The following is a 57,073-nucleotide window of genomic DNA, read 5'->3' as shown; positions in this document are numbered from 1 at the left end:
ATCATGCGGCCAGATGGCGCGAGCACACGCCACACTTCGCGCAACAGGCCCTCGGGATCGTCGGACATTTCGAGCGCGTGGACCAGGATGATGCGATCCACCGCAGCGTCCGGCAGCGGCAGCGAGAATTCATCCACCAGGGTCGCCAGCGCCGGCTTAGCCGTCGGCCATTTCAGCACGCCTTGCGCGGCCGGCATGAAGGCGATGCATCGTTCCGAATTCTCCCGGAAAAGGCCGAGATACGGCGTGGGATAACCGATCCCGAGCACACGCTGGCCGTCCGCATCCGGCCAATGCGCCGCGATGCCACGATTGATCAGCCGCCGCGCCACGATGCCGAGGCGGCGGGAATAGAAGTCCCTGAGATCAATCACGTCGATGGTCATTGTCTCTTTCTATCACGTCACGACGGCCGGTTGATCCCCAGAATCGCGCATTGCCCGCGAAGCGTTAACGCCATATGTCACATAGGTGCCTCGTTCTGAATCACGGAGACATCATGGCCGCTGAAATTCGCGTATTTCCCTGCCTGTCCGACAATTTCGGCTACCTGATCCACGACCCGCAAAGCCTCAAGACCGCCGCCATCGACGCGCCGGAGGCCGGCCCGATCATGAAGGTGCTGCAGCGCGAAGGCTGGAAGCTCACCGACATTCTGATTACGCACCATCATGCGGACCATGTGGGTGGCATTGCCGAACTGAAGAAGACCTATGGCTGCAAGGTCACCGCGCCGCACGACCAGGGCACCGCAATCCCGCATGTGGATGTCCGCGTCGCGGAAGGCGACACGGTGCAGGTCGGCGCATTGACTGCGCGGGTGTTCGAAACGCCCGGCCATACGCTCGACCATATCTGCTACATTTTCGACAGCGAGCTCGCGCTGTTCTCCGCCGACACGCTGTTCTCCGGCGGTTGTGGCCGGGTGTTCGAGGGCACCTATCCGATGATGTGGCAGTCGCTGAAAAAACTGCGCTCCCTGCCCGACGACTATCGCGTCTATTGCGGCCACGAATACACCGCCGCGAACATGAAGTTCTGTCTGGGCATCGACCCGAACAACGAAGCGCTGAAGAAGCGGGCCGACGAAGTGACGCAGCTGCGTGCTGTCGGCAAGCCGACCATCCCGACGCTGCTCGGCCTGGAAAAGCAGATCAATGTGTTCCTGCGCGCGGATGATCCGGCGATCGCCGCCGCCGTGCGCCTCAAGGGCTTCAGCGAGGATGACGTGTTCGGCGAGCTGCGCGAGCGCAAGAACAAGTCGTGACGAGCGCCATGTCGACTGCAGCCGAGATCATCGCGACGCTCGGCCTGCAGCCCCACCCTGAAGGCGGCCATTATCGCGAGACCTTTCGCGATAGCCGCACGGATGCCAGTGGCCGCGCCGCCTCCACCGCCATCTATTTCCTGCTGGCATCAGGCGAACGCTCGCACTGGCACCGCATCGATGCCGTCGAGATCTGGCACTATCATGCGGGCGCACCGCTGACATTGGAGATCGCCGATGACAGCGGACAGCGCATCATTACGCTGGGCGCGGATCTGGCAGCGGGACAACAGCCCCAAGGCATCGTGCCTCCGCATGCATGGCAGGCGGCTGCGACCACCGGCGACTGGACGCTGGTCGGCTGCACCGTGGCGCCGGGCTTCGACTTCGCGACATTCGAATTGGCACCAAAGGATTGGAAGCCGTGATCTTCTCCCTCTCCCGCGCCTTCGCGTGGGGAGGGTGGATCGAACGCGCAGCGTTCGAGACGGGTGGGGTGCCTCACCAAACTCCGACGTTACGTGGGGAAGCACCCCACCCGTCTCTAAGCTCGCTGAACGCTCGCTTTGATCCACCCTCCCCATTCGCTTCGCTCCGGGGAGGGAAAAGAACTCAACGCTTCCTCAAAATCATATCCTTCGCCGCGATCAGCCCGCCGCCGGCGATCAACGCTGCTGCCAGCGCGATATGCGCACTCGCCTGTGCAAAGCCGGCAACAATGAGAAACCCTGTCGACAACAGCGGCGTTGCATAGGAGGCGGCGCCGAGCACGCGAATATCGCCGCGCTTCATGCCGATATCCCATGTATAGAATGCAGCGCCCACGGGCCCCACGCCGAGCGCGATCACCGAGAGCCATTGCAGAGCCGTTTCAGGCCACACCGTGGTCTCGATGGCGAGATGCACCATCGCCGCCAGGATCGCCGTCGCAAAGCAGAAGCCCGCGACAGCATCGGTCGGCACGGCCTTCAACTGACGCGACATCACCGAATAAGCGGCCCAGACGAAAGCGGCACAGAACGCTGCGAACAGTCCGCCCGCGTGACCGGATGCGGCGTTCAGCGAGATATTGCCCCACAGCAGCAGCACCGTGCCGACCAGACCAAGCAGCGCGCCGATGATGTGATGCGGGTACAGCCGCTCGCCCGGCAGCAGCGACGAGAACAGCACGATCAGCAGCGGCCACAGATAATTCAGCAGCCCTGCTTCCGCCGGCGGCGCAAGCCGCAGCGCGACGAAGTACAGCGCGTGATAGCCGAACAACCCACCGACACCCACCGCCCAGGTCAGCGGCGATTGCCGGAGCGCTCGGACCGCATCGGGACGCCAGATCCAGCTCACTGCAGCAGCCAGGGCGCCGATGGCAAAGGTCATCGCCGTCAATTGAAACGGCGGCATGCGCCCGCTCGCCACCGTCATCACGGACAGCAGCGACCACATCAGGATGGCAGTGAGACCGATGAGCGTGGCGGTGCGGGAGGTCATTTGATCGTCATTGCGAGCGCAGCGAAGCAATCCAGAAAGCCAGAAGCAAGAACTGGATTGCTTCGTCGCTTTGCTCCTCGCAATGACGGGAGTGAGATGTCAAGCGTGATACTGCCCGCCATTGACCGTCAGCGTCGAGCCGGTGACGAAGCCGGCGTCATCGGCTGCGAGGAACAGCACGGCGCGTGCGATTTCCTCGGGCTCGCCGAGGCGGCCGACGGGGATCAGCGGCAGGATGCTTTTCTCCAGCACGTCCTTCGGCACCGCCTGCACCATCTCGGTGTTGATATAGCCGGGGCAGATGACGTTGACGGTGATGCCGAGCTTGGCATTTTCCAGCGCCAGCGCCTTGGTGAAGCCGATGTCGCCGGCCTTGGCGGCGGAGTAATTGACCTGGCCGAACTGGCCCTTCTGGCCGTTGATCGACGAAATGTTGATGACGCGGCCGAATTTGCGCGAGCGCATGCCGTCGATGACGGGCTTGGTCATGTTGAACAGCGAGCCGAGATTGGTGTTCACCACCGCATGCCAGGACTCCTGCGTCATCTTGTGGAACGCACCGTCCTTGGTGATCCCCGCATTGTTGACCAGCACATCCACGGGACCAAGTTCAGCCTCGACCTTCTTGATACCGTCGGCGCAGGCTTCGAATGACGATACGTCCCATTTGTAAACAGGGATGCCGGTCTCACTCTTGAATTTCTCGGCAGCAGCGTCGTTGCCGGCATAGGTCGCGGCAACCTTGTAGCCCGCATCCTTCAACGCCTTGCTGATGGCCGCGCCAATACCTCGTGTTCCACCGGTCACTACTGCTACGCGCGCCATGCTGTCCTCCCGAAAATCACTTCTGAAATTATAGTAGCGAGTTAAGCTGGCGATACGATGAACATCAAGAAAAAACGCCCGACGCAATGCGCCGGGCGTTTTGATTTGATCGACGATGCAACGTCAATCGCTGTGTGCAGTGCAATCGCGCGCTGAAGTTTTCAGCGCGCGTGCTGCTCTTTTAGTCGCGTGCAACGCACATCGCGATGCCCATGCCGCCGCCGATGCACAGCGTGGCGAGGCCCTTCTTGGAATCGCGCTTCTGCATTTCGTGCAGCAGCGTCACGAGGACGCGCGCGCCCGATGCGCCGACCGGATGACCGATGGCAATCGCGCCGCCATTGACGTTGACCTTCGACGTATCCCAGCCGAGATCCTTGTTCACCGCACAAGCCTGCGCTGCGAAAGCCTCGTTGGCTTCGATCAGGTCGAGATCGTTGATCGACCAGCCAGCCTTCTTCAGCGCGGCGCGCGAGGCCGGGATCGGGCCGGTGCCCATGATCTTCGGATCGACGCCAGCCTGGCCCCACGACACGATGCGGGCGAGCGGGGTGAGGCCTTCCTTGGCGGCCTGCTTGGCGGTCATCAGGACCACGGCGGCGGCACCGTCATTGATGCCCGAGGCCGAACCGGCGGTGACGGTGCCTTCCTTTTCGAAGGCCGGACGCAGCTTGGCCATGGCTTCGAGGGATGCGCCGTGGCGTGGATATTCGTCGGTGTCGACGACGGTGTCGCCCTTGCGACCCTTGATGGTCACCGGAACGATTTCGTCCTTGAACTTGCCAGCCTTCTGCGCGGCTTCCGCCTTCTGCTGCGAAGCAACGGCGAATTCGTCCTGCTGCTGGCGGGTGATCTGGAACTGCTTCGCCACGTTTTCGGCGGTGTTGCCCATGTGATAGCCGTTGAAGGCATCCCACAGACCGTCCTTGATCATGGTGTCGACCAGCTCGGTCGAGCCCATCTTCACGCCGCCGCGCAGATACTGCGCATGCGGCGCCATGCTCATGGATTCCTGGCCGCCGGCAATGACGATCTCGGAGTCACCATTCATCAGCGCCTGATAGCCGAGCGCGACGGTGCGCAGGCCGGAGCCGCACAACATGTTGACGCCCCAGGCCGAGGTTTCCACCGGAAGGCCGGCGGCGATCGCCGCCTGACGGGCCGGGTTCTGGCCCTGCGCCGCGGTGAGGATCTGGCCCATGATGACTTCGGAGACGCGGGCGGGATCGAGCTTCGCACGCTCGAGCGCGGCCTTGATGGCGATGGCGCCGAGATCATGCGCCGGCGTGGTTGCGAAAGCGCCGTTGAAGCTGCCGACCGGTGTGCGGGCAGCGCTAACGATGACGACATCGTCTGACATGGACATCTCCTGTTTGTTGTTTTGAAAGTGGGCTTGTTCGACTTTGATCACGCCAAGACGGCCGACGCCGCGTGGCGCGCATCCTCTAAACCTCGTGGTGATGTGTCAATTGGACGAGCGGCCATTTCCGACCGCAGCGCACCAAAAATGGCACCAATGTCGCATTGCATAGCACAATCATGCCGCGATTTTAACCGTGACGCACAAAACGGTAGCCGAGCCACTTTGAAAGTGCTTACTTTATTGCATTGCGTTGTTCGACCACCCAATCCGATGGCCTTTTTGGCGCAATGCCGAAAGGTTTCCCGTTCCCGGTAGGTAAGTGAGCCATGGCGAAATCAGATCAACCCACCACCATCAAGAAATACGCGAACCGCCGGCTCTATAATACCGGAACGAGTACATATGTGACCCTGGAAGACCTCGCTTCCATGGTGAAGGACGGCGAGGATTTCCTCGTTTACGACGCCAAGAGCGGCGACGACATCACCCGCCAGGTGCTGGCTCAGATCATTTTTGAACAGGAAAACAAGGCCGGCCAGAACCTGCTGCCGACGACCTTCCTGCGCCAGCTGATCCGCTTCTATGGCGACAGCATGCAGATGGTGGTGCCGAAATATCTCGAACAGTCGATTGATTCGCTGACGCGCGATCAGGAGAAGTTTCGCAAGCAGATGACCAACACGTTCGGCATGACGCCGTTCGCGCCGCTGGAAGAGACCGTTCGCCGCAACATGGAGCTGTTTCAGCAGACCTTCTCCATGTTCAAGCCGTTCGTGCCCCCGCGTCCCGGCGCCGCACCGGAGCCGGAAAAGGCGCCGGAGCCCGCAGCCGGCGGCGACAATATCGACGACCTGCGCCGCCAGATGAAGGACATGCAGGACCGCCTCGAGCGCATGTCGCAGGAGCCGAAGAGCGAGTAGTTACGCCGTTATCGTAGCCCGGATGGAGCGCAGCGAAATCCGGGGACCGGCGAATTGCTGAAGCTCTGATTCCTGGATTGCGCTTCGCTCCATCCAGGCTACCGATCATCATCGGAAATCGGAATGCAACGCCGGCCGTGGCACACTACGGTCGGCGTTTTCATGTGATGAGCCGATCCGCCATGGCAAAGCCCGCAGCAGCACTCCATCTCGACCGGCTGGACACGCCGATCGGCACGGCACTGCTCGTGACGAACGCTGACGGCGCGCTCTGTGCGCTGGACTGGACCGATTACGAAGACCGCCTGAACACCTCGCTGCGCCGCTACCTCTATTCGGCGCCGCTGATCGATGCCCCAGCGCCGAATTCGATTCGCCAGGCGCTGACACGTTACTTCAACGGCGATCTCGATCAGCTCGACACGATCCCCTGCCACATCCCCGGCACGCCGTTTCAGAGCAATGTGTGGACGGCGCTGCGCAAGATTCCCGTCGGCACGACGCTGAGCTACGGCACCCTCGCCGCGCAGCTCGGCGCGCCCACAGCGATGCGCGCCGTCGGCCATGCCAATGGATCGAATCCTCTCAGCGTGGTCGTCCCCTGCCATCGCCTGATCGGCGCCAATGGTTCGCTCACCGGCTATGGCGGCGGCATCGAACGCAAACGCTGGCTGCTAAGGCATGAGGGGTGGAGGTGGCGTGACGGTCTCACAGCCGTCATTGCGAGGAGCGGAGCGACGAAGCAATCCAGTCTTCGCTTGTTGCTTCTGGATTGCTTCGCTGCGCTCGCAATGACGAGCTGGATTAAGCCGCCGGCTTCTCCGCCGCCTCGCTATTCGCCAGCAGATGGATCAGCGCCCGCTTGATCGCGGCCTGACGCGTCGGCGCGGTGATCTGCGCGCCGAGCAGGTCGGTGACATAGAACACGTCACGCGCCCGCTCGCCGAAGGTCGCCACATGGGCCGAGGCGATATTGAGATTCAGTTTCGAGATCGCCGTGGTGAGCTGATACAGCAGACCCGGACGATCGAGACCGGACACCTCGATCACCGTATAACGATCCGACCACTGATTGTTGACGATGACTTCCGGCTCGACGGTGAAGGCCTTCAGGGCCGCCTTCTTCGACGAACTCGACGAGGCGCGCTTCGCCACCGTTTCCGGCAGCCGCACCTTGCCTTCCAGCACGTCCTCGATCATGTCGCCGATCCGCGTAGCGCGGCGGCCTTCGTCGTCGTCACGGTCATATTCGCGCGAGATCGCGATCGTATCGAGCGCGCGTCCGTCGGTCGTGGTGTAGATCTGCGCGTCGACAATGTTTGCGCCCGCCGCCGCGCAGGCGCCGGCAATGATCGACAGCAGCCAGGGATGATCGACCGCGAGGATCGTCAGTTCGGTCACCGCGCGTGCTTCATCGAAGCCGACATTGATCGCCAGCTTGTGGCCGGCCTGCTCGCTCGCCTGCAGGAAGCGGGCATGGCGGATCTTGTGTTCGATATCGACCTTGAGCCAATAGGCCGGATAATGCCGCGCGATATAGGCGTTGAGCTGCGCCTCCGGCCATTCGGTAAAGGAGCGGCGGAATTCAGCCTGCGCGCCGGCGATACGCTGGGCACGGTTCACTTCCGAGAAACCGCCGGTCAACACCGGCTCGGTCTCGTAATACAGCGTGCGCAAGAGCTGCGCCTTCCAGCCGTTCCACACGCCCGGCCCGACGCCGCGGATATCTGCGGTGGTCAGGATCGTCAGCAGCTTCATCTGCTCGACCGATTGCACGACGGCGGCAAAATTCTCGATGGTCTTGGTGTCCGACAGGTCGCGCGACTGCGCCACCGTGGACATGGTCAGATGTTCCTCGATCAGCCATGCGACCAGTTCGGTGTCGCTGGCATTGAAGCCGAGCCGCGGGCACAGTCGCCGCGCGACCTTGGCGCCCGCCGTGGAGTGATCCTCCGGCCGCCCCTTGGCGATGTCGTGCAGCAGCACGGTGACATAGATCACGCGCCGATGCTCCGGGCGGATCTTGCGCATCAGGTCGGTGGCAAGCGTGAACTCGTCATTACCGCCGCGCTCGATCTCCTGGAGGATGCCGATGCAGCGGATCAGATGCTCATCCACCGTATAGTGGTGATACATGTTGAACTGCATCATCGAGACGATGCGGCCGAAGGCGCGGATGAAGTGGCCGAGCACGCCGGTCTCGTTCATGCGTCGCAGCACGGTCTCGGCATTGTCCGAGGTGAGGATCTCCATGAACAGCTTGTTCGCTTCGGGATCCTCGCGCACCGCCGGCGTGATCAGCCGCAGCGAGCGCGTCGCCGAGCGCATCGCATCCGGATGGAAAGCGAGACTGTGCTTCTGCGCCAGACGGAAGATCCGGATCAGATTGACCGGGTCTTCCTTGAAGACATCTGGCGCCGCCAGATTGATGCGGTTGTTGTCGATGATGAAACTATCGCTGCCGGGCACGCGGCGACGCTTGGTCTCCGGCCGCAGCTTGGCCATCATGCGCGTCAGCGCCGGGGCAGGCTTGGCCTGCTGTTCTTCCAGCTTGGCGCAGAGGATCGCCGTGAGGTCGCCCACTTCCTTCGCGATCAGGAAGTAGTGCTTCATGAAGCGTTCGACGTCCTGCATGCCGGGATGCGAGGTATAGCCGAGCCGCACCGCGATCTCGCGCTGCAGGTCGAAGGACAGCCGCTCTTCCGGCCGCTTGGTCAGGAAGTGAATGTTGCAGCGGACCGACCACAAAAAGTCTTCGCAGCGCTTGAAGATGCGATATTCCTGCGCATCGAACACGCCACGCGCCACCAGCTCCTTGCTGTCACGCACGCGATAGACGTATTTCGCGATCCAGAACACCGTGTGCAGGTCGCGCAGCCCGCCTTTGCCGTCCTTGACGTTGGGCTCGACGAGATAGCGCGACTGGCCGCCGCGGCGATGCCGCTCCTCGCGCTCGGCAAGCTTCGCGGCAACGAATTCGGCCGCCGTGCCCTGTACGACTTCCGCGTCGAAGCGCGTGACCAGCTCTTCATAGAGCGCCTTGTCGCCGGCAAGGAAGCGCGTCTCAAGAATCGCCGTGCGGATGGTCATGTCGCCCCGCGCCTGGCGGATCGATTCATCCACCGAACGGGTGGCATGGCCGACCTTCAGCCCCATGTCCCACAGGCAATAGAGAATGACTTCGGCGACCTGCTCGCCCCAGGCGGTCTGCTTGTAGGGCAGCACGAACAACAGATCGATATCCGACTCCGGCGCCATCAGCCCGCGGCCATAGCCGCCGGTAGAGACCACCGACATGCGCTCGCCGCTCGACGGCAGCGGCGCGTGATAGAGATGCTTGATCGCGGCATTGAACAGCAGGCGGATGATGTCGTCCTGCACATCGCAGAGCCGCTCGGCGCAGCGCCGGCCGTGACGATCCCGCAGCAGCACCGCTTCCGCGGCTTCGCGCGCCGTCATCAGTTCGGCTTTGAGCAATTTGGCCAGTGCGGCGCGAAACAGGTCGCTCTTGCCGCGATGCTCCGCAGCGAGCGCATCGATCTCGGCGGCAATCCGCACGGTATCGAATTCAACTTCGGGGCCGTCTCGGTCTTCAGCACAGCACTGTCCATAGGCATCCCGGATATCGGACAGCACCCGCGCTGTCACGGTGATTGTGATCCAACAGTTAGTTCATGCTGCCATTTGCGCAATCGAAGAAACGACATCCTCAAAGCGAGCGCCTGAACGTACAATATCTTCTCGTTGACGAAAGCGCATAAGCAATTGAAATTACACAACGTTTTTGCATCGCAGCGCGGTGCTGTCCAGTCGCTCCCGGCGCGCTGGATGGATGTGGCTGGCGCGCGAGAACGAATATCAATTCAGGGGAGATTCGAATGTTCAGCCTATCACGGCGCACTGTCGCCGGTTTGATCGTTGGCGCGGCACTGTTGCCTGCCACTGCCTTTGCCGCCGATCCGCTCAAGGAAATCCGGCTCGACTGGGCGACTTACAATCCGGTCTCGATCATCCTCAAGCAGAACGGCCTGCTGGAGAAAGAATTCGCCAAGGACGGCATCAAGATCACCTGGGTGCAGTCGGCCGGTTCCAACAAGGCGCTCGAATTCCTTAATGCCGGCTCCATCGATTTCGGCTCCACCGCCGGCTCCGCCGCATTGGTCGCCAAGATCAACGGCAATCCGATCAAGTCGGTCTATGTCTATTCGCGGCCGGAATGGACCGCGCTGGTGACGACCAAGGACTCGAAGATCACCTCCGTCGCCGATCTCAAGGGCAAGCGCGTCGCCGTGACCCGCGGCACCGATCCGCACATCTTCCTGGTCCGCGCGCTGCTCGACGCCAAGCTGACCGACAAGGACATCACACCGGTGCTGCTGCAGCATGCCGACGGCAAGGCCGCACTGATCCGCGGCGATGTCGATGCCTGGGCCGGGCTCGATCCGATGATGGCGCAGGCCGAAGTCGAGGACGGCGCAAAGCTGTTCTTCCGCAAGCCCGAAGCCAACACCTGGGGCATCCTGAATGTCCGCGAACAGTTTTTGAAGGACTATCCCGACGCCGCCCGCCGCGTGCTCGCCGTCTACGAAGATGCGCGAAAATATTCGCTCGAAAACTATCCGGAACTGACGAAAGCCTTCATCGGCGTCACCAAGCTGCCCGAGGCCGTGGTCGATAAGCAGCTCAAGGAGCGCACCGAACTCACCCACAGCCGCATCGGCGCGCCGCAGCGCGAGTCGATCCTCGCAGCGGGTCTCGCTTTGCAGCAGGCCGGCGTGATCGACGCCAAGGTGGATGTGAAGGCGACGGTGGATGCCCTGATCGACGATCAGATTCCGCTGCCGAAGAGCTAATGATCTTCACCCTCCGCCACCCCACCCCGCTGCGAGCTTCGCTCGCATCGACCCTCCCCCTGCAGGGGAGGGTAAGAAAAGTGGGCCACCGGAGCACGAACGATCCTTACCCTCCCCTGCAGGGGAGGGTCGCTCGCGCAGCGAGCGGGGTGGGGTGAACCACAAGCGCCGGCGCTTGCTATTCGAGGCGAAACGAATCTTCCTATGACAATGACACTCGATAGCCCTGTCCTGGCAACCGACACCCCGCCCGCTGTGAACAAAGGCTGGCAGCGCCTTGCGCGTCCCCTGCTCGGCATCGTCGTCCCGCTCACCATGGCCCTCGCATGGGAAGCCGCCGTGTGGGCCGGCTGGTCGAATGGCCGCCTGGTGCCGCCGCCGTCGCGCGTCATCGCGACCATCGCCGAACTCGCGCAGAGCGGTGAGCTCGCCAAACATGTCACCACCACGCTCTTCCGCGTCGCAGCCGGTTTCGGCTTCGGCGTCATTGCCGGCACGCTGCTCGGCGCCGTCTCGGGCTATTGGGGCATCGCACGCCGCCTGCTCGATCCCACCGTGCAGGCGCTGCGTGCGATCCCCTCCATCGCCTGGGTGCCGCTGTTCATCCTGTGGCTCGGCATCTTCGAGACCTCGAAAGTCGCACTCATCGCCGTCGGGGTGTTCTTCCCGGTCTATCTCGGCGTGATGGGCGCCATCCTCTCGGTGGATCGCAAGATCGTCGAGGTCGGCCGCACCTTCCGGCTGTCAGGCCCGGCCATGATCCGCCGGATCCTGCTGCCCGCGGTGCTGCCGGCCTATGTGGTGGCGCTGCGCGTGGGCCTCGGCCTCGGCTGGATGTTTGTCGTCGCCGCTGAATTCATGGGCGCCTCTGAGGGGCTCGGCTATCTCCTGATCGATGGCCAGCAACTCGGCAAGCCCGCACAGATCCTCGCCGCCATCACCATCTTCGCGCTGCTCGGCAAGACCACCGACTGGCTGATCGAACGCCTCACCGCGCCGCTGCTGCGCTGGCAGGATGCCTTCCGTCCGGGTGGAGACGCCTGATGCTCACCCTCGACAAGGTCGGAAAAACCTATCCTAACGGCGTCCATGCGCTGGAGCGCTTCAACGCCCGCATCCAGCAAGGCGAGATCATCGCCATCATCGGCGGCTCCGGCTGCGGCAAGTCCACTTTGCTGCGCGCAGTCGCCGGTCTCGATCGCGCCTCGACCGGCACGATCCGCATCGACGATATCGACATCACGGCGCCGCATGAGAAGATCGGCATCATCTTCCAGGAGCCGCGATTGCTGCCTTGGCTCAATGTCGCCGACAATATCGGCTTCGGCCTCGCCCACCTGCCGGCGTCCGAGCGTCGCGAAAAGGTCGCGCAGGCGCTGGCGCGCGTCGGGCTGTCCGACAAGGCAAAGGCCTGGCCGCGCGAACTCTCCGGCGGACAGGCGCAGCGCGTCGCCATCGCGCGCTCGCTGGTGCCGCAGCCGGAAGTGCTGCTGCTCGACGAACCTTTCTCAGCGCTCGATGCCTTCACGCGTCGCGACCTGCAGGATCATCTGCTCGACCTCTGGGCCGATACGCGGCCGACGCTCATCCTTGTCACCCACGATGTGGATGAAGCCGTGGTACTGGCCGATCGCGTGCTGGTGATGCGGCCGCGGCCGGGACGTTTGTTCGCCGAGATCGATGTCGGCCTCGCCCGCCCGCGCGATCGCGCATCGCCTTTGTTCGATGCGGTGAAGAAACGCGTGCTCACGGCACTCGATCGTTCGCTCGATCGCGACATCCCCGATCACGCACCGGCCGAGGCCGTCGGCGCCTGGTGGTGACATCGCGACGTCACACGACTACAAACCGCAACTAACAAATCTCAGGGAGAGCCATCATGGACGCCGCCACGCTCCGCGCCACCCAAGCGCCGATCAAGGAACGCTACAAGACCGATCCGCAAGCCGCCTTCATCACGCTGAAGGCCAAGGGCTCCATCGATAGTGACGGCATCGCCTGCAAGGTCGAGACCGGACGACAGATCGCCGCCGCCGGCCTGCATCCGGCCACCGGCGGCTCCGGCCTCGAACTCTGCTCCGGCGACATGCTGCTGGAGGCACTCGTCGCCTGCGCCGGTGTCACACTGAAATCCGTCGCCACCGCCGTCGAGATTCCCCTGAAGTCCGGCAATGTCGTCGCCGAAGGCGATCTCGATTTCCGCGGTACGCTTGGCGTCGACAAGGAAGCCCCGGTCGGCTTTGCCGAAATCCGCCTGCGCTTCGATGTCGAGACTGATGCCCCGCAAGACAAGCTCGATCTCCTGCTCAAGCTCACCGAGCGCTATTGCGTCGTCTATCAGACCATCAAACACGGACCGAAGGTGTCGGTGGTGCTCAATCGGGTCTGACAACCCTGTCCTGTCATGGCCGGGCTTGTCCCGGCCATCCACGTCTGCTTACTCGGCACAACGTGGAGAAGAACAAGAAATGTCACCCGACGTCGCCTTCATCGCCGTTCTGATCCTGCGCATGGCGATCACCGCCGCCTTCGTGATCTCCGCCTCGGTCATCACCGAACGCTCCGGCCCCGTGATCGGCGCATTGGTGGCGACGCTGCCGATCTCCGCCGGCCCCTCTTATGTCTTCCTCGCCATGGATCACGACGCCGCCTTCATCGCGCAGGGCGCGCTGGCGAGTCTGCCGATCAATGCGGCAACCATGTTTCTCGGCCTCACCTATATTTTCCTGGCGCAGCGCAACAATGTCGTCGTCAGCCTTGGTTGCGCGGTCATCGTCTGGTTCGCGCTCGCCTATATCGTGCAACTGATCGACTGGACGCTGCTCGGCGGCCTCGCCGTCAATGCGGTCACTTTCGCGATCTGCCTGCCGCTGATGGCGCGTTTCCGCCACGCGAAGATGCCGCTGATCACCCGCCGCTGGTACGACATCCCGCTGCGCGCTGCGCTTGTCGCCACGCTGGTCGGTGCGGTCGTCACGCTCTCCGCCACCATCGGCCCCACCGGATCAGGGATGCTGGCGCTTTATCCCATCGTGTTCACCAGCCTGATGCTGATCCTGCATCCGCGCATCGGCGGGCCGCCCACCGCAGCTGTCATCGCCAATGCCGGCTGGGGCCTGATGGGCTTCGGCATCGCGGTTGCCGTGATGCACGTGCTGGCGCTGCGCCATGGCTCCGTGATCGCGTTGAGCAGCGCGCTGCTGATCTGCATGACGTGGAATCTGGGGCTGTGGGGTTGGGGCCGGAGAAAAGCGCGGTACGTTTGAGTAGCCTGGATGGAGCGAAGCGAAATCCAGGGACAGCAGAGCCAATCGAAACGCCGGTCCCCGGATTGCGCTGCGCTCCATCCGGGCTACGAACGTCACGCCTTCGGCAATTTCGCCTTCAGCGCATAGAGCGCGTCTAGCGCTTCGCGCGGCGACATCTCGTCGGGATGCAGTGCCTTCACGGCCTCCATCAGCAAATCCGCCTCGCTTGGCGGACGTTCTTCTTCCGGCGCACGCGAGGTGATCGCGAACAGTGGCAGGTCATCGATCAGCCCCTTGGCGCCCTGCCCGCGATCCTGCGCTTCGAGCTTGGCCAGCACTGCCTTGGCGCGCGTGATCACCGCCGGCGGCAGGCCGGCGAGCTTCGCCACCTGGATGCCGTAGGAGCGATCCGCCGAGCCCGGCAGCACTTCGTGCAGGAACACGACATCGCCGTGCCATTCCTTCACCCGCACCGTGGCATTGAACAGCCGCGGCAGTTTGGCCGAGAGCTGCGTCAGCTCATGATAATGCGTCGCGAACAGCGCGCGGCAACGGTTGCTCTCATGCAGATGCTCGATCGCCGCCCATGCGATCGACAAGCCATCGAACGTCGCCGTGCCGCGGCCGATCTCGTCGAGGATCACCAGCGCACGTTCGGTCGCCTGATTGAGGATGACGGCGGTCTCCACCATCTCGACCATGAAGGTCGAACGTCCACGCGCGAGATCGTCGGCCGCGCCGACGCGCGAGAACAGCCGATCGACGATACCGATCCGCGCCCGCGACGCCGGCACGAAACTGCCGATCTGCGCCAAGAGCGCGATCAGCGCGTTCTGGCGCAGGAAGGTCGATTTACCGGCCATGTTCGGACCGGTGATCAGCCAGATCTGGCCCGACTTCTGCCCAGGCCCCGGCGAGAGATCGCTGGCATTGGCGATGAAGGGCTGGCCGTCACGGCGCAGCGCCTGCTCGACCACGGGATGGCGGCCGCCCTCGATGGCGAACAGCAGGGACTCATCGACTTCCGGACGGACATAATTGTCATCCACCGCAAGCTTCGCCAGCGCGGTCGCGACATCGAGCTGCGCAAACGCATGCGAGGCTGCATAGAGATCATCGGAATCGTCCGCGACCATAGCCGCCAGCCGCTCGAAGATTTCCAGCTCCAGCCCGAGCGCGCGGTCGCCGGCATTGGCGATCTTGGCTTCGATCTCGCCGAGTTCGGAGGTGGTGAAACGCACCTGCCCGGCCAGCGTCTGGCGGTGGATGAAGGTTGCATTCAGCGGCGCCTGCATCAGTCTGTCGCCATGCTGCGCCGTCACCTCGACGAAATAGCCGAGCACATTGTTGTGCCGGATCTTCAGCGCCTTGACGCCGGTGTCCTCGGCATAGCGCGCCTGCATCGAAGCGACCACCAGCCGCGACGCATCGCGCAGATTGCGGGTCTCGTCGAGCACGGGCTCGAATCCTTCGCGCACGAAACCGCCGTCGCGCTTCATCAACGGCAATTCGTCATCGAGCGCGCGGGCGAACGTCGCAGCCAGTTCGCGCGATGGGCGGCGCAGACCGGCCATCGCCGCGGCGATTTCGGCGGGTAGGTTCTCGACGGCGCTCAGCCGATCCAGCACCTGATCCGCCGCCATCACGCCATCCCGGATGCAGACGAGATCGCGCGGACCGCCGCGGCCGACCAGCAACCGCGCCAGCGCGCGCGACATGTCCGGCGCGACTTTCAGTGCTGAACGCAGATCGTCACGCAGGCCGCTATCGGCCACAAAAGCCGCCACCGCATCATGCCGCCGCGCAATGCCCGCAGCATCCGTCAGCGGCGCCGCCAGCCGCTGCGCCAGCAGACGCGAGCCGGCCGCCGTCACCGTGCAGTCGATCGCATCCAGCAGCGAGCCACGGCGCTCGCCGCCGAGCGTGCGCGTCAGTTCGAGATTGGCGCGGGTCGCCGGATCGATCGCCATCGTCGTGCCGACCGCTTCACGGGTCGGCGGCGACAGCGGGATGCGCTTGCCGATCTGGGTGCGTTCCACATAAGTGACGCAGGCGGCAGCCGCGGTGGCTTCCAGCCGCGACATCGCGCTGAGGCCATCCATGGTGGCGACGGCGAAATAATCGCACAGGCGCCGTTCGGCGGTGGCGGTGTCGAACACGTCGCGGGTCAGCGGCGTGACCGCAGAGAGTTCGCGCAACAGCTGGCTGAGATCGGGATCGCTATAGAGCGCATCGGTCACGATCACTTCATTGGGATTGATCCGCGCCAGCGTCGCCCCCAATTCGCCTGTCGCACATTCGGTGACGATGAATTCCGCCGTCGAGATATCGATCCAGGCGAGACCGATGCGGTCGCCGCCTTTCGCCCGCGCGATCGCCATCAGGTAATTGTTGGCGCGCGCGTCCAGCAGGTTGTCTTCGGTCAGCGTGCCCGGCGTCACCACGCGAACGACGTCGCGCCGCACCACGCTCTTGCTACCGCGCTTCTTGGCTTCCGCCGGATCTTCCATCTGCTCGCAGACGGCGACGCGGATGCCGAGCGCGATCAGGCGGTGCAGATACTCGTCGGCACGCACCACGGGCACGCCGCACATGGGGATGTCCATGCCCTGATGCTTGCCGCGCTTGGTCAGCACGATGCCAAGGGAACGCGAGGCCAGTTCCGCATCCTCGAAGAAGATCTCGTAGAAATCACCCATGCGGTAGAACAGCAGCAGGCCCGGATTGGCGGCCTTGATTTCAAGGTATTGCTGCATCATCGGCGACACTTTGGTGTCGTCGGTGGCGGGCGCGGGTGGTTCCGGGGCGGTGATGGTCTGCTGGATCGTCATGGCGGCGGACGCTAGCAAATTTTACCCGGCCGATCCCATCCGCGGCCGCGCGAAACCCCACGTTTTCCCCACCGCAACAACCGGTTGACAAGTCAACCACTCACGATTATCCGACAGTCAGGGTGTGACAATCCACGCAACAGCCATGATTTGACCGGGTCGGTGGGCCTTCCTACAAACCACCGCGAAAATCCGGCACATGCGCGGATGCAGCCCAGGAGGAAAATGATGAGCGATGTGTTTATTTGCGACGCCGTGCGCACCCCGATCGGCCGTTTTGGCGGTTCGCTCGCAAAAGTCCGCGCCGACGACCTCGCCGCCGCTCCGATCAAGGCGCTGAAAGAGCGCAATCCGAACGTCAAATGGGAAGAAATCGACGAGGTTTTCTTCGGCTGTGCCAACCAGGCCGGTGAAGACAACCGCAACGTCGCCCGCATGGCCGCCCTCCTCGCCGGCCTGCCGGAAAGCGTTCCCGGCCAGACCCTCAACCGCCTTTGCGCCTCCGGCCTCGATGCCGTCGGCGCCGGTGCCCGTGCCATCCGCGCCGGTGAAATCGATTTCGCCATTGCCGGCGGCGTCGAATCCATGACCCGCGCCCCCTTCGTGCAGGGCAAGGCGCAGGAAGCGTTCTCCCGCCAGTCCGAAATCTTCGACACCACCATCGGCTGGCGCTTCATCAATCCGCTGATGAAGGCGCAGTATGGCGTCGATGCGATGCCGGAGACCGGCGAGAACGTCGCCCAGGATTTCCAGATCTCGCGCGCCGACCAGGACGCCTTCGCCATCAACTCGCAGCAGCGCGCCGGCAAGGCGATTGCCTCGGGTTATTTTGCCGAGGAAATCATCGCGGTGCAGGCGCCGGGCGGCAAGGCCGGCCCGATTTCCGTGGACAAGGACGAGCATCCGCGCCCGGAAACCACGCTGGAAGGTCTCGGCAAACTGAAGCCGATCGTGCGCAAGGACGGCACCGTCACCGCCGGTAACGCCTCGGGCGTCAATGACGGCGCCGCCGCCATGATCCTCGCTTCGGCCGCCGCCGTGAAGAAGTACGGCCTCACGCCGCGCGCGCGCATCCTCGGCCTCGCTTCCGCCGGTGTCGCCCCGCGCATCATGGGCATCGGCCCGGTACCGGCGACGCAGAAGCTGATGGAGCGCCTCGGCCTGAAGATCAGCGACTTCGATCTCATCGAGCTGAACGAAGCCTTCGCTTCCCAGGGCATCGCGGTGCTGCGCCAGCTCGGCGTCAAGGAAGACGCTGACTTCGTGAACCCGCATGGCGGCGCCATCGCGCTCGGCCATCCGCTCGGCATGAGCGGCGCCCGCCTCGCGCTGACCGCCGTGCATGGCATGGAGAAGCGCGGCGGCAAGCTCGCGCTGGCCACCATGTGCGTCGGCGTCGGCCAGGGTGTCGCCATGGCGATCGAGAAGCTGAACTAACGACTAATACGTCCAAGAATGCCGCCGCGGTCCCCGCGGCGGATCCAAGGGGAAACGAGCATGACGCTAATCTATCCCGTCGAGAGCAATGCGGCGCACGCGCCGCGCCTCTCACCCGGCTACAAGTCGACCATCAAGCGCGCGCCGCAGAAGCAGCGCATCCTGATGCCGCATACGATGTCGGAACTGACCGGTCCCGTTTACGGCCACGAAACCGTGCGCCCCGGGGATCATGACCTCACCACCATGCATGCCGGCGAACCGCTCGGTGAACGCATCATCGTGCATGGCACCGTGATGGACGAGGACGGCCGCGGCGTGCCGAACACGCTGGTCGAACTCTGGCAGGCCAATGCCTGCGGCCGTTACGTCCATGTCTGGGACCAGCACCCCGCCCCGCTCGATCCGAATTTCACCGGCGCCGGCCGCGCCGTGACCGACGACAAGGGCAACTACAAATTCGTCACCATCAAGCCCGGCGCCTATCCGTGGGGCAATCACCACAATGCGTGGCGCCCCGCCCATATCCATTTCTCGGTGTTCGGCCATTCCTTCGTCTCGCGCCTCGTGACGCAGATGTACTTCCCGAACGATCCGCTGTTCGCTTACGACCCGATCTTCAATTCGGTCACGGATGAGAAGGCGCGCCTGCGCATGGTGTCTGAGTTCGATCTCGACGTCACCGAGCCCGGCTGGGCGCTGGCCTATCGCTTCAACATCGTCTTGCGCGGCCGCAACGCGACGCCGACGGAGAATCACTGATGCCTGGAATTACTCCGTCGCAGACCGTCGGCCCGTTCTATGCCTATGGCCTGACGCCGAACGGCAAATATGCTTGGAACGACGCCTTCACCAACAACCTGCTGACCCCCGACGTCACCGGCGACAAGATCCGCATCGAAGGCGTGATCTATGACGGCGACGGCAAGGTGGTGCCCGATGCCGTGCTGGAAATCTGGCAAGCCGATGCGCAAGGCCGTTTCGCCGATCCGCAGGATTCGCGCGGCATTCCGAATTCCAGCTGGCGCGGTTTCGGCCGCTCGGGCACGACGGATGCGGGTGAGTATTCGTTCGACACGATCAAGCCTGGCGCCGTGCCCGGCATCGATGGCAAGGATCAGGCGCCGCATATCGTGATGGCGGTGTTCGGCCGCGGCATGACCATGCAGTCGATGACGCGCATCTATTTCGACGATGAAGCAGCGACGGCGACTGACGCTGTGATGCAGCTGGTGCCGGCGGAGCGGCGCAGCACGCTGATTGCGAAGAAGACGGCTGCGGGCGTGTATCGGTTTGATATCCACCTGCAAGGGGATAACGAGACGGTGTTCTTCGACGTGTAACGTTTCTTCTCCCTCCCCCAAGCGGCGAAGCCGCGCAGTGGGGAGGGTGGATCGAAGCGAGCGTTCAGCGAGCTTCGAGACGGGTGGGGTGCTTCCCCAAACTCCGTCCTGCCGTGGGGAAAGACCCCACCCGGCGCTACGCGCCACCCTCCCCACTGCGCTTCGCTTGGGGGAGGGAGAGCATCAGCACTTGCGCTTCAATTACTCCATCACCGCCGGATGCTCGTCCCCGCCCGGCTTCGCGGCCTGTGCGCGCAGCTGCGCCTTCGACGATCCGATGATCAGCGCCATCGGGATCGCCGCCAGCGTCACCAGCATGATCAGCTGGTAGTCCAGCCCGAAGGCGATGATCGTTGCCTGCATCGTCACGATCGCATCCATCATTGCGCGGCCGGCATCGGTTGCCATGTTGATCACGCCGGTCACATTCGGCATCTGCAGCGCATTGTTGAAGGGCGTGACGTGCTCGACCAGTACCGCATGCGCCATCCGCGTGCCCGAGGTCAGGTTCGCGATCACGATGGAAATACCCACCGAACTCGCCACGTTACGCAACAGCGTGAGCATCGATGTGCCATCAGTACGCAGATGATTGGGCAGCGTCAGGAAGGCCACCGTGGACAGCGGCACGAAGACGAGGCCGAGCCCGAATCCCTGAGCCACATTGACAATGATGAACTCCGTCACCCCGGTCTGGTCGGTCCATTTCGCGGTAAAATACATCGACGCGGCGAGCAGCGTCATGCCCGACATGATCAGGGTCCGCGCCTCGATATATTTCATCATGCGCCCGACCAGCATCATCGCCACGAAGGTGCCGGAGCCGCGCGTTGCCAGCAGCAGGCCGGCGGTCAGGATCGGATAACCGATCACGTTCTGCAGGAACGGCGATGACAGCGACATGGTCGAATAGAGCACGAGCCCCATCACGCACATGAAGATGCAGCCGCCAACAAAGTTCTTGTCCTTGAAGATGGCGAACTGGATGAACGGGCGATCCGTCGTGAAGGAATGTGCGAAGAAATAGTAGAAGCCGATCACCGCCACGATCGCCTCGATGATGATCTCGTTCGACTCCAGCCAGCCGAGCTGCTCGCCGCGATCCAGCGCGAGCTGCATCGAGCCGATACCGATGGCAAGCGCGAGAAAGCCGAACCAGTCGAACTTCATCTTCAGGTTCAGCTCCGTCTCGTCCATGAACACGATCAGGCCAGCCACCGTGACGATGCCGAAGGGCAGGTTGACGAAGAACACCCAGTGCCAGGAATAGGTCTCGGTGAGCCAGGCGCCGAGCGACGGGCCCATGATCGGGCCGAGCATCACGCCCATGCCCCAGATCGACATCGCCTTGGCGCGCTCATGCAGCGCGTAGCTATCCAGCATGACGGCCTGCGACAACGGCACCAGCGCCGCGCCAAAAACGCCTTGCAGCAGGCGGAAGCCCACCATCTGCGTAATGTCCTGCGCGAGGCCGCACAGCACCGAGGCGACGGTGAAGCCGGCGGAGCAGACGATGAACACCTTCTTGCGGCCGAAGCGGTTGGCGATAAAACCCACCGGCGCGGTCATGATGGCCGCGGCGACGATATAGGAGGTCAGCACCCAGTTGACCTGATCCTGCGACGCCGACAGCGAGCCCTGCATGTAAGGCAGCGCCACATTGGCGATCGTGGTGTCGAGCGCCTGCATGATGGTCGCGGTCATGGCGCAAACCGTCACCATGTTGCGACGCATGCCCGGAACTGCGCTGGGTGAGGACGCCGTGCTCATGGGATCAGTCCTGAGCTGCCTTCGCTGTGGACGCGCCGAACAGGCCCGCCAGCGTGCGGCGATGTTCGGTATCGATGGTGGTGTAGGTGCTCATGCCGGCCTTGAGCTTCTTCACGGCGGCATCGTCATAATCGAGATAGATGCGCACGGGCACGCGCTGCACCACCTTGACGAAATTGCCGGTGGCATTCTGGGGCGGCAGGATCGCAAATTGCGCGCCGGTGCCGGGGCTCAGCGAGCCGACCGTGCCGTGGAAGGCATGATCGGGGAACGCATCGACCTCAATATTGACCTTCTGTCCGACCGTCACATAGGTCAGATCCGACTCTTTCATATTCGCATCGACCCATGGCCTGTTATCGTCGATCACCGTGAGGATCGGCGTCGATGCCGCGACGAAGCGACCGAGCTGGATATTGTCCACCTGCGTGGCGACGCCGGAGATCGGCGCCTTCAGCACGGTGTGGTCGAGATTGCGCTGGGCATCGCCGAGCGCGGCCTTCGCCTGCGCATAGGCCGGGAATTGTTCTAGCGGCAGATCGGGATTGCCGAGCAGCTTGTCCTTCGCATTCGACAGCTGTTGCTGCAGCAATTCGAGCTGCGAACGCGCGATCACGTAATTGGTGGTCGCGGTGTCGAGATCGAGCTGCGAGCCGGAATTCGACTTCACCAGCGTCGTCTTGCGCTCGACATCACGCTGCTTCAGCTCGACGCCCTGGCGCGCGAGTGTGAGCATGTCGTCATACGACTTGATGTTGGACTTCAGCGTCGCGAACGACACTTTGGCATCGTCGAGCTTCGCCTGTGCTTGCTGCACGGCAAGCTGGAACGGCACCGGATCGATTTCGAACAGCGTATCGCCGGCCTTCACATGCTGGCCTTCGCGGATCACGACGCGCGCGACCTTGCCGGCGATCTCCGGCGTGATCAGCACTTTCTGCGCGCCGACATAAGCGTCGTCGGTACCGACATAGCGGCCGCCCGAGAGATAGAAGGCGAAGCCGCCGACCAGCACGACGGCAGGCAGCACGACCAGCAGCAGCGGGCGACGATAGCGGGTGAGGAAGCCCTTGATGCCCCTGCGCTGCTTTGTGGCGCCCTCGCCTCCACCGTCGGATGCGTCCTTGTCGGGAAATTTCAGCACGGGGTCAGCCATAAGCCTGTTCCTTGGTCTTGATCGTCGCAGGATTGAGCGCGACGCGGATGTTGTCTTTGATGGTTTCGAGATGATCGACGAGCTGGTGCATCTCGGCCTCGCTCACGCCGGCAAACGCGACCTGCATGAGGTCGGCGCGCAGCACCGAAAGCTTCGCCATCAGGGGGCGCGCGGCTTCGGTGAGATAAAGCCGCTTGATGCGGCGGTCGGTGTCGTCGTTGCGGCGTTCGATCAGGTCGCTGTCGCAGAGCTTGTCGATCAGCCGCGTCAGGCTGATCGGCGCCATCTCCATGGCGTCAGCGAGGTCGGTCTGTTTCTGCCCTTCATTGCGCTCGACCTTGGCCAGCACAGCCCATTGGGCGCGGGTCATGCCGAGATGGCGCGCCTCCTTGTCGGCAAGCTGCCGCAACATGCGCTGGGTCTCAAACAGTGCGGACAGAAAATCGGTGCCAGTGTCGGGCTGGGGCGACATCGCAAATGCTCCTTAAGCTGGCATAAAATAAGCTAGCTTATAGTCTCGACTACCCTGTGCTAAAGTGTCGCAGGCATGCGCACAGCGCATAAGTCGGGATTTGCGGGGTGTTTTTGGGGAGCTTTGCCCGGCCGCCATGGGCGAATGATCCGGAAGCGACTACATTACGATCGATGAACGCGCCAAAGCCCACATTCCCCGCCCCGGACCATGACCACGACCGCTGCACCGCGGACGCGATGCATCATGCCGAGCATGTCTGCGCCAAGCGGGGACAGAAGCTGACGCCGATCCGCCGCCAGGTGTTCGAGGCGCTGCTCGCCAGCCACCGGCCGCTCGGCGCCTATGAGATCATTGAGGAACTGGCCAAGACGGTCTCCCGGCCGGCGCCGATCACGATCTACCGCGCGCTCGATTTCCTGATGGCCAATGATCTCGTGCACCGCATCGAGAGCCGCAACGCGTTCCTCGCCTGCGTGCATGATCACGGCACCACGTCGATGGTCGCGTTTCTCATCTGCGACAAATGCGGGTCGGTGGGTGAAGTCCCCGCAGCGCAGGTGGCGCAGAGCCTCAATGACGCCGCGCGCTTGACAGGCTTCACCCCGAAACTGTCTGTTGTTGAAATCACAGGCACCTGCGCGCACTGCCAGCACTGAGCGGCGCATAACAACACGGCGACAAGCCGGACCGGGGTTCAATGTCAGCAGAGCCAAGTCCTTTCCCGCCCGGCGGCCGCCCGCTGACCGTTGGCGCTATCGCGCTCGTGCTGATGCTGTGCCTGACCTGGGGCTTCAACCAGATCGCCATCAAGCTCGTGCTGCGCGAGATCCCGCCTTACACGCAGGCGGCACTCCGCTCCGCCGGCGGCCTGCTGATGATCCTCTCCATCGCCTGGTTTCGCGGCGTCAAACTGTTCGAGCGCGACGGCACGCTGAAAGCCGGCCTGTTCATCGGCACCATCTTCGGCGTCGAATTCCTGGTGATCTTTCACGGCCTCGAACTGACCACCGCGAGCCGCGCGGTCGTCTTCCTCTATACGATGCCGTTCTTCGTCGCCTTCGGTGCCTATCAGCTCCTCGGCGAACGGCTGAGCGCGATGCAATGGGGTGGCCTCGCGGTGAGCTTCGCCGGCGTGGCCGTCGCCATCGGCGTGCCGCAGCCTAACGTGACCGCAAGCGTGCTGTTTGGCGACCTCCTGATGATCATCGGCGCAGCCATGTGGGCGGCTACGACGCTCATCGTGAAACGGACCCGGCTCATTTATGTGACGCCTGAAAAGGCATTGGGATACCAGGTCGGCCTGTCGATCCCGATTCTCAGCATAGGCGCGCTGGTGGCCGGCGAACGGATACCTGCGGTTCCCAGCGCCCTGAGCATGTCCCTGCTGTCATTTCAGGCCTTCTGGGTGGTCGGGCTCACCTTTTTGCTCTGGTTCAGCCTGATCAAGACCCACTCTGCCAGCAAATTGGCGGCTTTCACCTTCATCACCCCTTTATTCGGCGTCGTGGGAGGCTATTTGATCCTCGGAGATCAGCTCACCCCCGTCTTCGGACTGGCTGCGCTTTTGGTCATCGCCGGGCTGGTTCTCGTTAACCGACCGGCGCGCTCCGCAGCCACTAACGCATTGCTGAATGTCACTAAAACCTGATATTCGAGACCCCATGAACAAGATCGAAATTCCGTCGGATATCGCCGGACCGGCGCCCCGTCATCTCACCACCCAGGTCATGGTCGGCAATGTCGCCGTCGGCGGCGGTGCGCCCATCGTCGTGCAGTCGATGACCAACACCGACACCGCAGACATCCAGGGCACCATCGACCAGGTCGCAGCGCTGTCGCGCGCCGGCTCGGAAATGGTCCGCATCACCGTCGACCGCGACGAGGCTGCTGCTGCCGTTCCGCACATCCGCGAAGCACTCGACAAGCAGGGCATCACCACGCCCCTCGTCGGCGACTTCCACTATATCGGCCACAAGCTGCTCGCCGAATATCCGGCCTGCGCTGCTGCGCTCGACAAGTATCGCATCAATCCCGGCAATGTCGGCTTCAAGAGCAAGCGCGACAGCCAGTTCGCCGACATCATCGAGATCGCGAACAAGAACAACAAGGCCGTCCGCATCGGCGCCAACTGGGGTTCGCTCGATCAGGAGCTGCTCACCAAGCTGATGGACGAGAACGCCCTCTCGGCGAATCCGAAGGACGTTCGCGCGGTGACGCGTGAAGCCATGGTGCAGTCGGCGCTGCTGTCGGCCGCGCGTGCGCAAGAACTCGGCATGCCGAAGAACAAGATGATCCTTTCCGCCAAGGTTTCGGCGGTGCAGGACCTCATCGCCGTCTACCAGACGCTGGCCTCGCGCTCCGACTATGCGATCCACTTGGGTCTCACCGAAGCCGGCATGGGCTCGAAGGGCATCGTCGCTTCCTCGGCCGCGCTTGGCATCCTGCTGCAGCAGGGCATCGGCGACACCATCCGTATCTCGCTCACCCCCGAGCCCGGCGGCGATCGCACGCTGGAAGTCCAAGTCGCGCAGGAACTGCTGCAGACCATGGGCTTCCGCACTTTCGTGCCGCTGGTCGCCGCCTGCCCCGGCTGCGGCCGCACCACCTCGACCACGTTCCAGGAACTGGCGCGTTCGATCCAGGATTTCATCCGCGTCGAAATGCCGGGCTGGAAGACGACCTATCCGGGCGTCGAAAACCTCAACGTCGCGGTCATGGGCTGCATCGTGAACGGCCCCGGCGAATCCAAGCACGCCAATATCGGCATCTCGCTCCCCGGCACCGGCGAAAGCCCGGCTGCGCCGGTGTTCGTCGATGGCGAGAAATTCCGCACCCTGCGCGGCCCAACCATTGCAGCCGACTTCAAGGCGCTGGTGATAGATTACATCGACCAGCGCTATGGCAAGGGCAGCAAGACGCCTGAGATTGTGACCGCGGCGGAGTAACCGCGGCACATTATCGGACGACAAAATCAGCCGGCGCGCGGATCATCCGCCGCCGGCTTTTTTCGTGCTGTGTGACGGATGTTGAGAATCCAGACTTCGTCGGCGGCTATATCGATCTTGTACAGAACGACATAAGGGTAGTTCACGACCGGAAGTTTTCTGGTGCCTCTTCGCTTGATGTCGTTCCCCAGAAAGGGAAATTCCGAGAGCGACTCCGCGCGGTCGATGATGCGCCGCGCGACAGTCTCGGCTGAAGATGGACTATGTTCGAGGATATAGGCGAAGATCGCTTCGACTTCGCTGGTCGCGATCTCGGACCAGCGGACCTTCATTTGAAGTAGCGGTTGAACAGGGCCTCGATAGCTCCGTCCGGCGCAAACCGACCAGCTTCGACGTCGGCCAAGCTACGATCGAGCGCAGCGAGATCGTCAGCCGTCAGCTCATATTCACGATCACCACCGAGCTGCCTCGCCTCGACATCAGCAATGAACACGGCCAATTCTTCCTGATCCTTCTCAGGCCAGGCTGAAACCCGCTCCAGCAGTTCTTCCAATCCTGCTCTGGTCATTGCGTGAGATTAGCAGATTTCAGGTCCGATTGCATCACCACAAATCGACAGTTTTAAAGCGGCATCCGTCGATATTCGCGATTGATCAGCCCCGCCTCTTCCAGATCCAGATCGCGCTCGATGCGTCTGCGGCTTTCATCGGTGATCTTGCCGTCGCGCAATTGCGCATGGATGAACTTGCGTTCTTCCTTGATCAGCTCACGCACGAGATCGGTGCCGAGCGCGGAGACATCGACTGCGGGATCGAGTTCGCTGGGTAGCTGGTTCGAGCGGCTCTCATGCCGGGCGCGGAGGATCTTCACCACTTCGTCGGAGAGTTCGCGATCATCCGTCATCGCATCCAGCGAGGCGAGCGCCTTTGTCAGTGCTTCGCGGCGCGCATGCAGTTCGGCCTCGTGCTCGGCGATATGTTCGCGCTGGCCGATCTTGTCCATCTTCATCCATTTCACCACCAGCGGCAGGCCGAGGCCGAAACCGACCAGCGTGATCAGGATCACGTTGAACGACACGAACAGGATCAGATCGCGCGCCGGAAACGCGTCGCCGGACATCAGCGTGAATGGGAGCGCCAGTGCGGCGGCCAGCGAGACCGCACCGCGCACGCCGGTGAAAGCGAGCACAAAAGTCCATTGCCAGTTCGGCGAGGGATCGCGCTGGCGCAGGCCGGCGCTCAGCATGCGCGGCACATAGATCGCCGCATAGACCCAGACGAAACGCGCGACGATGATGACGGCCATCACGAGCGCCGTGGCAGCCAAGATCTCGCCGATCGGAAACGCTTTCGATTTCTCGATCAGCGCCCGCATCTGAAAACCGGTCATTAGGAACAGCAGCCCTTCGACCAGATAGATGATCAGGTCCAGAAGAAGATGCCCTGCAGGCGCGTTGCCGCCGAGATCAGCAGCGGGCCATTCCACGAGATGTAGAGCCCGCAGGCGACAGTGGCGATGACGCCGGAGCCACCGAAATGCTCGGGGACGAGATAGGCGACATAGGGTGTCAGCAGCGACAGCGTGATCTCCACCTGCGGATCCCGGGCACGGTGGCGCAGGCGCAGGCTGAGCCAGCCGATCAGGATGCCGAAGGCGAGTTCGCAGGCGAGAATGGCGACGAAGGTGCCGGCCGCCTTCGGCAGCGAGAAGGCGCCGGTGGTGATGGCGGCCACAGCGAAGCGATACAGGATCAGCGTGGTCGCATCATTGGCGAGCCCCTCGCCTTCCAGCACGACGAGCAATCGCCGGGGCAGACCGAGCTTTCGCGCCACCGCGAGCGGCGCCACGACATCCGGCGGCGCGACGATGGCGCCGAGCAGGAAGCCGACACCCCAGGGCAGCCCGATCAGAAAATGCGTGGCGGTCGCGACGAGACAGGCAGTGAAGATCACGCAGCCGACGGCAAGCAGCGAGATCAGCCGCAAGCTGTAACGGAATTCGCGCCAGCTCATGGCCACCGACGCCGAATAGATCAGCGGCGGCAGCACGCCGAGCAGCACCACTTCGGGCGGCAGTTCCAGCGCCGGCATGCCCGGCACGAAAGCCAGCGCGATGCCCGCCAGCAACAGCAAGATCGCCGGCGCGATATTGGCGCGTTTGGCAAACCATGCCGTTACGCCCAGCACGGCGACGAGAGACAGGAAAATGGTGAACTTGGCTTCCACGCGCGCAGCACCTGTTGCTGCGACACTTTGCCCGGATGGCGGGAGAGGTCAATGCGCTCGGCGTAGCCTGCATGGAGCGAAGCGTAATGCAGGGACCGGCGATACGGTGAAACGCCGGTCCCCGGATTGCGCTGCGCTCCATCCGGGCTACGCCGCTGAGAGGTTTGGCGCCTAAATCGCACTCGCTGCGATATTCACCATCAGCGCCACCAGCGCCGTGTTGAAGATGAATGACACGATGCCATGCGCGGTCGCCGTGCGGCGGATGCTCTTGTCGGTGACGCCGACATCCGATGTCTGCGCCGTCATGCCGATGACGAAGGCGAAATACACGAAATCCCAATAGTCCGGGTCTTCTTTCTCGTCGCTTTCCGGAAAGGCCAGCCCGCCCGGTTTCGGCCCGCGATAATATTCATGCGCATAATGCAGCGCGAAGATCGTATGCACCGCGGCCCATGCCAGCACGATGGTCACCACGGCCAGCACGAGTTCAGGCCCAGCGCTCTTGCTGGCGCCGAGTTCGAACACGATGGCGGCGATGCTCGCAAAGGCGCCGAGGGCGGCCATCATCAGGATGACGAAACTGCCATCGTCCTGAAGCGCGGCGTTGCGGCGGATATGCTTGCTGCCGCCTGAGAGCATCATGCCGAAGACGAGCAGGAGATAGAGCCCGGTGAAAACGTCCCAGCCAATCAGGAGCCGCGTCACCAGCCGCAGCGATGGCGGCAGCAACAGGCAGACGACAACACCGATGGCGAGTGCCGCAAAGGTCCGCGGTCGCGCATAGATGATGCGCCAGGCGGCGGGCATTTTGCGGAAGCGGGCAAGGAGATCGTCGAGATCCTTGCCCGCCTCCGTCATGTCAGTTCTTGCGCTCGGCCACGAAGCGGGCGGCGGCACGGAGCACGTCGCCCTTATTGCCGAAGATCGACAGCGAGGCATCTGCGGTGGCGATCAGGTCGGCGACGCGCTTCTTGGCGCCATCGACACCGAGCTGGGTGACGAAGGTCGTCTTGTTGAGCGCGGCATCCGCACCGGCGGGCTTGCCGAGCGTGGCAGCATCGGCTTCCACATCGAGCAGGTCGTCGGCGATCTGGAAGGCTTCGCCGAGCGCACGGCCGTAATCGTCGAGCGCCTTGTATTCCTTCGGCGTGGCCTGGCCGAGCAGCGCGCCGGCGATGACGCCGTAGCGCAGCAGCGCACCGGTCTTCATCTGCTGGACGCGCGCCACATCCACCGGCTCCTTGTCGCCGAAGCGGCCTTCGCCGGCGAGATCGAGCATCTGGCCACCGACCATGCCGCCGAGGCCGGCGCAACGGGCCAGCGCGCGGGTGAGCAGCAAACGCACATTGGCGTCGGAATGGATTTCGTCACGGGTGACGATGTCGAAAGCCAGCGTCAGCAGCGCGTCACCGGCGAGAATGGCGGTGGCGTCGTCCGTGGCCTTGTGCAGGGTCGGGCGGCCGCGGCGCAGGTCCGAATTGTCCATGGCCGGCAGGTCGTCATGGATCAGCGAATAGCAGTGGATGCATTCCAGCGCGGCGCCGACCAGCAGTGCCGGTTCGCGATGCACGCCGAACACGGCAGCACTTTCAACGACCAGGAACGGGCGCAGCCGCTTGCCGCCGCCGAGCGACGAGTAGCGCATGGCATCCATCAGCCGCTTCGGGCGCGCGATCTCATCCGGCAGCACGCCGTCGCCCAGCACCTTGGTCAGCACGGCTTCGGTATCGTCCGCGGTCTGGTCCAGGCGTGCGGCAAAATCTTTGGTGGAAGCACCGGTCGACATTAAGAATAGCTCCAGATCAATTTGGCCGGACAATCCTCCATGGCAGGGGCCACGTCAATTGCGCCCGCGGCACCCCGGCGCGTTTGGTCGCGGCAAGCTTAATCGGCTTGAAAACCGCCGGGAAACTCCGCTTTATCAGCGGGATAGACTGAGCAGGAAATCCGCCCTTGTGCCTCGTCCGACGCCTCATCCTGATCGGGATCCTGCTCGTCCTGATCCCTTATCTGCTGACCCCGCTTTACGCGGCCGGCCACCCGGTCTCGACCCTGATGCTGTGGCGCTGGATGACCGGTGCCCCGGTAGAGCGGACCTGGGTCGATCTGAAGGACATGTCGCCGGCCATGCCGCGCAGCGTTGTCGGCTCCGAAGATGCCAGATTCTGCACCCATCAGGGCATCGACTGGAACTCGCTGCAGACCGCCATCGAGGACGCCCAGGAGGGAGAAGGCGGCGGTGGCGGTTCCACCATCACCCAGCAGGTGGCCAAGAACCTGTTTCTGTGGCCGGGCCGCAGCTTCATCCGCAAAGGCATGGAAATCCCGCTGGCCATGTGGATCGACCTCGTCCTCAGCAAGCAGCGGATTCTGGAGCTCTATCTGAACATCGCGGAAATGGGCCCGAGCGGGCAATTCGGTGCCGAAGCCGGCGCTCAATTCGCCTTCGGGCGCTCGGTTTCCGGCATTTCCGCCCGCGAGGCCGCCCTTTTGGCCGCAATTCTCCCCAATCCGGTGACCAGAAGTGCTAAGAATCCGGGTCCGGGGGTGCGGCGGCTGGCCTCGCGCTATGTCGCACGCGCCCAGTCGTCCGAACTCGGGCGCTGCTGGGGCGGCTGAAGGCCACAAATTTCCCCGAAGAATCCGCCTGCGCGACCCTAGCCATGGCGTCACGCATCCGTTATAAGCCCGGCCTTATCAGCGATTTTGCCCGCGCGCTTTGTGCTGGCCGCCCGGAACCGGGCACCGATCGACAACACCGCCCAGACTGTCTGGCACAAGAAGTTGCAAGGAATACTCCTATGGCCGTTCCGAGAAGAAAAACATCGCCGTCGCGGCGTGGCATGCGTCGTTCGGCTGACGCGATCAAGAGCACCGCTTACGTTGAGGACAAGGACTCCGGCGAACTGCGCCGTCCGCACCACCTCGACCTGAAGACCGGCATGTATAAGGGCCGTCAGGTTCTGAAGGTGAAGAAGGACGCCTGATTTCAGGCTGGATGGCCGCCCGCAGGGCAGCGCTTCCTTCTTCCGATACGATATCCAGACCCCGCTTCGGCGGGGTTTGTTTTTTGGCTAGCCAGGGTTGCGATCGCGGCCACGCAAAGCGTCGGCGCGCAGCTACGCACAGGCAGATCGACCTCGCTTACGCGAAGTTCATTTCTGAACTGTACTTCCGCCCGAATTCGCTTCAACACTGGCGCCGACGCAGTTCCATGGATGATGCGCCCCGCATCGTCGTCATGCGTTGGTTTTTTCTCGCGCGAAAAAGGCTCTCCCGATGATCGGTTTTCCGCTGCTGCTGATTCCGGTGGCGATCTGCAACATCATCGTTTTCCTGATGCCCGACCTCTCGCTGGCGGGCCCGGTGGAGCTGTTCTCCATCACACTGCCGTCGCTGGACGTCATCCGCATCTCGCTGAAAGACGTGCTGGTCTCGCTGTCGATCCTGTTGCTGCTGCTGGAGGTGATGCGCGCGGCGCGCCCGGCGTCGAAATATTTCACCGACCATTTGCTGTCGCTGCTGGTCGCCGCCGGCGCCGCCTATGAATTCGTGATGCTGCCGAAATTCGGCAACGCCACCTTCTTCACCATCACGCTGGTGGCCTTTGTCGATTTCTTCGCCGGCGTCTCGCTGCGCGCCCGTCGTCCGCGCCGTGTCGCCGCACCGGTCTATGCCGAACCGGCGCCGCACTATCACCCCGCCCCCGTCGCGCCGGCGCCGGTCCCGGCCGCCGTCACACCTGCGCCCGCCCCGGTCACGCCCGCTGCACCGGTGCCGCCGGCAACGTCGGTTGCGGAATCCGTGCTGAGCGAGAAGGCCGAGCCGAAGCTCGAGCGGATCGAGCCCAGAATAGAACCGAAGATCGAAACCCCGGTCGCACCGGAAGTCGTCGCGCATACATCGCCGCAGATCACGTCGCCGGATTTGCAGCCTGATGGATCGACGCCGGAAAAGCCGAAGAACTGAGGCCTTAATCCCTCCTCCAAGCCGCGAAGCGGCGCAGCGGGGAGGGTGGATCAAAGCGAGCGTTCAGCGAGCTTTGAGACGGGTGGGGTGTTGCCACAAACTCTGACGTCGCGTGGGATAGACCCCACCCGACCTTCGCTGCGCTCAGGCCACCCTCCCCGCTGCGCCGCTTCGCGGCTTGGGGGAGGGAAAAGACTACGCCACGCGCGTCATGCGGTTCGTCGCGGCTCCCGCTGCATACACACCCGCAGCTTTCCGATAGGCCGCTTCCACATCCACGATCTCGGCGCGGCGGAGGTTTCGCGTCTGCGGCACCTGCTCCGCTGTCGCGATCAAATGGGCGATGAAGGATGCATCGGGCCGCACGCTGCGCAGCGATGCCGGGATTGTCCGCGCGACCGGCTCGGTCGGCGTCAGTGCCTGCGATGTCTGCGGTGCGTCCCGCTCGATCACGATATCGCCCGCGCGCCGCATCGGATGCGACGTGGTGGGGGATACTCGGCTGGATGCCGTGATCGACATGGTTAAGCGTGCTCGCGTCTCAAATCAGGACGAGGGTTGCCCCTCCGATACCTATCTCGCAAGAGCCGTGCCGCGCTCTCCACAGTTGCATTTACTTGTGTCGGACTTGCGTTCAGACGCGGCCCCGCTACGATTTCGCAATTCTTTAGGAACTTTGACTAACGTTTTTGACGGTCGAACCCGTATTGTCGTGACGCGAATCATGACACGGCGTCCCAAAACGAGGCGACTTTGACACCCGCTCATTCCGACAGCGCTTCAGAGCCGCAGCCCGCCCAACTATCGGAGGCGGATATCCTCGCGCGGTTAGGGCAAGCCGCCTTCAGCTGGGATATCGCCAGCGACGCTCTCACCTGGACCGCACCGGCCGCCGCCATCTTCACCGACATTCCCGCCGGCACGCTGGCAAAGGGCAGCGATTTCGCCGCGCTGATCGAGCCGCATCGCTCGGTGCGCTCCGATGCGCTGGTGCAGGCGCTGCAATCCGGCGGCACCTATCGCATCGATTACGGCATACGCGCCTCCACCACCGCGCCTGTGCTGTGGATCGAGGAAAGCGGCAGCGTGTCGAGCGGCCCCGATGGCCGGCCGTTGCGCGTCGAAGGCATCGTGCGCATCAACAACGAACGCCATGCCTATCACGAGCAGCTGCTGAAACTGTCGCAGCGCGACCCCGTCACCGGCGACCTCAACCGCACGCATCTGCTCGCGGCGCTGGCGGAAAGTATCGAGGAAGCCACGCGCTTCCGCGCCACCTTCGCCTTCATGGTGATCGGCATCGATCACCTGTCGCGCATCAATGATGCCTTCGGCTTCGACATTGCCGACGACGTCGTCGCCGATATCGCCCAGCGCATCCGCACCCGGCTGCGCGGCGGCGATATCATGGGGCGCTTCTCCGGCAACAAGTTCGGCCTGGTGCTGAAGAACTGCAGCAATGACGACGCCACCGTCGCCGCCGAGCGTTTCCTCGCCGGCATTCGCGACGAGGTGATCCCGACCAAGTCCGGCCCCGTCTCGGTGACGGCGACCATCGGCGCGGTCAGCGTTCCCCGCTATGCCCGCGACGTCAACGAGGCCGTGAACCGCGCGCAGGAAGCGCTCGACGGCGCCAAGCGCCGCCGCCGCGGCAGCTTCTCGCTGTGGCGGCCGAATGTGGAGCGCGACGCCCAGCGCCGCGTCAATATCCGCGTCACCGACGAGATCGTCACCGCGCTGAACGAGCGCCGCATCGTCTGCGCGTTCGAGCCGGTGGTGCATGCCAATCGCAGCGGCCCGGCCTTCTACGAGGCGCTGGTGCGGATGAAGCAGGATGACGGCCAGTTCCTGCTGGCGCCGGATATCGTGCCGGTGGCCGAACGGCTCGGCCTGATCCGCCTGGTCGATCACCGCGTGCTCGAACTGGTCATCGCCGAACTCGCGGCCTCGCCCGACGTGCAACTCTCGCTCAACATCTCGCCGGCCACGACCATGGACCCGGACTGGTGGGCCTCCATCGAGTCCATGATGTCCGCGCATCCCGGCGTCGCCCAGCGGCTGATCGTGGAGATCACCGAGACCGTGGCGATCCACGACCTCGACGATGTCCGCGGCTTCGTCAATCGCCTGAAGGCGCTCGGCAGCCGCATCGCCATCGACGATTTCGGCGCCGGCTACACCTCGTTCCGCAACCTGCGCAAGCTCGGCGTGGACATCGTCAAGATCGACGGCGCCTTCGTGCAGAACATCGTCCACTCCGCCGACGACCGCGCTTTCGTGCAGACGCTGATCGATCTGTGCCACCGCCTGGATATCGAGACGGTGGCCGAATGGGTGCAGGACGAAGCCTCCGCGCAATTGCTGCAGGACTGGGGCTGCAACTACATCCAGGGCCGGCTGACGGGGCTGGCATCATCGGAACGGCCGTGGCTGGCGGCAGAAACCTCACTCAGCCGTAGGGCGGATTAGGCGAAGCCGTCATCCGCCGGCCGAGTGCATCGCTTGAAACTCCGCGGCGGATGACGCTTCGCTCATCCGCCCTACGGTAACGAACTCATAGGGGCACTCATGACACTCATCGGCAATCTCCTCACCGCGCTGGTCGCAGCGCTACATGTCTATTTCCTCGTGCTGGAGATGTTTCTCTGGCAGAAGCCGCTCGGCCTGAAGACCTTCAAGAACACGCCGGAAAAGGCCGAGACCACCGCGGTGCTGGCCGCCAATCAGGGCCTCTATAACGGCTTCCTCGCCGCCGGCCTGATCTGGGGCCTGCTGCATGCCGCGCCCGCCTTCGCATTTCAGATCAAGGCCTTCTTCCTGCTCTGCGTGATCGTCGCGGGCGTCTACGGCGCCATGAGCGTGAGCAAGCGGATCCTGTATGTGCAAGCCGCCCCGGCCGCTCTGGCGCTGATCGTGCTGGCGCTGGCGAGGTAAGGCGGAGCGCTGATCTTCACCTCTCCCCTCGGGGAGAGGTCGGATTGCGAAGCAAGCCGGGTGAGGGGCGCTACACACTCCGGAGTTTTTGGAAGCCCCCTCACCCGCTCCGGCTTCGCCGGATCGACCTCTCCCCGGTGGGGAGAGGTAAAGGCCAGTGCCTCCGCGAAACTTGCCAACGCCACAACCTTCCCTCACACTCTGCGCAACGACGACGCCCTTGCGGGAGATCGTCGAGTGATAGACATCAGGGAAGGCAACGACATGAGAGCCACGCTCGTTCATTCGGTCGCCGCTTGCGCCATTGCGACCGCGCTATCCGCAACGTCTTTTTCCACACCGGCATCCGCCCAGAAGAAATACGATCCCGGCGCCACCGACACCGAGATCAAGATCGGCCAGACCGTCCCCTTCAGCGGCCCCGCATCGGCCTATTCGTCGATCGCCAAGACCCAGGCCGCCTATTTCAAGATGATCAACGAGACCGGCGGCATCAATGGCCGCAAGATCAACCTGATCCAGTATGACGACGCCTATTCGCCGCCCAAGGCGGTGGAGCAGGTGCGCAAGCTGGTGGAGTCCGACGAGGTCCTGCTCACCTTCCAGATCATCGGCACGCCCTCCAATGCCGGCGTGCAAAAATATCTCAACACCAAGGGCGTGCCGCAGCTGTTCGCCGCCACCGGCGCCACGCGCTTTACCGATCCGAAGAACTTCCCCTGGACCATGGGCTACAATCCCAATTACCAGACCGAAGGCCGGATCTACGCCAAATACATCCTGAAGAACCACCCGAATGCCAAGATCGCCATTCTCTGGCAGAATGACGATCTCGGCCGCGACTATCTCACCGGCATGAAGGCCGGCCTCGGCGACAAGGCGGCGTCGATGATCGTGTCGGATGCGAGCTACGAACTCGCCGACCCCACCATCGACTCGCAGATCGTCAAGCTGAAGTCCTCCGGCGCCGATCTTCTGTTCAACGCCTCGACGCCGAAATTCGCCGCGCAGGCGATCAAGAAGGTCGCCGATCTCGGCTGGAAGCCGATCCATATCGTCGACATCAATGCGACATCGGTGGGCGCGGTGCTGGTGCCGGCGGGGCTGGAGAATTCGAAGGGCCTGATCTCGACCAATTACGGCAAGGACCCGGCCGATCCGCAATGGAAGGACGATGCCGGCATGAAGCGCTATCTGGCCTTCATGGAGAAATACTATCCCGAGGGCGACAAGAACTCGAACTTCAACACCTATGGCTATGGCAATGCCCAGCTGATGGTGGAAGTGCTGAAGCGCTGCGGTGACGATCTCACCCGCGCGAATGTGATGAAGCAGGCCACCAGCCTGTCCAATCTCGTCTTCGACCTGTCGCTGCCCGGTTTTGTCGGCTCCACCTCGCCGACGGATTACCGCGTCAACAAGCAGCTGCAGATGCAGCGCTTCAATGGCGAACGCTGGGAACTGTTCGGGCCGATCATCGAGGATGATAGCGCGGGATAGTTGGGAGCGTGGCTACGCGGCTTCGCCGCAACACAACCTGTCGCCACCCGCGAAAGCGGGTGGCCCAGTAGACACCGTCAACGCAGCTCCAGCACTATAGCCAGAGCGTACTGGATCGCCCGGTCCTGGCGCGCAATTGCGCGCACGGCCGGGCGATGACAGTGAGAGATTGAGACTAACCTTTACGCCGCCTTCGTGAACATCGTCAGCACGCCATCCGCGATATTGATCGCGACCACCTGCGCCGACGAGATCCCCTTCTCCTTCAGCGCCCCGGCCGCGGCCGGCGAAGCATCAATGGAGGCGCGCAGCCCCTTCATGTCCTCGTCGCTGGTCTTAGACACGACCTCATCAACCTGCGTCTTCACCGCATCGGGCAGAGTTTTGACGTCGATCACCTGGATCTTGTTGATCTGCACGGTGGATTTGGGCGAACCGCTCTGCTGGGCCGATTCTTTGGCCGGCGCCGTTCCCTGCGCCAGAGTGATCGCGGGCGTGCCGAGCGAAAGAGCTGTGGCGAGAGCAAGAGCTGTCATGGTGCGCATGGTCTGTCCTTTCATGTGATTGGACGCCCAGCGGTAACGCGCAAGTGTGCGGAAGGTCTGGAGGTGATGGGGCGGTGACGTGAGGAGAATGCGGCGATGATGTGGGATATTAGTCGAATGCCACGGCTTTGCCTCGCTGAACGTCCTTTTGATAATCTCTAACGAGCTTCCCCGTCCACTCTTCTACGCTTTTGGGACTCTTCAGATCGGCCTTGTAGTCGAAGCTCTCGCCGACCTCCGCTACTTCATAGTTCAAGTCAACGATCAGCCCTTTAAGCAGCTCATCAACCTTACCATAGAAAGCAATCATCTCCTTAGATCCCCAAAACTTCTTTGGGTTCGCTACGATCGCACGATCTTTGTTTGCTTCATCAACAATCACCGAAATGACGTGCAGAAGAAAGTAACGAGTAAGGCCATAGTTCGCAAAAGGCACATTCTTAATTCCAGGCAAACTCGCCTCAACCAGGTCCAATATCTTGCGAAGAAATATAATGCGATAGCAATCTACCTCTCTCCGCCCAAAGATATCGGCGTACTCGTCATCGAATATTCGGTATAGCTGATGACACGAATACGGCTCGTGCAAATCGAATGCGAGCAACATTCTTCCTGCTAGATCATTCGCGATAATCGTTGTACCCGAAGGCAGATTTTCTCCCCGTTTGATCTCAAAATAGTAGTTCTCCTTGCTCTGCTCGAACTCCTTTTTGAGACGAAGCATGATGTCATTATTTGAACGTAGATCTCTTGGTTTGATGGCATTCTGGTTGTTGCTGTTAAGTGTGATCTTCTGCGCAAGAGGGGAATCACGCAGAGCGATTACTTTCACAAGCATTCGAAGATCTGACGAAATGGACGATTGATTTTTGTAAAGCGTCGAAAGGCTTTGAGCACCATTCACCACGACGTAATTCTCGATTGTCAGCGCCTGTTCTTTAAGCTGCGCATCAGCACAGAGCAGAATGATGCCATTGTGGAAGAGCGGAAAATATTTGTGCTCAGCCTTGTTCTGGACAGATGTAGCGATCGCCTTGTTTACAGGCGTTCCGCCTAACGAAAAGCGCACATTCTGAGAGAACAGAACTCCGTCAGAGATACCTTGGAGTTTTACAAGCTGAAGCGCCGATATCGGGACAATGTACGCCTTAGCTTCAGTCCCAACCTGATACTCTAGCGGGGAAACATAGCTGACGTCGAAAGTAAACCTACCCGCTATGCCACCCTCTTTATCTATATCGATCGTTTCGCTAGCAATTCTCTGGCGATCATAAACAACTATGGATTTGTTGATTTTGAGATAGTCAAGAGCAGCTTGATCTAAGAGCTCATTAGTTACAAAAATGCCGAACACTTCGTAGCCGACTTCGACCAAACCTCTCAGGTCCGTCTTAGCAATCAGACGCTTCAACAACGTGTTCAAATCACCCTGCATTAGAGCGTCGATTGACTCTGGCTTTTGAAACTGCGTCAGCGAGCCTGCTAGATTTTTAAGAGACACATCGCCAACCGTCCCGTTCGCCTTCTGTCTTATCTTAGACTGGAATAGGTGGATCTGCTGTTCGTTGTGATCGATGTATATGCCATCGATGCCTTTGTCGTTTTGCTCATCACAGATTGCATCCGCTGCTGCGACGTCATCGAGGCGATATACGTTTTCAAGAAACCAGTTCAAAAATGCAGGCGACTCCGAGCGTCCTTTCGCCTCGTAACTGGCGATCAGCTGCTTCAGATTGCCGTATTCGAGATCCTTCGTTTCCATACTTCACTCCCGAGACACGCACTTGGAGCCCGCACAGCTCAAAGCCAGACTTTCTGATCTTATACTGGCATATCGCGGTCGGTATCATGAGACATTTGTTGCCGATGGGAATACGAAACCAGCTCCAACCCATTGCCCTATTGACGAGCAAAGCAACTCTGACTATATTCCTCTCCATCCTTCTCGCGAGGGGCGCTTCTCGAGGGCGTCTTGAGAGTGGAGGAGGATGCGGTGCCCGCGGCCTTGCTTCGCAAGCAGGACTCGGGAGGCCGGGGGCCACCGTCACTCCCTACTACGGGGGAGAGCCGATAGTTCGGCTGCGACGGCACTGGCGAACGGCGGAGAAATCCGTCGGGATCAGCGTCTGCGGAAGCCTGCTGCCATAGGCCGGGCGGAAGCGATGCGCCGGTGTGCGACAGAACGGTCCTTCAGCCAAAAATCCCGCGATGGCGCGCCGAGAGGCGTTGCGCGATGTGTGGAAGCCGCAAGGCCGACATCATCGCGAGGACTACCCGACTTGCGCTTGTTGGCGCGCCATCCCCCTCATGTCAGGGGAACACCGGGAAGTCCACTTCGCGCCCAAGCGCGTCACGGACGGCGCGTGGGCAAATGAATCCACGCTTGAACCAGCACATGATTCAGCACCAACTCACTTGGGATGCTCGACCTTGTCCAGCGGCGCACGGAAGGTGGCGCGGAAACCCGATGCGTCGTAGCTCTTGCTGACATTCGCCGATCCGGCAATGCCGAGATCGATCAGGCGCGTGCCCAGTCCCTTGCGCGTCGGCGCGGTCACGATCGGTCCGCCCTGCTCGCGCCAGTCGAACACCAGCTCGCCCTTCTCCGTCGTCCACGACACCGCGACATGGCCGCTGCTGTTGCCGAGCGCGCCATATTTCACCGCATTGGTGGCGAGCTCGTGCAGCAGCATCGAGAATGACAGTGCGGCCTTGGGATCGAGGCGAATGTCGGGTCCGTCCAGCCTGACGCGTATGCGCTCTGTATGGGCTTCGAGCACGCCGGCAATCACATCGCGCAGACGCGCGGAGGTCCAGTCCTGCTGCTGCAGGACGTGATGCGCGCGGCTCAGCGCATCGAGACGGCGCTCGAAGGCATCGACGATGTCGCGCTCGGTGACGCCGCGCAGCGTCTGCGTCGCGATCGCCTGCACCAGCGCCATCGCATTGTTCATGCGGTGGCCGAGTTCGGCATTGATCAGCTTCATCTGCTGGTCGGCGGCGCGGCGTGCGGTGATGTCGGAGAACAGGATAGCGACCTGATGCAGATCGGGCGCGCCAATGCGAAAGGCGTGGACCTCATACCAGCGACTGCCGAGCTGCTCGGCAAACTGCTCGAAGCGCGCCGGCTGGCCGGTCAGCGCAACCTTGCCATAGAGATCGAACCAGTGCTGCTCATGCGCCGGTGCGATCTCGCGCATCCATTTGCCGGCGGCATCGTGCAGGCCGGTATGGTCGGTGAAAGCCGGATTGACCTCGACGAATTTGTAGTCGGTCGGCATGCCCGCGGCATCAAAAGCCAGTTCGATCACGCAGAAGCCGGCATCGAGGGAATTGAACAGGGTCTGGTAACGCGTCACCGCATCGCGGGATTCTGCGGCGGATGGCGGCGCGGTATCACGGTCGCGCGTTTTGGCGTAAGCGCGGACCAGATCGCGGCGCAGTTCGAATTGCGTCATCACCTGTCGCGCCAGTGCTTCCAGCGCATCCAGCTGTTCGGGCCTGAGGCCGCCCGGTCGCGGTTCGGTATCGACGACGCAGACGGTGCCGATGGCGACGCCTTCGGCAGCGATCAGTGGCGCGCCGGCATAGAAGCGCAGATGCGGCTCGCCGGTGACATGCGGATTGTCCTTCGTGCGCGCATCTTGCGTGAGATCGGCGATGTTCAGCGTCTCCGGCACCGCAAGCGCATGCGCGCAGACCGATGTCTCGATCCCGCTCTCGCAGATATCGAGGCCGGAGGCCGCCTTGAACCATTGCCGCTCGGCATCGACCAGCGAGATCAGCGCCATCGGCGCGCCGCAGATCTGGCGGGCGAGCATGACGATATCGTCGAATTCCGGCTCGGGGCCGGTGTCGAGCATCGCATAGCTCTGCAACACCGACAGGCGCTGCGGATCGTTGACCGCGGCCGGTGGCTTGCTGCTGGGCGCTGCTTTGCGTGTCACGCTGACGGGTCTTTCCTCGCGCGCAGGTCCCCGTTGCGCGTCGTCGCATTTCATCCAATTCCGCGTACGGGATCAATCACGTCGTTTGCACGTCGTTTGGCGCGGAGGCCAGTGCGGTCAGTAGGTAACGCGTGAGATGGAACTTCGTTTCCGATGCGTTAATCTTCGCTTTACGGCACCTTAAACCGCGCCCGATACGCTCCCGGTAACGGAGCGTGGTGTTTGCGTATGGCGTGGGGCAAGAAAAAAGGCGGTGGACGCAAGGAGCCGACATTCGGCATCTCGGCGGCATTGTCCGATCTACGACTCTCTGCCGACGATCGCGTGCCCGGCGGCGGCGATGAGCCGCGGCCGAAAAAGGCGCCGAAGCGCGAGCCCACTGAGAAGCCCCGCAAGGGACGCACGTCCAGCAAGGCGCGCAGCAAGAGCCGCGGCGGCTTTGGCCGCAGCCTCAAGCGGATGTTCTACTGGACCGCGGTGCTCGGCCTGTGGGCCGCGATCCTGATCGGCGGCGCGATCGTCTATGTCGGCGCGCATCTGCCGCCGATTCAATCACTGGAAATTCCGAAGCGTCCGCCCACGATCCAGATCGTCGGCATGGACGGCACGGTGCTGACCACCCGCGGCGAACAGGCCGGCGACAATGTCGCGCTGAAGGATCTGCCGCCCTATCTGCCGAAGGCCTTCATCGCCATCGAGGATCGTCGCTTCTATTCGCATTGGGGCGTCGATCCCATCGGCATCGCCCGCGCGGCGGCGACCAACCTGATGCATCGCGGCGTGTCGCAGGGCGGCTCGACGCTGACCCAGCAGCTCGCCAAGAACCTGTTCCTGACCCAGGAACGCACCATGCAGCGCAAGCTGCAGGAGGTGGAGCTCGCTTTCTGGCTGGAACGCAAGCACTCCAAGAACCAGATCCTCGAACTCTACCTCAACCGCGTCTATTTCGGCTCGGGCGCCTATGGCGTCGAAGCCGCCGCGCAAAAATATTTCGGCAAGAGCGCGAAGAACGTCACCGTCGCCGAAGCCGCGATGCTGGCCGGCCTCGTGAAGTCGCCGTCGCGCCTTGCACCCAACCGCAATCCGGAAGGCGCGGAAGCGCGTGCGAAGATCGTGCTCGCGGCGATGCAGGACGCAGAGTTCATCACCGCGGCGCAGGCCAAGGCCTCGACGGGCGCGCCGCAATACAATGTGAAACCGGTCGGCGCCGGCACGGTGAATTATGTCGCCGACTGGATCGGCGAAGTGCTGGACGACCTCGTCGGCCAGATCGACGAGAGCATCATTGTCGAGACCACCATCGATCCCAAGCTGCAGAGCTTTGCCGAGGGCGCCATCATCGACGAACTCGCCGCCAAGAGCGTCAAGTTCAACGTGACCCAGGGCGCACTGGTGGCGATGACGCCGTCAGGCGCCGTGCGCGCCATGGTCGGCGGCCGCAACTATGCGGAAAGCCAGTTCAACCGCGCCGTCACCGCCAAGCGGCAGCCGGGATCGAGCTTCAAGCCGTTCGTCTATCTCACCGCCATCGAGTCCGGCATGACGCCGGAAACGATCCGCCAGGACGCCCCGCTGGATATCAAGGGCTGGCGGCCGGAGAACTACACCCACGAATATTTCGGCTCGGTCACGCTGACCCAGGCGCTGTCGATGTCGCTGAACACGGTGGCCGTCAGGCTCGGCCTGGAGGTCAGCCCGGCCAGCGTGGTGCGCACCGCGCATCGCATGGGCATCTCGTCGAAGCTGGAAGCCAATGCGTCCATCGCCCTCGGCACGTCGGAAGTGTCGATGATGGAGCTGGTCGGCGCCTATGCCCCTTCGCCAATGGCGGCTATGCGGCTGCACCCTATGTGGTGACCAAGATCCGCACCGTCGAAGGCAAGAAGACGCTCTATGCCCGCCGCAACGAGACGCCGAGCGCGGTCATCGATGCCCGCGCCGTCGCCGCCATGAACACGATGATGCAGCAGACCATCCTTTCCGGCAGCGCCAAAAAGGCGGAGCTGCCGGGCTGGTATGCCGCCGGCAAGACCGGCACCAGCCAGGATTTCCGCGACGCCTGGTTCATCGGCTACACCTCGCAGCTGATCACCGGCGTCTGGCTCGGCAATGACGACAATTCACCGACGAAGAAAGCCACCGGCGGCGGTTTGCCTGTCGATATCTGGTCGCGCTTCATGAAGGTCGCCCATCAGGGTCTCACGCCTGAGCCGGTGCCCGGTCTTGCTCCGTCGAGTGCCTTCAGCAATAATCCGATCGGTCAGGCGCTGTCGCAGTTCCTGCCGGGGACGAGTGGAAGCCAGCAGCCGCAGCCGCTGCAACCTGATCGAAGTCCGCCCGAGCGCGGTTATGTCCCCAGCGCCCCCGTCTATAATGGCTACCGACCCCAGCCCAACGACGCGCCCCCGACCCAGGCCGCCTACCCCGCCCCGCGCCACCAGCAGCAACGCCAGCAAAACGTCCGCCCGGAATCGGGAAGCGGCATCGATGGATGGTTGTCGGAGCGGTTGTTCGGGAGATGATCTCTGACTGTCATCACCCGCCCTGCGCGCAATTGCGCGCTTGGAGCGGGTGATCCAGTACACTCAGATGGCAGTGGTGATCCATGAAGCCAGTGTCTACTGGGTCACCCGGTCAAGCCGGGTGACGACACAGAAAGCGGAGTAAGCCTCTACTCGCTCACCCCGAACCGGTGCAGGTCGTTGCCATGCGTATCGAGCCACTTCTTCGCGCGCTCGGTGGCCGGACAGATCTTCCCCACCAGCCGCCAGAATTTTGGCGAGTGGTTCATCTCCACCAGATGCCCGACTTCATGGGCGGCGAGATAGTCCAGCACGAAGGCCGGCGCCAGGATCAGACGCCAGGAGAATGACAGCGAACCTTCGGTGGTGCACGACCCCCACCGGCTCGACTGGTCGCGGATCTGGATGCGCTTCACCTTTACGCCAAGCTGCGCCGCATATTTGGTCGACGCCTTGGCAAGGTCAGCCTTCGCTTCACGCTTGAGGAAATCGTGGACACGTCGATCGATGTGCTCGACATCGCCGGCAACACAGATGATCTTCTCGCCGCTATCGCGAACCTCGGTCCACACGGTTCCGCGACCGGAACGGTGAACGATCTTATGATCCACGCCGCGAAGAGGAACGACAGTGCCGTGCTGAAACGGCGCGGCCTTCGGCAAACGACCAAGACGTGCGGCAATCCACGCACCGTGACGCTGTGCGAAGTCTTTCGCATCCACCAAAGTGCCGCGCGGCGGCATGGTCAGAATGGCTTCGCGATCGCTTGGATGAATCCGGAGTGTATATCTCGTCGCGCGGCGGTGCCTGCGCAGGCGAATGGCAAACATTTGCGTGCCATGCTTGACCGCAATGGTGTCTGGTTCCGTAGGACGGCGATAGAGTAGTGCGCGAAAGGCCATGTCAGGAGTTCCGGTCGTCAAGAGATCGACCGGAGACTGCCATAACCGCCGCCAGGAAAAGGGCTCGGCGCAAAAACAAATCATTTGCCCAAGATACGGGGTCTCGGGCTGATTTGTCCCCTACGGAATGTAGCTGGAAACACGAATCCCGATTCAAAAATACGGCCAAGAACCGAGTTTAGGATTGAATCGCGCACCACCCCTTCGGGATAGGTGAAAAATCCGGTTTACCGCTAATTTTTCAAGGGTTTAACCGAATTGAGATGCAACCGGACAAGCGTCGAAAGTCCGATTCAAACGCTGCTTTCGCATCGTCGCGCGATCATGCGCGACGATGCGAAAATGAATCACTCGGCAGCAGCATGACGACGCGCATGTGTAGCGCTCGCATGGAAGTCGCAGATGCGCGGCACGATCTCCGACTTGAAACGCGAGCCGTTGAACACGCCGTAATGTCCAACACCGGGCTGCACGTAATGCACACGACGATCATCGGGGATCGATGAGCAGAGTGTATGCGTCGCTTCGGTCTGGCCGAGACCCGAGATGTCGTCATTCTCGCCTTCGACCGTCATCAGCGCAACGTTGACGACCTTGGAGGGATCAACAGGCTTGCCGCGATGGACCATCTCGCCTTTCGGCAATGCGTGCTTCACGAACACGGTATCGACGGTCTGCAGGTAATACTCGGCAGTCAGGTCCATCACCGCGAGATATTCGTCATAGAAATCGCGATGCTTGTCGACGAGATCGCCGTCGCCCTTCACCAGATTCTCGAACAGCTTCTTGTGCGCGTCCATGTGGCGATCGAGATTCATGCTGATGAAGCCGTTCAGCTGCAGGAAGCCCGGATAGACGTCGCGCATCACGCCCGGATGCGGGAATGGCACCTTGGTGATGACATTGTTGCGGAACCAGTCGATACCCTTCTCGCCAGCGAGATTGTTCACCGCGGTCGGATTCTTCCGCGTATCGATCGGGCCGCCCATCAGCGTCATCGATGTCGGCACATAGGGATCGTTCTCAGCTTCCATCACCGAGACGGCAGCCAGAACTGGCACGGCTGGCTGGCACACCGCGAGCACATGGACATTGCCACCGAGCACGTGGAACATCTCGATGACGTAGTCGATATAGTCTTCCAAATCGAAACGGCCGGCCGCGAGCGGCACCTGACGCGCATCGGACCAGTCGGTGATGTAGACCTCATGGGTCGGCAGGAAGGCTTCCACTGTGCCACGCAGCAGCGTCGCATAATGGCCGGACATCGGCGCCACGATCAGCACGCGCGGCTGTGGCGCGCGCAGCGGGCGCGGATGCTTGCGATCGAAATAGAGCAGACGACAGAACGGCTTCTCCCACACCGACCGAATCTCGACCGGCGTGCGAACGCCGTTCACTTCGGTATCGTGGAGGCCCCATTCCGGCTTCCCGTAACGGCGCGTGGTGCGCTCGAACAATTCGCAGCCGGCGGTGATCTGCTTGGCGAATTCGGTCTGCGCAAACGGATTGAGCGGATTCTGCAGCATCATCCGCGTGGCGTCGGACATCGCGCGAGCCGGGCTCAGCGATGCGTAGGCCATCTCATACATCCAGTACATCGGCGTGGTCAGCGCCGGGCTCGTCTCCGACGGCAGAGCGGGCGGCCGGCCAAATTCACCTATCGGCATCTGTCCTCACATCCATAGCGCGTGTTGCAGCGCACTATAGTGGAGATTGACTTAGAATGCGTCAATGCGCCTGTCCCTCAGGCAGGGCTGGAACAAGGTAAAATCAGCCCTTTTCCTATGGGCAAATGGTCGAATTGGGCTGTGGCGGCCAGCCCGACACGCTCATTCGCCGCCTGAGATCAGCGATCCCGCGCGTTTCGCGCTGTTCAACAGCAGCAGGAATGACGCAAACGACACCACGAACAGCACCGCATTGATCGCCAGCGCGCCGAGCATCAGGTCGCCGCGAAACACCTGATCGAACAACAGCGCCCGCATGCCCTCGAATACATAAGTCGGCGGCAGACACCACGCGATCGGCTGCAGCCAGGCCGGCAACACCGACACCGGATAATAAACGCAGACCAGCGGCATCAATCCAAACATCAGTGTCCACACGATGCTCTCGGCACCGAGCCCGTTGCGCAGCACCAGACCGGATACAAAGATGCCCAGCGACCAGCTGGTGAAGATCAAATTGCAGAAGAACACGATCAGCGGCAGGCCGAAATTCAGCAGATTGAAGTGAAAGAACACCGCCGCGAGGATGACCATCGGGATGATGCCGATGGCGAGCCTGATCAGGCTCATGATCATCAGCGCCGTCAGGTATTCGATGGGCTTCAGCGGGCTCATCATCAGATTGCCGAGGTTCCGCGCCCACATCTCTTCCAGGAACGAGATAGAGAAACCGAGCTGGCCGCGAAACAGGATGTCCCACAGGATGACAGCGCCGATCAGCGTGCCGCCCGCCTGCGCGAAGAAGCCGGCATTCTGCGAGATATAGCTCTGCAGAAAGCCCCAGGTGATGATCTGCAGCGCCGGCCAGTAGATCAGCTCCAGCATCCGCGGCCATGACGAGCGCAACAGATACCAATAGCGCAGCACCATCGCATTGATGCGATGCATGGCAAGGCCGCGCATCTGCTCAACGAGGTTCATTGCGCCGCCTCCCGGTCGCGGCCACGCGCGACATCGAGGAACACGTCTTCCAGCGTGGTGCGATTGTAGCGCTGAAGAATGCCGGCCGGGCTGTCGTCGTCCTCGACGCGCCCCTTCTTCATGATGATGACGCGATCACACAGCCGCTCCACTTCCAGCATATTGTGCGAGGCGAGCAGGATCGTTGCATTGTGGCTGCGGCAGTATGCTTCGAGATGGCCGCGGATCCAGTCCGCGGTATCGGGATCGAGCGAGGCGGTCGGCTCGTCGAGCAACAGCAATTCGGGCTCGTTGATCAGCGCTTTTGCCAAGGCCACCCGCGTCTTTTGTCCCGCCGAGAGCTTGCCGCTGGCGCGGTCGAGAAAATCCGTGAGATCGAGATCGGACGCCAGCTGCGCAATGCGCTCGCGCAGGTTCCGCACCGCATAGAGCTTGCCGAACACGGTGAGGTTCTGCCGAACCGTAAGGCGCATCGGCATATCGACATAGGGGCTCTCGAAATTCATCCGGCCGAGAACATCAGCAGCCCGCTCCGGCATTGCATGGCCGAGCACCGAGACCTTGCCGGAAGTCGGCAGCACCAATCCCATGATCATGGCGATGGTCGTGGTCTTGCCGGCGCCATTGCCGCCGAGCAATCCAGTAATGCTGCCGCGTGCGATGGAGAACGAGATGTCGTCCACCGCACGATTGGTTTTGTAGACCTTGACCAGATGCGCGACGGCGATCGCAGCCGGAACGTCCGGACTGCGCAGCGGGTGATTGCTTTGCTTGATGTCATCGGCGGTCATTGCCGCCGTTCCTTGCGGCATCATGGCTGCGATGGCAAGCCGCAGCGCTTCAAGCGGTCGCATCGCAAGCGTTTGTGGTCGCTTCAGCGAACCGCTAAAGTGCTGATATGACCGACGTTTCCGCTTCCGACTTTCGCCATCCGCGCCGCTATGTGCGGCTCGATACGATCCTGCGCCTGCGCTGGCTTGCCGCCCTCGGGCAGCTCGCCGCCATTTTCGTGGTGGTGCAGGGCCTCGAATATGACATGGCGATCATCCCCTGCGTGACGATCATCGGCCTGTCGGCGGCGCTGAACCTGGTTTTGCAGACGCTGTTCAATCCGGTGCATCGCCTGGAGGCAATCAGCGCCGCCGGACTGCTGGCGCTCAATATCATCGAGCTGGCTGCCCTGCTCTATTTCACCGGCGGCCTGCAGAACCCGTTCTCGTTCCTGTTTCTCGCGCCGGTGCTGATCTCAGCCACCGCGCTGCCGACCAATTACACCATCGGCCTTGGCGTGCTTGCGGCCACCTGTACGACGGTGCTCGCCTTCTTCCATCTGCCGCTGCCATGGGATTCGACCGATCCCCTCGTCTTGCCGCAGATCTATCTGCTCGGCGTCTGGTTCTCGATCATGACCGCCATCGGCGTGACCAGCCTCTATGCGTTCCAGGTCACCGAGGAGGCGCGAAAACTCTCCGACGCCCTCGCCGCCACCGAACTGGTGCTGACGCGCGAACAACATCTGACCCAGATTGACGGCCTCGCCGCCGCCGCGGCTCATGAATTAGGAACGCCGCTGGCGACCATCTTCCTGATCTCGCGCGAACTGGTGAAGAATGTCGACAAGAACCCGGAGCTCGCCGGCGACCTGCGCACCATGGCGGAACAGGCACAGCGCTGCCGCGAGATCCTCTCAAAAATCACCCAGCTGAATTCCAGCGGCGCCCCGTTCGACCGCATGCGCATCTCGCAGCTGATCGAGGAATCCGTGTCGCCGCATCGCGACTTCGGTGTGTCCATCAAGGTGCGGATCGCAGTCTCCAATGCGCCCGAGCCGGTGGGCATGCGCAATCCCGCGATCCTTTATGGCGTCGGCAACATTCTGGAAAACGCCGTCGATTTCGCCCGCGAACAGGTGGAAGTGAATGCGTGGTGGAATGCCGACGCGATCGTGCTGTCGATCTCCGACGACGGCCCGGGCATTCCGCCGGATCTCTTGAAGCGCATCGGCGAGCCCTACCTCTCGCGCCGCCGCAACACCGAAGACGGCCCGCGCCGCGGCCTCGGCCTCGGCGTCTTCATCGCCCGCACGCTGCTCGAGCGCACCGGCGCCAAGGTGACCTTCAGCAACCGCGTCTTCCCCGACCATGGCGCCGTGGTGCAAATCGCCTGGCCCCGCGATGCGTTCGAAACCGCCGGGCAGTTGGCGGAGTTGGATTGATCTCAGTCGTCATTGCGAGGAGCCGAAGGCGACGAAGCAATCCAGTCTTTCTTCGTGTGGCTCTGGATTGCTTCGCTGCGCTCGCAATGACGCGCTTTAAATCGCCGGATCGGGGAACGCCTCGGCCTGCTTCAACGCGCGGCGCTTGGCGAAACCGGCAATCATCAGCACCGCGAGGCCGAGCACCACCGGTGGGAAAACCACGGCATTGACGGCGTTCCAGCCGTAATGCGCCAGCAACTGGCCGGACGAGAACGAACCGACCGCCATCAGGCCGAAGACGAGGAAATCGTTGAAGGCCTGCACCTTGTTGCGCTCCTGCGGCCGATGGGTTTCCAGCACCAACGCCGACGCGCCGACGAAGCCGAAATTCCAGCCGACGCCGAGCACCACAAGCCCGACCCAGAAATGAATCGCGGTGACGCCCGACATGCCGATGATCGCGGCCAGCGCTTCGAGGATGAGACCGACGGCCACGACCTTCGGCGCACCGAAGCGCGTGATCAGCGCGCCGGTGAAGAAGCTCGGCCCATACATGGCAACCACGTGCCATTGAATGCCGAAATTGGAATCGCTGAGGCTGAGGCCGCACAGTTTCATGGCCAGCGGCGCCGAGGTCATCACCAGATTCATCATCGAATAGGAGACAACCCCGCAAATTGCGGCGGCGACGAAACGCGGCTGCTTGATGATCTCCACCAGCGGTCGCCCGCCATGCATATCCGCTGGCGCCGGTTTTGGCGCATCCACGGTGGACAGCAATGCCATTGCGATCAACGCCACCACCGCCTGCGCGAGGAAGCTGAACGAGAACAGGTGGGGCGACCAGATATCCATGGTCCACTGCACGAGCTGCGGCCCGAGCACGCCGGCAAAAACGCCGCCTGCCATGACCCATGATACGGCCTTGGGCCGATAGGCCGGGCTTGCACCATCCGCCGCCGCAAACCGATAGGACTGCGCGACCGCGCCATAGAAGCCGCCAAAAAGCGTGGCGACGCAGAACAGCGTGAAGGACGCCTGCAGAATTGCAATGGCGCCGAGCAGGCCGCATAGCGCGCCAGCTCCGCTGCCGATGATGAATGCAAGCCGGCGGCCATAGCGCCGCGAGATGATGCCGACCGGCAACGTCGCCGCAGCGAGACCGACCACATACATCGACAGCGGCACCGTCGCGAGCGACGCGGTTGGCGCCAGCGTCGCGCCGACAATGGCACCGGTGGCGAAGATCACCGCCGAATTGGCGCCGCCCAGCGCCTGCGCGGCCGCAAGCCGCCACACTGTGGCACGCGCACGCGCATCGTCGAAACTCTCTGGGGTCGTCGGTTCGCTCATGGGGATTCCGCCCGGATATCGGCCAGGTTCGCCCCAAGCCGTTGTTCTGACATGACTATGCGGGTGTGCCTGCGACAGTTCAACACACGCTGGCGCAGCCGCGCTATGCGGCCGCGCGCTTGAATATGAGAATGAGATTATTGGCCGGCATCTCCACAACCTCGCTCAGCTGGAGACCAACGCCTTCAGCCACCTTTTCCAGCGCCTCGACATCGCGTACCCCCCATTCCGGGTTGCCATTGCGCAGGCTGGTGTCAAACGTCGCGTTGCTGACCGCCGTATGCTTCCCGCCACGCTTGAACGGACCATAGATAAAGAGCTTTCCATCCGGCCGCAGATACCGCGCCGCGCCTGAGATAAGCCCCTCCGCGACCGTCCATGGCGCGATGTGGACGACATTGGCGCAGAACACAGCCAGCAGCGGGCCCGGGCCGTTGCCATTTGTCATGTCCGGGCACCAGGCGGGATCGGTCAGATCGATCCGCAAGGGCGAGCGGACATTCGCGCGCTTTGTATGCGCGCGCCACGCCTCGATGCTCTTCAGATGCGCATCGTTGAGGTCGCTCGGCCACCAGGTGATGCCGGGCGTATGCTCGGCGAAGTACTGCACGTGCTGGCCCGTGCCGCTGCCGACCTCCACAACATCGCCGCCCTGTTGCTGCAAGGATGCCGCAAGAACAGTCCAGATCGCTACATGATTTCGGTGAAACGCCGCAGCATCCAGACGGCCGTCGGGCTCGATCCGCCCGCCATCCTTGCCGAACTCGACCACATATTCCGCCATATGAATCTCCGTCGCGCAGCATTAGGCCGGGCAGCGAGCCAGAGCAATTCGGACAGCAGAAAACATTCGCTCAAATCCGCTTGAGTGGGGTATTATTCCCCCATTCGTCGACTACATGGAATATTCGACCAAGACTACGGTGAGCGACATGATCTTCCGACAGCTCTTCGACAGCGTATCGGGCACCTACAGCTATCTCCTGGCCAGCCGCCACGGCGGCGAGGCATTGATCCTCGATCCCGTGCTGGAAAAGGTCGATCGCTATTGCCAGTTGCTGCGCGAACTCGATCTCCGGCTGGTGAAAGCCGTCGATACGCATCTTCATGCCGACCATGTCACCGGCCTCGCCGAGCTGCGCGAGCGCACGCAATGCGTCACCGTGATGGGCGACCAGAGCAAGGCCGATGTGGTCGCGATGCGCGTGAGCGACGGCGACAAGGTGATGATCGAAGGCGTCTCGCTCGACGTGATGTACACGCCCGGCCACACCGACGACTCCTACAGCTTCATGATGAAGGATCGCGTCTTCACCGGCGACACGCTTCTCATCCGCGGCACCGGCCGCACCGATTTCCAAAACGGCAGCGCGCGGGCACAATACGACTCGCTGTTCAATCGCCTGCTGAAACTGCCGGACGAGACCATGGTGTTTCCGGCACATGACTACAAAGGCGATACGGTCTCCACCATCGGCGAGGAAAAGCGGTTCAATCCGCGGCTGCAGGTGAACTCGGTCGATGAATATATCGAGCTGATGGGCAAGCTGAATCTGCCGAACCCGAAGCTGATGGACGTGGTGATCCCCGCCAATATGAAAGTGGGCCTCAAGCCGGACGAACTGGTGAAACAGGGTCTAGCACTGTCACCGCAGGAGGCCATCGCGCATCTCGGCGATCCCGATATGTTGCTGGTGGATCTCCGCGAAAGCGGCGAGCGAGCGAAATTCGGCACGCTGTCCGGCGCGCTGCATGCGCCCTATCCCTCCATCGCCGACAGCCTCAAGCCCGGTGGCATGCTCCGCGAAGTCGCCAGCGCCTCGCGGCGGCGTCTCGTATTCTTCTGCGCTTATGGCGAGCGCTCGGCAATGGCGGTGAATGCCGCCAAGGATGCCGGCATTGCGCATGCCGCACATCTCGATGGCGGCATCGATGCATGGAAGAAGGCTGGCGGGCCGGTGCTGGCGGCGTAGTTACGACGCCTCGCCGACCCGCACCTCGATGTCATCATAGCCCTTGATGCGATAGATGGCGACCGAGACGAGCCAGCTGACAACGAAGATCGCGACGATGAGATAGCCCATCGCGCCGAGATTTTCGTTGAGCCCCTCGATGGCCTCCCAAAAGCTGCCGGACAGATCCAGCTTGCGGCCGATCAAGCCGAGTGCCTCGATGCCGCCGATCACCAGCGCCACGATCACCGACACCGCCGTTATCATCATGTTGTAATAGAGCTTGCGAATGGGCTTCACGAAAGCCCAGCCATAGGCGCGCACCATCAGGATCGAATCCGTCGCATCCACCAGCGACATGCCAGCGGTGAACAACGCCGGAAAGATCAGGATAGACAGCATCGACATCCCCTCGGCGCTCTGCGAGGCCGCGATGCCGAGCAGCGCGATCTCACTGGCGGTGTCGAAGCCGAGGCCAAACAGGATGCCGAGCGGATACATGTGCCAGCTCCTGGTGATCACCCCGAACAAGCGCCGCAGCGCACGGCCGATGATGCCACGCTGGGCCAGCACAGCATTGAGATCCTCCTCGATGAAACGCTCGCCGCGTTTCACTGACCGGAACACGCGATAAACGGCCGCGAGGATGAAAAGATTGGCGATACCGACCACCAGCAGGAAGAAGGCTGAGACGCCCGTGCCGATCAGCCCGCCAACCTCCTTGAAATTGTCGAACCGTTCCTGCAGCGCCGACACCGCCAGCGCCACGAAGATCGAGGCCACGATCACCACGGTGGAATGGCCGAGCGAGAAGAACATACCGACCGAGATCGGTCGCTTCCCCGCCTGCATCAATTTGCGCGTGATATTGTCGATGGCCGCGATGTGATCGGCATCGAAGGCGTGGCGCAGACCGAATGTGTAGGCCAGAACGGCGGTTCCGAGCAGGACCGGCTGATCGCGGAACGCAACGAGCGCCCAGATCCAGGCCAGCACATTGGCCGGGATGAGAATGACATAGATGGCGATGATGCGGCCGCGCAGATTGTCGGCGCCATCGTTGAAAAGCGTGAGGAGCATGGAAGGAAACGGCCTGATTGACGCCTCGATTGTCTCAGACCGATCGCTGCGGCGCAACCGCGTCGATTTCGCATTAAATCGCGCGCATGTGCCTCAGAAATGGCCCAACGGCATGATCCCCTGTTGGCTGAATGAATGCGGGCCTCTATATAGCCGCGCAACGATCGCGCGGCGCTTGCCTTGACGCCATCCTCGTGATGCCCGCAGCGCTGACACCTGAACCAGAAAAAATCCAGAACAAAGCTGAATTGATGTCCGCAGACGATAACAAATCCACCAAAGCCGAGCGCGATGCCGCCGAAAAGGCCGTGCTCGACAATATGGCGCGCCTGAAAGCGCTGCGCCTCGCCCGCGAGGCCTCCATGCCTCAGGCCGCTCCGAAAAAGAAGGTTGCGGCCAAGTCTGGCCGCAGTGCGACCGGAAAGACGTCATCCGGGAAGAGTTCGGCCAGCAAGCCGGCCGAGAAGTCAGTGGCGCTGGCCGCGTGGCTGGCCGAGCAGCGCAAGGGCGGTTTCCGGACCTGACACGGGGAATTCCCCATAGTGGCGAAATCTGCTTCAATCGCCCGCATAACGCGAATGCAGGGAAGCCGGATGAATCCGCGAAAGGGGCGCGAGCCACCGAAGACGACCGACAAGACGGCGCCGATACCTGATGTCGATGACGAAGACGACGGTGATATCGCCACGCCGAAGCACGACCGCGACTATGAAGCAGAGGCGTTCGAAAAGCGCGACACCGAGAAATGAAAATGGCGCGCTGTTGCCAGCGCGCCATTTTGCATGAAGGTCCTTGGTCGCTCACGCCGCCTTCAGCCCGACTTCCGGTAAGGTCGGGCGCGTGCGCAGCGCCTTTGCCATCATCGCTTCGACCTCCGCTTTCTCATGCGGCAACAAGGCGAGACGCGGCGGGCGCGTCAGCGCGGTGCCGCGGCCCATGATGTTCTCGCAGAGCTTGATGCACTGGACGAGATCCGGCCGCGCATCAAGATGCAACAGCGGCATGAACCATTCATAGATCTTCATCGCCTCGGCATAACGCCCGGCCTTGGCCAGGCGGAACAGCGTCTCGCCTTCCCGCGGGAATGCATTGGACATGCCGGACACCCAACCGACAGCGCCCATGGCGACGCTCTCGACGATCACGTCATCGAGGCCTGCGAACAGCACGAAGCGATCGCCCACCATGTTGCGGGTGTCGATGAAGCGGCGGGTATCGCCCGAGGAGTCCTTGAAGCACACCACCGTCTCGACATCGGCCAACGTCGCCAGAATGTCCGGCGTGACGTCGTTCTTGTAGATCGGCGGGTTGTTGTAGAGCATGACCGGAAGGTCCGTCGCCGTCGCCACGGCGCGGAAATGTGCGGCGGTCTCATGCGGCTTGGAGGAATAGACCAGCGCCGGCATCACCATCACGCCATCAATGCCCACGCGCGCGGCTTCCTTGGCGGTCTCCACGGCGAACGCCGTGGTGAATTCGGCAATGCCGCACAGCACCGGCACGCGGCCCTTGGCGACCGACTTGGCCGCTTCCATGATCGCGATCTTTTCCTTGCGCTCGAGTGAAGTGTTTTCGCCGACCGAACCGCAGATAATGAGGCCAGACACGCCATCGCGAATCAGGCCATCCATCACCTTGGCGGTCGCATCGATATCGAGAGAGAGATCGTCGTGAAACTGGGTGGTAACGGCAGGGAAGACACCTTCCCAGGAAATGCGGGGACTCATGATGAAACTCCGTGTGATGCCGGCGCGCGATGCACGCCGGCTGATGAAGATTGAAACGCTGACACCTCTCCCCATCGGGAGAGGTATCGGCGCGCCTTCTCGTGATTTGAGTTCTTGGACACGCCGCTACAGCGTCGCACCGACCTTGCGCAGCTCGGCCAGCACCGGCGCCTTTGGCAGCCAGAGCTTGTCGAATTCCGCGATGACGGCTTCGGTATCCTTGGCAGCGACCTGACGCACCGGCACCGAGGTGCCCTTGAAATTCTCGATCAGCGCCGGCTCGCCGGCGGCGAGTTCGTCGATCTGCGCGTCGAGGGTCGATTTCACGGCCTTGGTGATCAGCTCTTTGTCCGCAGCCGGCAGCGACTGCCAGACGCGCCCGGACACCACAGCTGCCATCGGCATAAAGACGGCATTCATCTGCAGGATCGACTTCGACACCTTGTCGAAGCGCTGGTTCCACGAGAATTCGAGATCGGCTTCGAGGCCATCGACCTGGCCGTTCGACATGGCATCGAACACCTGCGGCGTCGGGATGGGCGTGGGCGCAGCCCCCAGCGACGAATAGAAATCGCGATAGACTGGTGTCGGATTGATGCGCAGCTTCATGCCCTTGATGTCGTCGAGCGTCTTGAGATCGCGCACCGAGAACACGGCGCGCATGCCGGTGATGCCCCAGCCGAGACCAATCGTGCCGGTCTCCTGCGGCAGCACGTCGAACAGTTTCACCGCCACCGGATGGCGCACGAATTTTGCCACCGACGGCGTCGAGCGCACGATATAGGGCGCGTTGATCGCAGCGATATGCGGCACGCGTGAGCCGAGTTCGGCAGCTTGAATGAAGCCCATATCAAGCGCGCCGGTCTGCAGCTGCTGCATCATAGCAGCTTCATTGCCGAGCTGGCCGGAATGAAACACCGTCATGGTGAGACGGCCCTTGGTTTCTTCCTTCAGCTTGTCTGCCAGCTTCAGCGCGGCCTTGTTCCAGGAATGGCCGTTCGGCGTGATCAGGCCGAGGCGCATTTCCTTGGCCTGTGCGAGCGACAGCGAGGGCGCGAAGACCGAAGCTGCGGCCGATGCTGCGAGGAAGCGACGACGTGAGATAGTCATGACGAGAGCTCCTAGAGTGTGCGTTACTTGATGAGAGCGAGAGACAGATACGGAAACAGCGACAGCAGGATCAGGAGGACGCAGGAGATAAAGAAGAACGGCAGCGTCACCATGAACATCTTGCCGGGCTTGGCCCCGGTGACGGCTGCAGCGACGAAGAAACAGAGCCCGACCGGCGGCGACAGCAGGCCGAGCACGAGATTGATGACCACCACCACGCCGAACTGGCGGGGATCGATGTGATAGATTTCGGTGGCGATGGGCAGCAGAATCGGCACCGTCATGATCAGGCCGGGAACGCCATCGATCACCGTACCGATGACCAGCAGGATGACGTTACACAGCAGCATGAAGCTGATCGGATCTTTGGCGACGGTCTGTATCCAGGCGGCGGTCTCCTGCGGCACCTTGCCGAAGATCAGCACCCAAGAGAAAACGGCGGCAGCGGCGACGAGGAACAGCACGATCGCCGAATAGATCCCGAACGCAGCATCATCTGCGGCAGCTGCGACCACCGGAATTCTTTCGTCCAGTAGCG

The 57,073-nt window shown here is 62.4% G+C and carries 50 protein-coding genes and 4 pseudogenes (2 of these 54 only partly in view); 26 read left to right on the top strand and 28 right to left on the bottom strand.

The window, feature by feature from the left end; translation table 11 throughout:
• Positions 1-386: the 5' portion of a class I SAM-dependent methyltransferase gene (locus RPMA_RS05255; RefSeq protein WP_211911846.1), read on the bottom strand. 409 nt of this gene lie to the left of the window's left edge; the window shows 386 of its 795 coding nt (coding positions 1-386); it begins with the start codon at positions 384-386; its stop codon lies beyond the left edge, outside the window.
• Positions 387-499: 113 nt separating this feature from the next.
• Here RPMA_RS05255 and gloB point away from each other — a divergent pair, with 113 nt between their 5' ends.
• A complete protein-coding gene (gene gloB, locus RPMA_RS05250; RefSeq protein WP_211911845.1) occupies positions 500-1,267 on the top strand; it encodes a hydroxyacylglutathione hydrolase in 768 nt (255 codons plus the stop codon).
• 8 nt (positions 1,268-1,275) lie between these two features.
• On the top strand, positions 1,276-1,695 hold the full coding sequence (locus tag RPMA_RS05245; RefSeq protein ID WP_211911844.1) for a cupin domain-containing protein: 420 nt from the start codon (positions 1,276-1,278) through the stop codon (positions 1,693-1,695).
• A 184-nt stretch (positions 1,696-1,879) separates the two neighbouring features.
• Here the strand turns inward: RPMA_RS05245 and yddG are convergent, their stop codons facing one another.
• The 3 genes from yddG to RPMA_RS05230 all read right to left on the bottom strand — a co-directional run bounded on the left by yddG (position 1,880) and on the right by RPMA_RS05230 (position 4,937).
• A complete protein-coding gene (gene yddG, locus RPMA_RS05240) occupies positions 1,880-2,752 on the bottom strand; it encodes an aromatic amino acid exporter YddG (protein WP_211911843.1) in 873 nt (290 codons plus the stop codon).
• Positions 2,753-2,851: 99 nt separating this feature from the next.
• Complete coding sequence (gene phbB, locus RPMA_RS05235) at positions 2,852-3,577, bottom strand: beta-ketoacyl-ACP reductase (RefSeq protein WP_211911842.1); 726 nt, start codon at positions 3,575-3,577, stop codon at positions 2,852-2,854.
• Between the two features lie 181 nt (positions 3,578-3,758).
• Positions 3,759-4,937, bottom strand: coding sequence for an acetyl-CoA C-acetyltransferase (locus tag RPMA_RS05230; protein ID WP_211911841.1), 1,179 nt, complete (start codon positions 4,935-4,937; stop codon positions 3,759-3,761).
• Between the two features lie 329 nt (positions 4,938-5,266).
• Here RPMA_RS05230 and phaR point away from each other — a divergent pair, with 329 nt between their 5' ends.
• A complete protein-coding gene (gene phaR / locus RPMA_RS05225) occupies positions 5,267-5,860 on the top strand; it encodes a polyhydroxyalkanoate synthesis repressor PhaR (RefSeq protein WP_211911840.1) in 594 nt (197 codons plus the stop codon).
• A gap of 167 nt (positions 5,861-6,027) precedes the next feature.
• A pseudogene (locus tag RPMA_RS05220) lies at positions 6,028-6,549 on the top strand (methylated-DNA--[protein]-cysteine S-methyltransferase); the annotation flags it as partial.
• Positions 6,550-6,664: 115 nt separating this feature from the next.
• Here the strand turns inward: RPMA_RS05220 and RPMA_RS05215 are convergent.
• On the bottom strand, positions 6,665-9,484 hold the full coding sequence (locus tag RPMA_RS05215; protein ID WP_211913437.1) for a [protein-PII] uridylyltransferase: 2,820 nt from the start codon (positions 9,482-9,484) through the stop codon (positions 6,665-6,667).
• 254 nt (positions 9,485-9,738) lie between these two features.
• On the opposite strand from RPMA_RS05215, the gene RPMA_RS05210 reads away from it, so the two are divergent.
• From RPMA_RS05210 to RPMA_RS05190, 5 genes are all read left to right on the top strand, one after another.
• Positions 9,739-10,713 (top strand): aliphatic sulfonate ABC transporter substrate-binding protein, encoded by a 975-nt coding sequence (locus tag RPMA_RS05210; RefSeq protein ID WP_211911839.1) that lies wholly within the window; start codon positions 9,739-9,741, stop codon positions 10,711-10,713.
• A 210-nt stretch (positions 10,714-10,923) separates the two neighbouring features.
• A complete protein-coding gene (locus RPMA_RS05205) occupies positions 10,924-11,757 on the top strand; it encodes an ABC transporter permease (RefSeq protein WP_408056540.1) in 834 nt (277 codons plus the stop codon).
• Positions 11,757-12,536, top strand: coding sequence for an ABC transporter ATP-binding protein (locus RPMA_RS05200; protein WP_211911837.1), 780 nt, complete (start codon positions 11,757-11,759; stop codon positions 12,534-12,536). Before RPMA_RS05205 ends, RPMA_RS05200 begins: the two co-directional genes overlap by 1 nt.
• A gap of 56 nt (positions 12,537-12,592) precedes the next feature.
• Positions 12,593-13,102, top strand: coding sequence for an OsmC family protein (locus tag RPMA_RS05195; protein ID WP_211911836.1), 510 nt, complete (start codon positions 12,593-12,595; stop codon positions 13,100-13,102).
• A gap of 79 nt (positions 13,103-13,181) precedes the next feature.
• Positions 13,182-13,979, top strand: a complete 798-nt coding sequence (locus RPMA_RS05190; RefSeq protein ID WP_211911835.1) for a hypothetical protein — start codon at positions 13,182-13,184, stop codon at positions 13,977-13,979.
• Positions 13,980-14,074: 95 nt separating this feature from the next.
• Here the strand turns inward: RPMA_RS05190 and mutS are convergent, their stop codons facing one another.
• Positions 14,075-16,792 (bottom strand): DNA mismatch repair protein MutS, encoded by a 2,718-nt coding sequence (mutS, locus tag RPMA_RS05185; RefSeq protein ID WP_211911834.1) that lies wholly within the window; start codon positions 16,790-16,792, stop codon positions 14,075-14,077.
• 228 nt (positions 16,793-17,020) lie between these two features.
• Between mutS and pcaF the strand changes: the two genes are divergently transcribed.
• The 3 genes from pcaF to pcaG are packed head-to-tail and all read left to right on the top strand — an operon-like array spanning position 17,021 to position 19,572.
• Entirely contained in the window at positions 17,021-18,229 is a 1,209-nt protein-coding gene (pcaF, locus tag RPMA_RS05180; protein WP_211911833.1) for a 3-oxoadipyl-CoA thiolase, read from the top strand.
• A gap of 60 nt (positions 18,230-18,289) precedes the next feature.
• Positions 18,290-18,991: a protocatechuate 3,4-dioxygenase subunit beta gene (gene pcaH / locus RPMA_RS05175; RefSeq protein ID WP_211911832.1), complete on the top strand. Its 702-nt coding sequence runs from the start codon at positions 18,290-18,292 to the stop codon at positions 18,989-18,991.
• Complete coding sequence (pcaG, locus tag RPMA_RS05170) at positions 18,991-19,572, top strand: protocatechuate 3,4-dioxygenase subunit alpha (protein ID WP_211911831.1); 582 nt, start codon at positions 18,991-18,993, stop codon at positions 19,570-19,572. Before pcaH ends, pcaG begins: the two co-directional genes overlap by 1 nt.
• A 201-nt stretch (positions 19,573-19,773) precedes the next feature.
• On the opposite strand, the gene RPMA_RS05165 is transcribed toward pcaG, so the two are convergent.
• From RPMA_RS05165 to RPMA_RS05155, 3 genes are read right to left on the bottom strand one after another with little or no spacing between them, the layout of a single operon-like run.
• A complete protein-coding gene (locus RPMA_RS05165; protein WP_211911830.1) occupies positions 19,774-21,342 on the bottom strand; it encodes an MDR family MFS transporter in 1,569 nt (522 codons plus the stop codon).
• A 4-nt stretch (positions 21,343-21,346) separates the two neighbouring features.
• Positions 21,347-22,498, bottom strand: a complete 1,152-nt coding sequence (locus RPMA_RS05160; protein ID WP_211911829.1) for an HlyD family secretion protein — start codon at positions 22,496-22,498, stop codon at positions 21,347-21,349.
• On the bottom strand, positions 22,491-22,970 hold the full coding sequence (locus RPMA_RS05155) for a MarR family winged helix-turn-helix transcriptional regulator (protein ID WP_211911828.1): 480 nt from the start codon (positions 22,968-22,970) through the stop codon (positions 22,491-22,493). The genes RPMA_RS05160 and RPMA_RS05155 overlap by 8 nt, the downstream gene beginning before the upstream one ends.
• A gap of 173 nt (positions 22,971-23,143) precedes the next feature.
• Between RPMA_RS05155 and RPMA_RS05150 the strand changes: the two genes are divergently transcribed.
• From RPMA_RS05150 to ispG, 3 genes are read left to right on the top strand one after another with little or no spacing between them, the layout of a single operon-like run.
• Positions 23,144-23,629 (top strand): Fur family transcriptional regulator, encoded by a 486-nt coding sequence (locus RPMA_RS05150; RefSeq protein ID WP_211911827.1) that lies wholly within the window; start codon positions 23,144-23,146, stop codon positions 23,627-23,629.
• A 41-nt stretch (positions 23,630-23,670) separates the two neighbouring features.
• Entirely contained in the window at positions 23,671-24,621 is a 951-nt protein-coding gene (locus tag RPMA_RS05145; protein WP_211911826.1) for a DMT family transporter, read from the top strand.
• A 13-nt stretch (positions 24,622-24,634) separates the two neighbouring features.
• Positions 24,635-25,918: a flavodoxin-dependent (E)-4-hydroxy-3-methylbut-2-enyl-diphosphate synthase gene (gene ispG, locus RPMA_RS05140; RefSeq protein WP_211911825.1), complete on the top strand. Its 1,284-nt coding sequence runs from the start codon at positions 24,635-24,637 to the stop codon at positions 25,916-25,918.
• 26 nt (positions 25,919-25,944) lie between these two features.
• On the opposite strand, the gene RPMA_RS05135 is transcribed toward ispG, so the two are convergent.
• From RPMA_RS05135 to RPMA_RS05115, 5 genes and pseudogenes are all read right to left on the bottom strand, one after another.
• The gene (locus RPMA_RS05135; RefSeq protein ID WP_211911824.1) at positions 25,945-26,250 is read right to left on the bottom strand and encodes a type II toxin-antitoxin system RelE/ParE family toxin; all 306 of its coding nucleotides are present in this window, start codon (positions 26,248-26,250) and stop codon (positions 25,945-25,947) included.
• A complete protein-coding gene (locus RPMA_RS05130; RefSeq protein WP_211911823.1) occupies positions 26,247-26,471 on the bottom strand; it encodes a hypothetical protein in 225 nt (74 codons plus the stop codon). The genes RPMA_RS05135 and RPMA_RS05130 overlap by 4 nt, the downstream gene beginning before the upstream one ends.
• Before the next feature lie 68 nt (positions 26,472-26,539).
• A pseudogene (locus RPMA_RS05125) lies at positions 26,540-28,143 on the bottom strand (Na+/H+ antiporter).
• A gap of 171 nt (positions 28,144-28,314) precedes the next feature.
• Positions 28,315-29,004 carry a DUF1345 domain-containing protein gene (locus RPMA_RS05120; protein WP_211911822.1) on the bottom strand — a complete coding sequence of 230 codons (690 nt, stop codon included), beginning with the start codon at positions 29,002-29,004 and terminating at the stop codon, positions 28,315-28,317.
• 1 nt (position 29,005) lies between these two features.
• Entirely contained in the window at positions 29,006-29,932 is a 927-nt protein-coding gene (locus RPMA_RS05115) for a polyprenyl synthetase family protein (protein ID WP_211911821.1), read from the bottom strand.
• 167 nt (positions 29,933-30,099) lie between these two features.
• On the opposite strand from RPMA_RS05115, the gene mtgA reads away from it, so the two are divergent.
• From mtgA to RPMA_RS05100, 3 genes are all read left to right on the top strand, one after another.
• Positions 30,100-30,765 (top strand): monofunctional biosynthetic peptidoglycan transglycosylase, encoded by a 666-nt coding sequence (gene mtgA / locus RPMA_RS05110; RefSeq protein WP_211911820.1) that lies wholly within the window; start codon positions 30,100-30,102, stop codon positions 30,763-30,765.
• A gap of 182 nt (positions 30,766-30,947) precedes the next feature.
• Entirely contained in the window at positions 30,948-31,133 is a 186-nt protein-coding gene (rpmF, locus tag RPMA_RS05105; protein WP_211911819.1) for a 50S ribosomal protein L32, read from the top strand.
• 292 nt (positions 31,134-31,425) lie between these two features.
• On the top strand, positions 31,426-32,115 hold the full coding sequence (locus tag RPMA_RS05100) for a hypothetical protein (protein WP_211911818.1): 690 nt from the start codon (positions 31,426-31,428) through the stop codon (positions 32,113-32,115).
• A gap of 195 nt (positions 32,116-32,310) precedes the next feature.
• Here RPMA_RS05100 and RPMA_RS05095 read toward each other — a convergent pair whose 3' ends face one another.
• Positions 32,311-32,637: a hypothetical protein gene (locus tag RPMA_RS05095; protein ID WP_211913874.1), complete on the bottom strand. Its 327-nt coding sequence runs from the start codon at positions 32,635-32,637 to the stop codon at positions 32,311-32,313.
• A gap of 231 nt (positions 32,638-32,868) precedes the next feature.
• On the opposite strand from RPMA_RS05095, the gene RPMA_RS05090 reads away from it, so the two are divergent.
• From RPMA_RS05090 to RPMA_RS05080, 3 genes are all read left to right on the top strand, one after another.
• Positions 32,869-34,584 carry an EAL domain-containing protein gene (locus tag RPMA_RS05090; RefSeq protein WP_211911817.1) on the top strand — a complete coding sequence of 572 codons (1,716 nt, stop codon included), beginning with the start codon at positions 32,869-32,871 and terminating at the stop codon, positions 34,582-34,584.
• A gap of 99 nt (positions 34,585-34,683) precedes the next feature.
• Positions 34,684-35,049 carry a DUF1304 domain-containing protein gene (locus RPMA_RS05085; protein WP_211911816.1) on the top strand — a complete coding sequence of 122 codons (366 nt, stop codon included), beginning with the start codon at positions 34,684-34,686 and terminating at the stop codon, positions 35,047-35,049.
• A 264-nt stretch (positions 35,050-35,313) separates the two neighbouring features.
• Positions 35,314-36,549, top strand: coding sequence for an ABC transporter substrate-binding protein (locus RPMA_RS05080; RefSeq protein WP_211911815.1), 1,236 nt, complete (start codon positions 35,314-35,316; stop codon positions 36,547-36,549).
• Between the two features lie 182 nt (positions 36,550-36,731).
• Here the strand turns inward: RPMA_RS05080 and RPMA_RS05075 are convergent, their stop codons facing one another.
• The 3 genes from RPMA_RS05075 to RPMA_RS05065 form a co-directional block, all read right to left on the bottom strand.
• Positions 36,732-37,094 (bottom strand): hypothetical protein, encoded by a 363-nt coding sequence (locus RPMA_RS05075; protein ID WP_211911814.1) that lies wholly within the window; start codon positions 37,092-37,094, stop codon positions 36,732-36,734.
• Between the two features lie 109 nt (positions 37,095-37,203).
• Complete coding sequence (locus RPMA_RS05070; RefSeq protein WP_211911813.1) at positions 37,204-38,856, bottom strand: AIPR family protein; 1,653 nt, start codon at positions 38,854-38,856, stop codon at positions 37,204-37,206.
• A gap of 649 nt (positions 38,857-39,505) precedes the next feature.
• The gene (locus tag RPMA_RS05065; protein WP_211911812.1) at positions 39,506-41,041 is read right to left on the bottom strand and encodes a sensor histidine kinase; all 1,536 of its coding nucleotides are present in this window, start codon (positions 41,039-41,041) and stop codon (positions 39,506-39,508) included.
• A gap of 228 nt (positions 41,042-41,269) precedes the next feature.
• Here RPMA_RS05065 and RPMA_RS05060 point away from each other — a divergent pair.
• Positions 41,270-43,563, top strand: a pseudogene (locus RPMA_RS05060) (PBP1A family penicillin-binding protein).
• Positions 43,564-43,712: 149 nt separating this feature from the next.
• Here RPMA_RS05060 and RPMA_RS05055 read toward each other — a convergent pair.
• From RPMA_RS05055 to RPMA_RS05040, 4 genes are all read right to left on the bottom strand, one after another.
• On the bottom strand, positions 43,713-44,549 hold the full coding sequence (locus RPMA_RS05055) for a M48 family metallopeptidase (RefSeq protein ID WP_211911811.1): 837 nt from the start codon (positions 44,547-44,549) through the stop codon (positions 43,713-43,715).
• Between the two features lie 263 nt (positions 44,550-44,812).
• A complete protein-coding gene (locus RPMA_RS05050; RefSeq protein WP_211911810.1) occupies positions 44,813-46,135 on the bottom strand; it encodes a polyhydroxyalkanoate depolymerase in 1,323 nt (440 codons plus the stop codon).
• 162 nt (positions 46,136-46,297) lie between these two features.
• Positions 46,298-47,116, bottom strand: coding sequence for an ABC transporter permease (locus tag RPMA_RS05045; RefSeq protein ID WP_211911809.1), 819 nt, complete (start codon positions 47,114-47,116; stop codon positions 46,298-46,300).
• Positions 47,113-47,907, bottom strand: coding sequence for an ABC transporter ATP-binding protein (locus tag RPMA_RS05040; protein ID WP_211911808.1), 795 nt, complete (start codon positions 47,905-47,907; stop codon positions 47,113-47,115). The genes RPMA_RS05045 and RPMA_RS05040 overlap by 4 nt, the downstream gene beginning before the upstream one ends.
• A gap of 107 nt (positions 47,908-48,014) precedes the next feature.
• Between RPMA_RS05040 and RPMA_RS05035 the strand changes: the two genes are divergently transcribed.
• Complete coding sequence (locus tag RPMA_RS05035) at positions 48,015-49,331, top strand: ActS/PrrB/RegB family redox-sensitive histidine kinase (protein WP_211911807.1); 1,317 nt, start codon at positions 48,015-48,017, stop codon at positions 49,329-49,331.
• A 96-nt stretch (positions 49,332-49,427) separates the two neighbouring features.
• On the opposite strand, the gene RPMA_RS05030 is transcribed toward RPMA_RS05035, so the two are convergent.
• Together RPMA_RS05030 and RPMA_RS05025 are read right to left on the bottom strand one after the other, a co-directional pair.
• On the bottom strand, positions 49,428-50,666 hold the full coding sequence (locus RPMA_RS05030; protein ID WP_211911806.1) for an MFS transporter: 1,239 nt from the start codon (positions 50,664-50,666) through the stop codon (positions 49,428-49,430).
• Between the two features lie 103 nt (positions 50,667-50,769).
• Positions 50,770-51,450, bottom strand: a complete 681-nt coding sequence (locus RPMA_RS05025; RefSeq protein WP_211911805.1) for a DUF938 domain-containing protein — start codon at positions 51,448-51,450, stop codon at positions 50,770-50,772.
• 148 nt (positions 51,451-51,598) lie between these two features.
• Here RPMA_RS05025 and RPMA_RS05020 point away from each other — a divergent pair, with 148 nt between their 5' ends.
• Positions 51,599-52,639 carry an MBL fold metallo-hydrolase gene (locus RPMA_RS05020; protein ID WP_211911804.1) on the top strand — a complete coding sequence of 347 codons (1,041 nt, stop codon included), beginning with the start codon at positions 51,599-51,601 and terminating at the stop codon, positions 52,637-52,639.
• Here RPMA_RS05020 and RPMA_RS05015 read toward each other — a convergent pair whose 3' ends face one another.
• Positions 52,640-53,698, bottom strand: coding sequence for a HoxN/HupN/NixA family nickel/cobalt transporter (locus RPMA_RS05015; protein WP_211911803.1), 1,059 nt, complete (start codon positions 53,696-53,698; stop codon positions 52,640-52,642).
• A 251-nt stretch (positions 53,699-53,949) separates the two neighbouring features.
• Here RPMA_RS05015 and RPMA_RS05010 point away from each other — a divergent pair, with 251 nt between their 5' ends.
• Both RPMA_RS05010 and RPMA_RS05005 read left to right on the top strand, forming a co-directional pair.
• On the top strand, positions 53,950-54,222 hold the full coding sequence (locus RPMA_RS05010; protein ID WP_211911802.1) for a hypothetical protein: 273 nt from the start codon (positions 53,950-53,952) through the stop codon (positions 54,220-54,222).
• A 69-nt stretch (positions 54,223-54,291) separates the two neighbouring features.
• Positions 54,292-54,447 carry a hypothetical protein gene (locus RPMA_RS05005; protein WP_211911801.1) on the top strand — a complete coding sequence of 52 codons (156 nt, stop codon included), beginning with the start codon at positions 54,292-54,294 and terminating at the stop codon, positions 54,445-54,447.
• A gap of 51 nt (positions 54,448-54,498) precedes the next feature.
• Here the strand turns inward: RPMA_RS05005 and RPMA_RS05000 are convergent, their stop codons facing one another.
• The 3 genes and pseudogenes from RPMA_RS05000 to RPMA_RS04990 form a co-directional block, all read right to left on the bottom strand.
• Positions 54,499-55,425 (bottom strand): dihydrodipicolinate synthase family protein, encoded by a 927-nt coding sequence (locus RPMA_RS05000; protein WP_211911800.1) that lies wholly within the window; start codon positions 55,423-55,425, stop codon positions 54,499-54,501.
• Positions 55,426-55,551: 126 nt separating this feature from the next.
• A complete protein-coding gene (locus RPMA_RS04995; protein ID WP_211911799.1) occupies positions 55,552-56,535 on the bottom strand; it encodes a TRAP transporter substrate-binding protein in 984 nt (327 codons plus the stop codon).
• A gap of 23 nt (positions 56,536-56,558) precedes the next feature.
• Positions 56,559-57,073: pseudogene (locus tag RPMA_RS04990) on the bottom strand (TRAP transporter large permease); it runs 750 nt beyond the window's last position.

Source organism: Tardiphaga alba, from assembly GCF_018279705.1.
Lineage (GTDB): Bacteria > Pseudomonadota > Alphaproteobacteria > Rhizobiales > Xanthobacteraceae > Tardiphaga > Tardiphaga alba.
This window is presented reverse-complemented; position numbering and strand designations above follow the sequence as displayed.

Bases quoted from the DNA above. Each gene is read 5' to 3' on its own strand.
- gloB (WP_211911845.1), top strand. From the start codon at position 500: ATGGCCGCTGAAATTCGCGTATTTCCCTGCCTGTCCGACAATTTCGGC.
- RPMA_RS05245 (WP_211911844.1), top strand. From the start codon at position 1,276: ATGTCGACTGCAGCCGAGATCATCGCGACGCTCGGCCTGCAGCCCCAC.
- yddG (WP_211911843.1), bottom strand. From the start codon at position 2,752: ATGACCTCCCGCACCGCCACGCTCATCGGTCTCACTGCCATCCTGATG.
- phbB (WP_211911842.1), bottom strand. From the start codon at position 3,577: ATGGCGCGCGTAGCAGTAGTGACCGGTGGAACACGAGGTATTGGCGCG.
- RPMA_RS05230 (WP_211911841.1), bottom strand. From the start codon at position 4,937: ATGTCAGACGATGTCGTCATCGTTAGCGCTGCCCGCACACCGGTCGGC.
- phaR (WP_211911840.1), top strand. From the start codon at position 5,267: ATGGCGAAATCAGATCAACCCACCACCATCAAGAAATACGCGAACCGC.
- RPMA_RS05210 (WP_211911839.1), top strand. From the start codon at position 9,739: ATGTTCAGCCTATCACGGCGCACTGTCGCCGGTTTGATCGTTGGCGCG.
- RPMA_RS05205 (WP_408056540.1), top strand. From the start codon at position 10,924: ATGACACTCGATAGCCCTGTCCTGGCAACCGACACCCCGCCCGCTGTG.
- RPMA_RS05200 (WP_211911837.1), top strand. From the start codon at position 11,757: ATGCTCACCCTCGACAAGGTCGGAAAAACCTATCCTAACGGCGTCCAT.
- RPMA_RS05195 (WP_211911836.1), top strand. From the start codon at position 12,593: ATGGACGCCGCCACGCTCCGCGCCACCCAAGCGCCGATCAAGGAACGC.
- RPMA_RS05190 (WP_211911835.1), top strand. From the start codon at position 13,182: ATGTCACCCGACGTCGCCTTCATCGCCGTTCTGATCCTGCGCATGGCG.
- mutS (WP_211911834.1), bottom strand. From the start codon at position 16,792: ATGACGATCCAGCAGACCATCACCGCCCCGGAACCACCCGCGCCCGCC.
- pcaF (WP_211911833.1), top strand. From the start codon at position 17,021: ATGAGCGATGTGTTTATTTGCGACGCCGTGCGCACCCCGATCGGCCGT.
- pcaH (WP_211911832.1), top strand. From the start codon at position 18,290: ATGACGCTAATCTATCCCGTCGAGAGCAATGCGGCGCACGCGCCGCGC.
- pcaG (WP_211911831.1), top strand. From the start codon at position 18,991: ATGCCTGGAATTACTCCGTCGCAGACCGTCGGCCCGTTCTATGCCTAT.
- RPMA_RS05165 (WP_211911830.1), bottom strand. From the start codon at position 21,342: ATGAGCACGGCGTCCTCACCCAGCGCAGTTCCGGGCATGCGTCGCAAC.
- RPMA_RS05160 (WP_211911829.1), bottom strand. From the start codon at position 22,498: ATGGCTGACCCCGTGCTGAAATTTCCCGACAAGGACGCATCCGACGGT.
- RPMA_RS05155 (WP_211911828.1), bottom strand. From the start codon at position 22,970: ATGTCGCCCCAGCCCGACACTGGCACCGATTTTCTGTCCGCACTGTTT.
- RPMA_RS05150 (WP_211911827.1), top strand. From the start codon at position 23,144: ATGAACGCGCCAAAGCCCACATTCCCCGCCCCGGACCATGACCACGAC.
- RPMA_RS05145 (WP_211911826.1), top strand. From the start codon at position 23,671: ATGTCAGCAGAGCCAAGTCCTTTCCCGCCCGGCGGCCGCCCGCTGACC.
- ispG (WP_211911825.1), top strand. From the start codon at position 24,635: ATGAACAAGATCGAAATTCCGTCGGATATCGCCGGACCGGCGCCCCGT.
- RPMA_RS05135 (WP_211911824.1), bottom strand. From the start codon at position 26,250: ATGAAGGTCCGCTGGTCCGAGATCGCGACCAGCGAAGTCGAAGCGATC.
- RPMA_RS05120 (WP_211911822.1), bottom strand. From the start codon at position 29,004: ATGACGGAGGCGGGCAAGGATCTCGACGATCTCCTTGCCCGCTTCCGC.
- RPMA_RS05115 (WP_211911821.1), bottom strand. From the start codon at position 29,932: ATGTCGACCGGTGCTTCCACCAAAGATTTTGCCGCACGCCTGGACCAG.
- rpmF (WP_211911819.1), top strand. From the start codon at position 30,948: ATGGCCGTTCCGAGAAGAAAAACATCGCCGTCGCGGCGTGGCATGCGT.
- RPMA_RS05100 (WP_211911818.1), top strand. From the start codon at position 31,426: ATGATCGGTTTTCCGCTGCTGCTGATTCCGGTGGCGATCTGCAACATC.
- RPMA_RS05095 (WP_211913874.1), bottom strand. From the start codon at position 32,637: ATGTCGATCACGGCATCCAGCCGAGTATCCCCCACCACGTCGCATCCG.
- RPMA_RS05085 (WP_211911816.1), top strand. From the start codon at position 34,684: ATGACACTCATCGGCAATCTCCTCACCGCGCTGGTCGCAGCGCTACAT.
- RPMA_RS05080 (WP_211911815.1), top strand. From the start codon at position 35,314: ATGAGAGCCACGCTCGTTCATTCGGTCGCCGCTTGCGCCATTGCGACC.
- RPMA_RS05075 (WP_211911814.1), bottom strand. From the start codon at position 37,094: ATGCGCACCATGACAGCTCTTGCTCTCGCCACAGCTCTTTCGCTCGGC.
- RPMA_RS05070 (WP_211911813.1), bottom strand. From the start codon at position 38,856: ATGGAAACGAAGGATCTCGAATACGGCAATCTGAAGCAGCTGATCGCC.
- RPMA_RS05055 (WP_211911811.1), bottom strand. From the start codon at position 44,549: ATGATTTGTTTTTGCGCCGAGCCCTTTTCCTGGCGGCGGTTATGGCAG.
- RPMA_RS05050 (WP_211911810.1), bottom strand. From the start codon at position 46,135: ATGCCGATAGGTGAATTTGGCCGGCCGCCCGCTCTGCCGTCGGAGACG.
- RPMA_RS05045 (WP_211911809.1), bottom strand. From the start codon at position 47,116: ATGAACCTCGTTGAGCAGATGCGCGGCCTTGCCATGCATCGCATCAAT.
- RPMA_RS05040 (WP_211911808.1), bottom strand. From the start codon at position 47,907: ATGACCGCCGATGACATCAAGCAAAGCAATCACCCGCTGCGCAGTCCG.
- RPMA_RS05035 (WP_211911807.1), top strand. From the start codon at position 48,015: ATGACCGACGTTTCCGCTTCCGACTTTCGCCATCCGCGCCGCTATGTG.
- RPMA_RS05030 (WP_211911806.1), bottom strand. From the start codon at position 50,666: ATGAGCGAACCGACGACCCCAGAGAGTTTCGACGATGCGCGTGCGCGT.
- RPMA_RS05025 (WP_211911805.1), bottom strand. From the start codon at position 51,450: ATGGCGGAATATGTGGTCGAGTTCGGCAAGGATGGCGGGCGGATCGAG.
- RPMA_RS05020 (WP_211911804.1), top strand. From the start codon at position 51,599: ATGATCTTCCGACAGCTCTTCGACAGCGTATCGGGCACCTACAGCTAT.
- RPMA_RS05015 (WP_211911803.1), bottom strand. From the start codon at position 53,698: ATGCTCCTCACGCTTTTCAACGATGGCGCCGACAATCTGCGCGGCCGC.
- RPMA_RS05010 (WP_211911802.1), top strand. From the start codon at position 53,950: ATGTCCGCAGACGATAACAAATCCACCAAAGCCGAGCGCGATGCCGCC.
- RPMA_RS05005 (WP_211911801.1), top strand. From the start codon at position 54,292: ATGAATCCGCGAAAGGGGCGCGAGCCACCGAAGACGACCGACAAGACG.
- RPMA_RS05000 (WP_211911800.1), bottom strand. From the start codon at position 55,425: ATGAGTCCCCGCATTTCCTGGGAAGGTGTCTTCCCTGCCGTTACCACC.
- RPMA_RS04995 (WP_211911799.1), bottom strand. From the start codon at position 56,535: ATGACTATCTCACGTCGTCGCTTCCTCGCAGCATCGGCCGCAGCTTCG.